Genomic DNA, 57,671 nt, shown 5'->3' on the forward strand with positions numbered 1-57,671 from the left:
CAGATGTTTGCCTCGCTTCCCTTTCCGAACCCCTCGTTGGCGTCCCGTCCGTTCCGTCTGGCGTCCCGTCTGGCGCCTCAGCGCCGCCGGTGAAGGGGTATCTACGGTTACTCGCTCAAACCCGCAAGCAGTTTTTTCGGGATTTTTGCAGAGAGGGGGAACTTTTCTTCCAACAGCTTGTTTTCTATGCGATTTTTTCAGCGGATTTCTTGTCGGGGGCTCTTCCCTGCCGTTCCTGCCCTCCCCGCAGGTGTGAATCAGCCCCCCTGAAGACGACTCGAGGCGGGAATCCGTGGGCAAATCACCCCTCAGCGGCGGTCGGATCGGGGGATTTCGGGAGATCAGCGGGCTTCTTCAGCCCGGGGAGCGTCCGACTCGGGGGCTTCGCCACCCAGAATCGTCTTCAGCAGCCGAAGCAGCCGGTCCTTCAGCCCTTCCATCACCGTATAGAGCGACGGAACGAACAACAGAGATAGAACCGTGGACAGAAGAAGCCCCCCGATCACGGCGATGGCCATGGGTGCGCGGATCTCGCCACCCTCCCCGTGGGCCAGGGCCGAAGGCACCATGCCGGCAGTCATCGCGATGGTGGTCATGATGATGGGACGCGCGCGCTTGTGTGCGGCGTCGACCATGGCCTCTGCCCGGGACATGCCGCCGTGCACCGCCTCCTGCGCGAACTCGACTAGCATGATGGCGTTCTTCGTCACGATCCCCATCAGCATCAGGAAACCGATCACCACCGAAAGCCCGATCCCTGCCCCATAGATGTAGAGGGCAAAGATCGCGCCCCCGACAGCAAGTGGAAGCGACAGCAGGATCGTCACCGGTGTCACGAAGCTGCGGAACAGCAGGACGAGGACCACATAGACCAGCAGGATGCCCGCCCCCATCGCCATGGCGAAGCCGGAGAAGATCTCTGCCATCGTTTCGACATCGCCCGCGGCCTGGATGCGCGCGCCTTCCGGCATGTCCTGCGCCTGCGGCAGGGATTCGATGGCCGCCGTCGCATCGCCGAGGAAAGCCCCGTCTGCCAGTGTCGCGCCGATGGCCACACGGTATTGACGGTCATAGCGTTCGATTGTGGCGGGTCCGTTGGCCAGACGCGCGCTGGCGACCGCGCCCAGCGGCACCATCTGTCCGTCGCTTGTCCGCAACCGGAGACCCGCCAGCCGGTCTAGGTCCTGACGCGCGGCCTCTTCCAGGCGAACACGAACCGGCACACGGTCGTCGCCGTCGTCGAAGCGCGCCAGGTTGGCGTCGGCATCGCCGACCGTGGCAATGCGCGCGGTCGTGGCGAGGGTGGTGGCGTCCACACCCATCTGCGTTGCCAGCTGCGGGCGCGGGATGATCTGAACCTCGGGCCGGGCCAGCGCGCTTTCGACGGCCACGCCGGTCAGTTGCGGCAGGCCGGACATGCCGCTGGCCAGATCGCGCGCCGCGGCCTGCGCGGTTTCGCGGTCGTCGGCGAGAATGTTGATCGACACATCGCGGACCCCTTCCTCGCCCAGCACGTAGATGCGCACGTCGGGGAGATCGGCGAGCCGGTCCCGGATGTCCTGCATGATCTCGGGCGCGCCGCGCTCCCGCTCGTCGCGGGGGCCGAAGTTCACGCGCACCGTCGCCTCGGTGTCCGAGGTCCCCTCGACGAAGACGCTCTCCATCTCCGGGATCTCGAGGATCAGCGACGTGATCCGGCGCGATATCTCTTCCACCTCGTCGATGTTCGCGCCGGGCGGCAGTTCGACCGTGACCGTCGCGCGACCGCCGTCCGCGGCCGGGACAAACTCTGTCGGCAGGAGAGTGGCAGAGAAGATCGACCCGGCAAAGATGGCGAGCCCAAGAACGAGGGTCACGGCACGGTTGTGAAGCGTCCAGCGCAGCACGTTCAGATACCGTCGCATGAGAAAGCCGTCCTCCGGCTCCGCGTGACCCTTGTCGCTGCGCATGAAATACGCTGCGAACAGCGGGGTGATGAGGCGCGCCACCAGAAGGGAGAAGAGCACGGCCACCGCCACCGTCAGCCCGAACTCGCGGAAGAACTTGCCCGCGATGCCCGGCATCACGCCCACCGGCGCAAAGACCGCGACGATGGTCAGGCTGATCGCGATGACCGTCATGCCGATTTCCTGCGCGGCCTCGTTCGCGGCATCGTAGGCGTTCCGGCCCATCTGGATGTGCCGCACGATGTTCTCGATCTCCACGATGGCGTCGTCGACGAGGATGCCGACCACCAGCGTGATTGCCAGAAGGGAGATGGTGTTCAGCGAGAACCCCAGCAGGTCCATCACGAAGAAGGTCGGGATGATCGACAGGGGCAGCGCCACCAGCGTGACAACCGTCGCCCGCCAGTCCCGCAGGAAGATCATCACCACGAGGATCGTCAGCGCCGCCCCTTCCAGAAGGGTGTTCAGCGCGGTCTCGTAGTTGCTTTCGGTGTAGGTGGTGGCGTCGTCGATCTCGGTGAAGGTGATGTCGGGGTACTCGCGCGACAGTTCGGCCAGTTTCTCCCGCGCGGCCTCGGCGGCCAAAAGATCGCTTGCACCGCTGGACCGGAATATGCCGAAGGCCACGACCGGACGGCCGTCCAGCAGGGCAAAGTTCTCCCGGTCGGAGGCCCCGTCGGCAATCGTGCCGATCTGGTCCAGCCGGATGGTGCCGCCGCTCGGCAGGGAGATGCGCGTCGCCCCAAGTTCCTCCAGCGTCTTCGCGGCACCCAGCGAACGGATGGCGACCTGTTGTCCGGCCAGGCGCCCTTCCCCGCCGCCCGCGTCCACGTTCTGCTGGCGCAGCTGGCCGTTCACGTCGCCAACGGTCAGACCGTGGGCCAGCAGCCTGTCCGGCGACAGCTCCACGTTGATCTCGCGCTCCGCGCCGCCGATCCGGTCAACGGAGGCCACGCCCGTGGCACCCTGGATCGTCGGCGCCACGACATCGTCCACGAAGGTGGACAGCCCCTCTATGCTGCGGTCCGACCCGGAGGCGGCATAGGTCAGGATCGCCCCGCCGATGACATCCAGACGCTGGACGATCGGCTCGCTCGCCGCATCGGGCATGTCGCCCCGCGCCGCGGCGACCGCATCGCGTACGTCGTTCACCGCCCGGTCAGTCTCGACGTTGATTTCGAATTCTATGGTGACGGAGGCTGTTCCGTCGCCCGCGACGGAGGTGATGTGCCGCACGCCCTGCAGGTCCACCAGTTCGTCTTCCAGCGGCGTGATGATCTGCGTCACGATCTCGGACGGGCCATTTCCCGGCAGACCGGAGGTGACAGTGACCACCGGAAGGTCGACGTTCGGCATGCGGGTGATCGGCAGCCGCATGAAGGACACGATGCCCAGCACGATCAGAACGAGGAAAAGCGCCACGGGCGGCACGGGATTGCGTATGGCCCAGGACGACATGTTCATGAGATCAGTCGCCCTGCCCTGTCACCGGCCGCACCCGGTCCCCGTCCGAGAAGAAGCCGGCGGCGCGTGCCAGCACGCGCTCCCCTTCTTCGAGGCCGCCCAGCACCTCGCGCAGGTTGCCCCAGATCAGCCCGGCAACGATCTCGCGCCGTTCGAGCGTGCCGTCCTTTTCCACCAGCACCGACGCGGTTGCGCCGTCATTGATGACGGCAGAGGCCGGGACGGCCAGCGATGTCCGCTCGGCGGTGATGATCCATCCGCCGACGAAAAGACCGGGACGCAGCCCTTCCTTCGATTCCGGCTCGATCTCGACCACCCCCAGGCGGGTCACGGGATCCACGGTCGGATCTATGTTCTGCACCGTTCCCTGGATCGCGCCGATCCCGGCGATCTGGAGTTCCGCACGGTCGCCCGGTTCGATCTGGCCCAGTTCGGTCTCCACCACTTCGGCTTCCACGTCGACCGCGCCGTCGCGCAGGATGCGGAAAATCGTCTGCCCGGTGGAGACGGTCGATCCGATCTGCGCATCGCGCGCCGTGACAATGCCGTCGACGGGGGCCGTGATCGTGGCATTCTCCAGATCCTCGGAGGCGAGGTCACGATTGATCTTCGCCTCTTCGATCTGCGACTGCGCGACGGTGATCCCGTCAGAGGATGCCGTCAGGGCCGACTGCGCCGCCGCCTGAGCGGCTATGGCATCGTCGAGAGAGGCCTGCGTTCCGGTGCCGCTGTCGCGCAGCCTTTGCGCACGGTCCAACACGGAATTCGCCTGATCGAGCTGCGCCTGATCGGCGGCCACCTGACTGCGGGCCTGCTCGAAGCTGGCCTCCGCCTGCGACAGCGCAAGCTCGCGCAATTGCAACTGGCGGCGCAGGACCCGTTCGTCGAGCCGGGCAAGCACGTCGCCGGTTTCGACCGCGTCCCCGATGTCCACCTCGAACTCTGCAATCCGGTGCCCGGACACTTCGGGATCGACCAGGACCTCGTTCCGGGCGACCACGTTCCCCGAAACAGGCACACGCTGCACGAAGGCGGCGGTCGTCACCTCGGCGACCGTGACCGCAGGCAGCGTCTGGGTGTCGTCCTGTGCAAGGGCGCACGTGGCCGACAGAGGCGTCACCGCGCAAAGCAGGGCGATGACCCGCATGCTCCTGGCAAGACTGCGCACGTGCATCGTTTCCCTTCATTCCCGACCGGAACCCGAAAGCCCCGGCACCCCGATCCACGGGGCATGACCGGAGCCTAGCCCCACATCCGGGGATTGCAATGTCCGGTATGATAATTCCGATTGTGCACATACGCCCCCGCCCGTTCCGGGAGCACCGGCCCCCTCCCGCCCGCACGGGGACAAGGAAATGGTTGCCACCGCGCCTCAGCCCACCGATACCCGGGAAGACACGCCATGCGCCGACCGGGACCATTCGGGCTTCCGGTGGCCCCACGAGGCGTTCGCACCATATGAAAGGTGCAGAGACAAAGGAGACCCGCGGATGAACGCAGCCACCGGCCAACCCTACCCCGTACACGCGACCATCGAGGGACCGCTCGTGCTTATCGGCCTCGGGTCTATCGGCAAGGGCGTCCTGCCTCTGATCGAACGGCACTTCGAATTCGACCCGGCGCGGCTGACCATCATCGATCCCGATCCCGAAGTGGCGACCTACCTCGAAGACCGCGATTACGCGCACGTGCAGGAGGCGCTGACGCCCGAGAACTACGACGAGATCCTGTCCGGCCTCTTCACCGAGCCGGGCGGTTTCTGCGTGAACCTCTCTGTCGACACGTCTTCGCTGGACCTGATGCGGACCTGCCGCCGTCTGGGCACTCTCTATATAGACACGGTGGTGGAACCCTGGCCCGGGCTCTACTTCGGCGATATCTCCAACGAGAAGCGCACGAACTACCGGCTGCGGCAGGCGGTGCGCGACATGAAGGCCTCCGATCCCGGCGGCACCACGGCGGTGAGCTGCTGCGGCGCCAACCCCGGCATGGTGAGCTGGTTCGTGAAGGAGGCGCTGCTGCAACTCGCCTCCGACCTCGGGCGCGATGCCACTGCTCCGGACGGGCGCGAAGGCTGGGCCAGGCTGATGCGCGACCTTGGCGTCAAGGGCGTCCATATCGCCGAACGCGACACGCAGGTCTGCACGGAACCGCGCCCCAAAGGCGTCTTCGTCAACACATGGTCGGTGGACGGCTTCATCTCCGAAGGGTTCCAGCCCGCCGAACTGGGCTGGGGCACGCACGAGGAGTGGATGCCGGAGGATGGCCACACCCACCTGTCCGGCTGCCAGTCCGCGATCTGGCTGAACCGGCCCGGAGCGACCACACGCGTTCGCACCTGGTGCCCGACCCTCGGCGCGCAGTTCGGCTTCCTCGTGACGCACAACGAGGCGATCTCGATCTCCGACTACTTCACTGTCGGCGCGCCGGATGCGCCTGAGTACCGCCCAACGTGCCACTACGCCTACCACCCCTGCGACGATGCCGTGCTGTCCCTGCACGAGACCTTCGGCTCGGGCGAGATCCAGACGGAGAAGCGTATCCTGCAGGTCGACGACATCGTGGACGGCATCGACGAGTTGGGCGTGCTGCTCTACGGCCATGAGAAGAATGCGCTCTGGTACGGCTCGCGCCTGTCGAACGAAGAGACGAAGACGCTGGCCCCCTACCAGAACGCCACGGGCATGCAGGTGTCGAGCGCGGTGCTGGCCGGAATGGTCTGGGCGCTGGAGAACCCGCAGGCCGGGATCGTCGAAGCCGAAGAGATGGACCACGCGCGCTGCCTCGAAATCCAGCGGCCCTACCTCGGCCCTGTCGAGGCGCACTATACCGACTGGACGCCGCTCGACACCGTGCCGGGCGCCTTCCCGGAGGACAGCGATCCGGACCACCCCTGGGCCTTCCGCAACGTGCTGGTGTCTTCCTGACCGCCGGCGCAACGTCGCGACGTCGATAAAGGCCCGGATCCGGCGGTCGTGCCGGATCCGGGCCTTTTGTTTGAAAGACGCAGCCGAAGGCTTCCCCTCGGATCCTGGCTCCGACGCGTGCCCCCGGTTTTAGCCTCTTTCCGGAGCGCCTTTGTGCCCCGTCCGATGCTGCACATTCGCTCATGACGGGGCCTGCCTGCTCCCCGACAACAAACAAACCACGTTTCCCTTCGCTTTCAATTTCCGTTCGGCAAAGGAAAAGCGGCCGGCGCTGGCTGCACCGGCCGCTGGTATCAATTCGGTTTGCCTCAGGACAGGCGGCGCGCCACCAGAAGCCCTGCCACGATGGCAAGCGCCCCGGGGACCATCAGGACAGGCGTCAGGGAAGCGTCGTGCGGATGCATGTGCACGCCTTCATGCGCCAGCGCAGGTGAGGCGGAGAGGGCAAGCAGCCCGAGCCAAAGGTGTTTCATGTGTCGATCTCCCGTTTCCGTTGCAAAAGGAAGTCCCTGATGTCGGTGACCGATTTCTCGTCCATCGACACGTAGACCAGGGACATGTTCGTGCGCTCCCGGACCATCTGGCCCGGAAACGGCAGGTAACTCAGTTCACGAGACCCGAAGGACGGCGAGGCCGTGCCCACCTGCCAGTCGGTCTTCAGTTCCACGTCCACCAACTTCAGCGCCTTGGCGCCGCCCGCGCCGGGGCGTTCGAACGGCACACCCGCCAGTTTGAGGTAACTGGTCTTGTCCTTGGCCTGCAGGAAGCCCTCGATGAACTGCACGGCAAGCACCTGAAGATCGGCGGCCTCGTCGTGGTCGTGCATGTGGGAGTGCAGGTGGTCGGTGTGCGGATGGTTGTGACCCGGCCCGTGGGTGTGGCCGTGGTCGTGATGGTGATGGTGGTGATGCCCATGCGGGCCGTGATCGTGTGGCATGGCGAGCCTCAGAAATGCGGATTGCGGTTGGACCAGCGCTTGCCCTCGAACTCGCCGTGCGGGATCGCGACCGGCTTGTCGATGTGCTGCTTGTGCGCGCCGAGCTTGCCGTTGGCGACCAGCCCGCCCAGCACATCCACGATCACCCGCGTTCCCATCAGGGCGGTGATGTCGGACGTGTCGTAGGGGGGCGAGACCTCCACCAACTCCATCGCGCAGATGCCTTCCGCGGCAATCCCTGACGCCAGCGCCAGCGCCTCACGCGGGAGGAAGCCGCCCGGCTCCGGCCAGCCGGTGCCCGGCACGAAGCCGCAGTCGATACTGTCGATGTCGAAGGACATATAGACCATGTCGACCCCGTCCCAAGCCATCTCCAGCGCCATCTCGATGGTCTTGTCGACGCCCATCTTCTCCATGTCTCCCATAGTGATGATGTTGGTCTGCCGCTCGCGGGCGACCTTCACCGCCTCGCGCGGGACCTGCCAGCCACCGATGCCGATCTGCACGAGGTTCTTAGCCGGCACGTTCGGCAGGTTGGTCGAATGGAACCACGGCGTCGTGTGCATCCGCTCGTCGAGGTCTTTCTCCTGGATGTCGGCGTGGCGGTCGAAGTGCACTATCCCGATCTTCTTCGATGTGCATTCCGCGATGCCCCGCACGCAGGGAAAGCCGATGGAATGGTCGCCGCCGATCATGATCGGCAGGGAGCCGGACGAGAACACGTGGCTGACCGCGCGGCTGATCTGGTCGAAGGACTTCTCGATGTTCGCCGGAATGGTGAACACGTCGCCCGCGTCGCAGAGCGTCATTTGCTCGCGCAGGTCAACGCCGATCTCATAGTTGTAGGGCGTATAGAGGGCAGAGATCTTGCGCACCCCCTGCGGGCCGAAGCGGGTGCCGGGCCGGTAGGTGGTGCCGCCGTCGAAAGGGATGCCCAGCACGGTCGCATCGTAATGCGCGACCTCCAGCACGTCCTCGGCATAGGGCGCCTTAAGGAAGGTGTTGATGCCCGCATAATGCGGCAACTCTCCCCGCGCGAAGGTGGGGATCGACTTGTCGTCGATGGAATCGGCGCCCGTCAGACCCATGCGCAGGGCCCAGCGGCGTTCCTCGTCCCAGCGGCCCTCGGGCAGCTCGCCCTCTTTCTGCATGGCCTTCCATCCGGCCAGCTTGGTCAGGTCCGGGTGGTGGTGCCTTTTCTCGCGTCCGGCAAGACGTCTGGACATTGCACGGGGATCGCGGGCGCGGGCCTCGGCGTGGTGAAGCTCAGAAAACATCTCTGTCTCCGTCTCTTACCCCTGTCAAAGGGGGGGCTCGTTCCGGGCCTTGGCGTCGTCCCGTGCAAGGGGCCCGGCGGCTTGCACGGTGGATCCGTCGTCCTCGTCGGAAAGCTGCGTCAGCCCGGAGAGCCACGGAATGCTGTCGAGCAGTTCCTGATGCGGCTCGTGCCCGTTCGAGGAATCGAGGTCATGGGTGATAGTGGCGCCGAAGCGCTGCGGCCGTTCGGGATCGCGGCGGACCTTGTCGAAGATCAGCACGCGGTCGCCCAGCTTGAACGCCTCTTCGATGTCGTGCGTGACCATGAAGACGGTCATGTTCGTCCGCTCGCGCAGCTCGGTCAGGAAGTCGTGCATCGACAGCCGCGTGCCCGGGTCGAGCGCGCCGAAGGGTTCGTCCAGCAAAAGGATGCGCGGCTCGGCGACCAGCGCCTGTCCGATGGCCAGGCGCTGCTGCATGCCCCCCGAAAGCGTCGCGGGATAATGGAGCGCCACATGCCCCAGCCCGATCCGGTCGAGCGTGAGCTGCGCCCTTTCCCGCGCCTCCTTCAGCCGCTTGCCGAAGAACCGCCCGAACGGCGTGCCGAAGCTTTCGGCGGCGACCACGTTGTCGCGCACGGTCAGGTGGGGAAAGACCGAATAGCGCTGGAAGACCACGCCTCTTTCGCGCCGGGGTTCCTGAGCGGGCGCGCCGCCCTCGATGCTGATCTCGCCCTTGGTGGGTTGTTCGTCCGCCAGCAGCATCCGCAGGAAGGTGGACTTTCCGCAGCCCGACGCCCCGATGATCGAGATGAATGCGCCCTTCTCGACCTCCACGTTGACCCGTTCGAGGATCGGACGGTCGCCGTATCGCTTCCAGACGTTCCTTGCGACGACGAAACTCACAGCCCTGCCTCCAGCCACGGGAAGGCCTTGCGCGAAAGCGTCCGCAATCCCCAGTCGATCAGGAAGGCCAGCAGCGTGATCCACGCCACGTAGGTCAGGATCACGTCCATGGCGAGGTAGCGCCGAACGAGGAAGATCCGGTAGCCCAGCCCCACGTCGGAGGCCACAGCCTCTGCCGCGATCAGGAACAGCCAGGCAGAGCCCAGCGAAAGCCGCACGTTGGCGATGAGCCTTGGGAGCACCTGCGGCAGGGCCACGCGCATGGCGATCACGAAGGTCGATGCCCCCAGCGTCTGCGCCTTCACAATCTGTTCGTGCGGGATGTCCAGCACCCTCTGCGACAGGTCCCGTGTCATGAAGGGCGTGATGCCGATGACGATCAGCACCACCTTCGAGGTCTCCCCAAGTCCGAAGACGATGAACAGGATCGGCAGAAGCGCCAGCGGCGGCACCATGGAGATCACGGCGACAAAGCCGGAGAACGTCCGCCGCACGTAGGGCAAGAGGCCGATCCCCATGCCGATCACCAGCGACAGGGTCGCGGCGATGGCCACACCGCCCAGCAATCGGATCAGCGACGCCCAGGTGTCCTTCCACAACAGGATCTCTCCGGTCCGCCTGTCCCCTTCGGTGAACAGCCGCACCGCCGTGTCCCCGATGGTCGAGGGCGCGGGCAGAAGCTTGTCCGCCGGGTTGGCCGTCAGCCGGATGTCCGATGCGACGGCATAGGCGATGATGACCAGCACGAACGGCAGCGCGCCGAGCGCAAAGGCCGTCGGGCGGGAGGGGATGCGGTTGATGAGCCTCATGGCGGTCAGGCCCCGGCGCAGGGTCCGGGGCCCATGTCCTTACAGTTCGCCGTCCGCGGCCATCTGCATGTAGGTCGTGTCGAATCGGAACTTAACGTTGTTCTCGTCCCCGGTCACCGAACCGTCGGGATAAGCGACACCGACGAAATCGGCCGATGGCGCGCCCTCGCCCAGGATGCCCTTGTCGAACAGGAATTCAGCCACGGCGGTCATCGTGCCGGGCAGCTCAGGGGACGAGGCCTGCGCCACGGCTTCGGCCGGATCATAGAACATCTCCGTCGCGGCAAGCTGCGCCATGTAACCTTCGAGATCGGTGCCCGACGCCTCTGCAAGCGCGGTCAGTACCTCTTCGTCGCCTGCGGCCATCAGGCCCATAAGCTCGTACCACGCGCCCGCGACCGCCTTGCCGAAGGCCGGGTTGTCGGCCAGCGTCTCGGTGTTGACCACCATGAGGTCGAGGATCTCGCCCGGGATCATGGAGCTGTCGAAGACCGAATTCGCCTTGTCGCCCGTGGCGAGGATCTCGGAGACCAGCGGGTTCCAGGTCACCACCACCTCCACGTGCGAGGTCGAATAGGCCGCGATCATGTCCGCGTCGGAGGTGTTGATGACCCCGTCGAGGTCCCGTTCCGACAGCCCGACGGTGTCCAGTCCGCGCGCCAGCAGATAGTGCGACACCGACAGCTCGACTAGGTTCACCGGCTTGCCCTTCAGATCGGCAAGCGTGCCCTCCCCCTTCAGGATCACCGCGTCGTTTCCGTTGGAATAGTCGCCCACGATCAGGGCCGTGGTGTCCACACCGCCGCCCGCCGGAATGGACAGCGTGTCCATGTTGGTCGCGGACACCCCGTCGAACTGGCCCGCGGTGTACTGGTTGATCGACTCGACGTAGTCGTTGATCTGCACGATCTCTACGTCGATCCCATACTTCTCGGCCCACTTGTCCATGATGCCGGAGGTCTCCAGATACCCCCACGGCATCCAGCCGACGTAGATCGACCAGGCGAGCTTGAACTCCGTCTTCTCCTCGGCCGCCAGTGGCATGGCCGTGCTCGACAGCAAGGCAGCAGAGAGCGCGGCAGCGGTCAGAATGGCTTTGGTCATAAGTCTTCCCCGTTGTGCGTCCCGCCGTTTTCAACGTGCGTTTCACCCCGCTGGCGGAACAAAGAGATCAGGCGCGGACGAAACCGACGCAGTGAAGTCTCCCGGGATTTTGGCCCGCCGTGTGCCCTGCGGGAGTTTGCCCGCCGGGTGGCATTTCTCGGACCGAACCCGCGTGTCGCGGTGGAACCCTAAACGCCCTGCCCCTTCATCAAGCGGTGCAGTTTCGTGCTGCCGCAACTGCTCCCTCATCGCGGCGGAGGCGTTCGCGCCATTCGCCCAATAATATGGCGAACAACGCGGCAATTTGCCCAAACACCGGGCAGTTACCATCTGGCAGGCTTTCAGCCCTGCGGCGACTCGGGCGTCCAATCCCGAACCGCCGCACATTACATGGGCACAGCCGCGCTTATGCGGACGTGCCGGCGACCGGACCCCGTCAGGTATTCAAGACTTTCCATGCCCACCGCCCCCTTCGCCGGTTCCGTTGGGTCCGGACATGTGCCAGACTGAAAAGAATTACTTTTACGCATTTGGGCGGTGACCCGACATGACCAGCAAAGCTGTTGAGGCAGGCCCAGCCCTGCCGCGACGCGCATTCGTCGCCGCGGCCTTGTCCGCAGTGGTCGCCGGAGGGGCCATCGCGCTCGGCATCATCGGGCAGACCACCATCGCGAAGACCGAGAGCTTCCGCTTCTCACGCGGCACGTCATTGGCTGACGGGGAAGAAGAGCGGCTGCGCGGCGTCCTGGCCTCTGCCCTGCCCGACGAGCGTATGCATGTCGTCATCGTCGGCCACACTGGCACGTCGGGCGACGCCGATGCCAACCTCGACCTGAGCGTGAAGCGCGCAGAGGTGGCCGCGCAGATGGCGCGGGCAATGGGTCTGCCGGACGACCGGCTGACGGTGACCGGGATCGGCGGGTCCGCCCCCCTGTCGCAGGAGGACGGCGAAAGCGACCGGGCGCACCAGTCGCGCATGGCACGGGTCGATGTAACCGTGCAGGTGCGCAGATGACACCGGGGCGCTCCCTGGGCCTTGCGGCCATCCTCGCCGCGGTGCTGGCAGCGGGGTTCGCGTGGTTCGTCAGGATGCCCCTGCCCTTTCCCGGCTTCTCCGCCGTCGCTGCCGCAGCCCTTGCCGCGCTTGCGACGCTTGCCATCGTGGCGTGGATGCCCGCCAGCTGGCTGTGGTCCGAGGCCGACCGCCTGCGCATGGCCTTCCGGGCGAGGCACGGCCTGTCCGACATGGCCGCAGAGCGCGCTCTCGATATGATCACCAAGGCCCACCAGCGGGCCGCCAACATGCGCGCCTCTGCCGCCGTCATGCGCGAGGACATCGCCGGTGAGGTCGACCGGCTGGCCGACCGGCTCGACGCCGCTGCGCGCGAGATCTTCTACAACCCCGACCGCCAGCGCGACCTCTCCGCGGTGCTCCTGCGCTCCGAACTGATCGAGGAAGCCGCCGCCGCCCACGCCGCGCTGCGCCGCCGCAAGCACACCTCGACCGAAGATCTGTCGCGAGAGAAGCTGCGTGCCGCCGTCGCCGCGATGAACGCCGCCTTTGACCAGACCGACCTTCTCGCCGCCCGCGGCCTTCTCGAAAACGTCGAGGTCGCGTCGGATGTGGCCGAGCGCCTGCTGACCCCGGCGCGCCACATGATGCCCGCGGACAAGGCTCCCACACCCCATTGAACCGGAGGTTTTCTTTCATGAACACATTTCCCTCTGCCTTCCTGACCGCCCTCCTCCTCTGCGGGCAGGCCGCGCTTGCCGCCCCCGGGGACCGGCTGGCCGAAACGGTCACCGATGGCGTCCGCGACTGCCCCTCGGGGTGGATCGAGGAGATGCCGCTGATCGCCTGGGGTGCCGATGGCGTGGTCGCCTATGCCAACGGCGCATCGCTTGAAAACGACGGCGGCATGCTGAGCGACGCGGGCCTGCCGCTGTCGCTGACCGTCGAGGACAGCTTTGAGGCGCAGCTCAAGGCCTACCTCGCCTGCGAAACACCGTACCTGCGCGGCACACTCGGGATGCTGGCCTCTGCCACCCCCGTGACGGAGTTCGACGCCCGGACCGAGCAGATCGTCTTTTTCAAGCACTCCTTCTCGGCCGGGGACGGCATCGTGGCCGGTGAGGGCATCGCGCGCATCCCCGACCTCAAGGGCAAGCGCATCGCCATCCAGGCCAACGGGCCGCATGTCGATTTCGTCGGGCGCATCCTCGCAGACGGCGGGCTGTCCTTCGAGGACGTGGAGATCGTCTGGGTCGCCGACCTGACCGGCGACGGCGACACGCCCGCCGCAGCCATGGCCGACGGACGCGCCGATGCCGCCGCCGTGATCCTGCCCGATGCGCGCTTCCTGACGTCCGGCGGCACTGTCGGCACCGGCGCCGAAGGCTCCGTCAAGGGCGCGACGATCCTGATCTCGACGCAAGAGGCCGCTTCGGTCATCGGGGACTACATCGCCGTGCGCGCCGACTACTTCGACGCCCATCGCGACGACATCGCCCGCATGGTCAACATCTTCTTCCGCGCCGAGGAAGAGATGCGCGCCTTCATGGCGCAGGACGGCAGCCCGCAGCAGGCGGAGATGGCCGACCTCATGGCCCGTGAATTCCTCGGTGGTCTGCCGCGCGAGGAAGGCGTCTTCCTCTGGCAGGACGCGATCACCGACGGCTGGGCCGGCAACGCCAAGCACTTCGGCGATCCCAACGAGGCGCGCCGCTTCGAGATCCTTCTGGGCGAGGTCAATGTCGCTCTGCGCGGCGCCGACAGGCTGGACGCGCCCGCCAACCTCGCCACCGCCGAATGGGACTATGCCGCCCTGACCGACGGGCTGACGAACCTCGACGAACGGCAAGTGGCCGCCTTCAACCCCGAGGCGGCCGCCGCGGCTGTGCAGAAGCTGCGCCGCACCGGGCAGCTCGACGCCAATACGAAGATCGACTTCGAGGTCTTCTTCGAACCCGACAGCACGACCTTCCCGATCGAACTTTACGCCTCCGACTTCGAGGAGATCCTGCGCCTCGCCTCCACCTACTCCGGCGCGATCATCACGGTCGAGGGGCACTCCGACCCGCTGCACTTTTTGCGGCGAGAACAGGACGGCGCTGACAACGCCGAGCTGCGCGCGATCCGCACCTCCACCCAGAACCTCTCGCTCGACCGGGCGATTGCGGTGGTGGATGCGCTGACCGAATACGCCTCTGACCTCGGGGTGAAGATGAACCGCGACCAGTTCACCGTGGACGGAGTCGGCATCGCCAGCCCCCGCCACAACCCGCCGAAGACCGAGGCCGAATGGCGCGAAAACATGCGCGTCGTGTTCCGCGTGCTGACCGTGCAGGCCGAAGCCACCACCTTTTCACCGCTGCAATGAGGGAGAGACGACATGAAAATCGCCAAGATCGCCGTTCCGGTCGCCATCGTCGCCATTGCGGCGGTCGTGATCTTTCGCAGCCAACCGGGGTTCGACTGGGCCTCCATCACCTATGATCCCGTGCCGCCCGACTGGACGGCCATCGCCGCCTGGCCGTCGCAGGAGGCAGAGTTGGTCGACGCCCTCCCGGACCCCAACCGCCGGATCACCGCCATCGTTCTGGATGACAGCGGCTCCATGGAAGCGGACATGGACGCCGCGAAGCAGGCTGTGATCGACGCGCTGAAGGCCATGCAGGACACCGACCGGGTTGCGGTCGTGGCGCTCAATGCCGGTGTCGTGCTGCCGTTCACCTTCGTTGGAGACGCGCGCCGGACCCTTCCCGCCGCCCTTGCCCCGATCCGCGACTCCGGCTCCACGCCGTTGACACGCGCGATCCTCGACACGCAGGCATTGCTGGAGGCCGAAGCCAGCACGGTCCGGGGCTTCGGCACATTCCGCATGATCGTGACCACCGACGGCGCCGCCGACGATGGCGAGGCGCTGCAAAAGGCCATCGAGGATCTTGCCGCCCGGACCCCCATCCAGCTGACGACCATCGGCATCGGCATTCGCGGCAACCACGTCCTGCGGCGCGCGGACCTCGGCAGCTTCGTCGATGTCGCCAACGTGGCCGCACTGGAAGGGGCGCTGCAGGCGGCGGTGGCCGAGAACGACAACTTCGCCGCCATCACCGAGTTCACGGACGGGGAGGGCTGACCTATGGGCCGCCGCATCGACCTGAACTGGGACGAATGGAACCCCGGACTCGACACGGATGAGATGACCATCGCCGGGGTGCTCGCCACCCTGCCCGCGGCCGAGCCCACGGACGTGCCGGAGATCATCCGCCGGTACGAGAACCCGGAAAGCCCGGAGGCCCTGCCCGGCGCCATCTCCCTGCCACGCCACGACTGCATCCATGTCCTGCTGGGACGTGGGCTGCATGTGCAGGACGAGGCATTTATCATCGGTGCCACGATGGGCGCCGCGTCGGACATCACCGACGCGGCTATCGACACGTTTATCCGCGTGTCGACGACGGAGTACCCGAAACACTGGCGGTTCGAGGAGGCGCATATCGCTTCCTTCCGGCTGGGTGTCGGTTTCTCCATCGACAACCTGCCGGGCCGCAACCTGCACCTGATCCCCTTCGAGCAGGAGCCGTGGCAGTCGATGACGGTGCGCGAGGCCCGCAAGACGCTCGGCATCGTGAAGGAGGAACTGCGCGCCTATTTCCGGATGGTGGAGATGTACGTGCCCGGCACCCGCGCCTCCCGTCGGCTCGACACCTCGGCCCACCGCAACGACGTGCGCATCGGCCATCGCGAGTCGGGGTGAGCACGGCGGGACATTTCGGGCCCTCGCTTCAACCGGCCATTGGCTCGGGTATGGGGATGCCGTCTGCAATATCTCTCAGGGGGCGAGGCATCCGCTCGGTGGCACCCGCCTGACCGCACATGACGACCTTCCAACTGACGGATGCCGTGCGCTGATACCAAGGACTGTCAGCCAGCACGCATGGCGGAAATTTGGGCGGCGGGGCAAGGCCCCCCGCCGCCCTCTTCGGCGATTTGACGGACTGCGCGGGCACTCACAACCCGGCAGCCAGACCAGCAATCCGCAAAATTCGGAAAACTGGTCCCGCGAACGCGTACACGGCACCGATGAAACCGCTTAATCCGGGCTTCAAAAGACGTGCCACGCCGAAGCAACTCAATACCGTTCAACAAGAACCGGTACGCACTGGCAAACCACAGCCACCCGCACCTCGGGACAAAGCCCCTTTGCGGCGCGCGCAGATATCATATCCCGTCGTCAGTCCACGCGACGGTAAAGACCATGTCCTCGCTCCCGACGCGCAGGCTGCCGCCGCCGAAGCCTCGTCTTGGACAAAGACGACCTCCAGCATGCCGTCATCCAAGATGATCATCAGCGTTGCGCTTGCCCCGACATCCGCAATGCTGCCGCCGGGCCGGCGCACGTAGGCCCCGAACGCGTTGTCGCAGCACGATCTCGCCGCCCGCGCGCGGCGTCGCGGCAAAGACCTTCTGCAGCTTCCCGTCGGAGCCGGGTGCCGTCGTGCAGAACGGGTCGATCGGGGCCGGCGGCACCAGATCCTCAGGACCCGACCGTCGCCGAGGTCGAACACGCGGGTATCTCCCGGACGCGGTGATCCGGTGACGTTGTGAAGCCCCTGCGTATCGCCGGAGGAGGTCGTGTCCTGCACTATGGGCATGGTAAATCCGTCTGCAAACAACTACGCGGCAACGACGAACAGGCCTGCTTCCTCAGCGGCGCAGCCTGCAAGATCAGGGGGAAGGACTGCTCGATCCTGCCGTGGCCGGACGGTTAACCATTTCAGGCCGGGCGCGCATCACCCTCAAGGGTGAAGAGCCGCCTTTATCCATCTTTTTCCGTAGCTTCGATCAGCTGCGCCAGGGCCTGAAGGACACGGTCCGCGTTCACCCACAACATGCTGCTGGCGCCCCCCTCGACGACATCGACAGGCCCGTGGCCATGGGCCTCTGCCCACTCCTGGACGAAGCCCACGCCCATCACCGGATCGGCGCTGCCGTGCAGCCAGCGGATCGGCACCTGGAGCGCCTCGTAATCGCCGCCCCAGTCCGCCATCGCGGCGCGCCCGTCCGTCACCATGTGGCGCGTGCCCTGAGTGATCATGTGGTGCACGCTCCGGCGGTAGAGGTCGAGGATCTCCGGCCGCTTCAGCGCCTCGATATCCGCGTCGGAACCGTGGAAAAACTTGTTCAGATAGGCGACGTGCCCGATCCGGTTGAACTGCGCGATGCCGATGCGCAGCAGCATCGCGAACATCGAAGGGGTGTAGCGCGCCGCGATGGCCGCCACCCGCGTCTGCAGGTTCATGTGCCGGACGTGCCGGGCGTCGTCGATGGGGATACCGGCGCTCACCATCAGCATCCCGCGACAGCGCGGCCCCAGCGCACGGGCAATGCGGCAGGCGTGGCTGACGCCGCCCTGGTGCGCAACGATCAGCATCGGTGCGCCACAGCGCGCCTCGACCAGCGCCAGCGCGTCGGACACGACCACGTCGTCATAGGCGCTCCAGTCGCGCGGGACCGAGGACTGCCCGAACCCGGGTCGCGACGGCGCCAGCACCTCCAGCCCCATGGACGTGAAACCTTCGATCAGCGGCGCGTTGAAATAGGGCCCGGTGATATAACCATGCACGAAGAGCACGGGCAGACCGCCGGCACGGCCGAACTGTCGATAGGCCAGGCGACGCCCCTCGCCCACGTCCAGCCGCAGGGCATCGGGCATGGCAGGGACAAGGGGGGCCGCCTCCGGCACGATGCCGGGTTCGGAAAATAGCGCCATCTGGTTCAGGATCGCGATCAGCTGCGGCATCCGGGCAAAACCGGTCTTGCCCAGGATCGCCTTCGCCTGGCTGCGTATGGTCTCCACGCTCCGGTCGCGCAGCTCGGCGATTTCCGCGTGGCTGCGGCCACGCAGGATTTCCAGCATGACCTCGGATTCCGACACCGATAGGCCGAAGGCCCCCTGGATCAGCGGCAGGCTGTCCTCGTCCCACGCCACACGCGCAATGGTCACCGCCAGCCCGCTGGAGGTTTCACCGCTGTCGGGGTCCACGTGCTGGTGTTGGGTGATACGCGCGACGACCCGCTCGCCGTCCTGCATCTCGAGCACGGCGGCATCGGTCTCCATCGGCAGGTTGCGTCGGGTGTCGGCCAGCACGCGGCGCAGATAGGCCGCCGTCTCGCCGGCAAGGCGCAGGTCGTCCAGTGCACAGGGGAACGTCAGGCCGAACAGCGAAGCCGCGTTGGAATTGCCGATACAGGTGCCTTTATGGTCGATGACCAGCGCCGCCAGCCGCTCCTTCACCAGCGCCGCGGGACGAGTGCGGGCTTCGGCTTCCTGCGCCTCAAGCATCTTCTGCAAACGATCCGAATGCGATTCGATGAGCGGATCGTGCAGGCCCTGCCGGACATGACGGGCAGGCGCCGGATCGGAGGCGGAGGCAAAGAGGTAAGCCGCCGCGCTGTCGATCACCTCGTCGAAGTTGCCGGGATCGAAGGGCGCTTCGTAGGCGGCATCGAGGAACTGCAACAGCTTGCTGCTGATATCGGGCGGCGTGGTATTGTCGTCTTTCATCGTACTCGCCAGGTCGTCACTTGCATCCCCGGGACCATGCGGCGTTGCCTGGCACATAGCAATATGCCGGGGGTTTGCATGGCCTTCGTCGTGGCCGGCAGACCGCGTATCCGATCGTGGGCAGGTGACAGGGTTCCCTCCCGCCTTACGAATTGTTGCCAGCGCCGCCCGGTCACAAAAGGGTCTGGCACCTTGTTCCCGCGCCGGAGTTCGGCACAAATGGTTCGCGGAGCAGGTCATGACCAACAGCGTTTCCGGAAGGACGCGAACACTGTGCAGGCAAAGCGCATCACCCGAAGACAGGCTATCGGCAGTTGCATGGCCTTTCCGTTGATTGGCCTGTCGTCCAGTGCCAGCGCCGCCCCGTCAGACGCCTGGGTCGCCTGGAAATCCCGTTTCCTTGGCGCAGACGGTCGTGTCACAGACGACATCGGCGGTGGCATCAGCCATTCGGAGGGACAGGGATACGGGCTTCTGCTGGCGCAGGCATTCGGCGATCGGGCCGCCTTCGAAGCGATCGAGGCATGGACGAAGGACAACCTGCTGGTCCGTGACGAGGCCTTGATGGCCTGGCGCTGGGAGCCCGGCGCCGCCGTCACCGACTGGCACACCGCGACGGACGGCGACCTCTTCCGGGCCTGGGCATTGTTGCGCGCCGCGCGCGATTCCGGCTGGCCGGTCGCCCTGCCCGACCGCATCGCCGCCGACATCGCGTCGCTGTGCCTTGCGCCCGATCCCCGCGCACCGGGGGAGCTGCTGCTGCTGCCCGGAGCCGAAACGCGGCGGGCGCCCGACCGCGTGCCGTTCAACCCGTCCTACATCATGAGCCGCGCCCTGAGGGAACTGGGCGAGGCGACAGGGCAGACCGACCTCCTGCGCGCCGCCGACCATGGCGAAACCGTTCTGCGCGAACTCGCCGCCGCCGGGTTCGTGCCGGACTGGATCGACGTGACCCAGGACGGCTTCGCGCCGCCCGCCGACCACGACCTGCGTGCCGGGTACGACGCGCTGCGCGTGCCGCTGTACCTCGTCTGGTCGGGGCGTCGCGATCATCCAGCGGTGACACGCGGGGCCGAGGCGCTCTCCCTTCCCGACGATCCCTCCGGCGTAGCCGTCAGGCGCGATGCCCAAGGCGAGCCGGTCGACCGCAGTGACCTGCCCGGCTATCGGTCGATCCTGTCTCTGACACGCTGCGAGGATGTGGTCGTCACGCCTCAGTCGATCAATTCACAACCATATTATCCGGCAACGCTTCACCTTTTTTCATTTCTCGCTGAACGTGAAAATGATTCTTGCTGAAGAACTCTTAGGTTGCGAACTTCGGAGTCTGCCGGCACCAAACCGAGGGACACCAACTCCATGCGTTTCACCCGACTGATCTTAGGCATCCTCGTCGTCCTCGCGGCTCTCTGGATCATCGTCGGAGAACAGATGGCCGGTGCCAGCGGTGACGCGGTGGTGAACGCACGGGTCGTCACCCTGCGCGCAGACACAGCCGGACGCATCGAAATGCCGAACCGGCTGCTCGGTTCGCACGTCGAGATCGGCGAAGGTATTGCCAGTGTCGACGACGCCCTCGTCGATGTCATTCGCCTGAACGACCTGCGCATGGAGCGCGCCTTCCTCGACGCAGAGGCGGGCCGGATCGAGGCGGATCTGGCGGAGTCCGGCGCCATTCTGGAAGGCCTGAAGACACGCGGCGAAACCTTCCACGCGCGCCGGCTGGAGGAGGTACGCACGCGGTTGTCGCATGCCCGTGCGCGCCTGGCCCTTCTGGAAGAGCGCGGTGCCGTCGATGCCGGGGAACAGCGCGTGGTCGACGCCGTCGACCCGGGTCAGGACCGCCTGCCTGCGGAACCCGTGCTCTTTGAACTGGCTCTGGATCATGCCCGCGAACGGGTCGAGGTGCTGGAGATCGCCCTCGCCGCGGCCGAAGCCGGCGTCTTCCTTGGCGACGGCTACAACGACGCGCCCAACTCCGAACAATATGCCGTCGTGCTCGAGGGTGAGATCGCCGGGCTGCAGGCCAGCCTCACTGAGACACGCCAGCGGGCAGAGGCGGTCGACGCCCGCATCGAACGCGAGGAGGTCCGCGTCAACACCCTGCGCGGCGGCCAGATCGAGTCGCCAGTGCGCGGACTGCTATGGACGGTGCTCCAGTCGGACGGTGTCACCGTGCAGCGCGGCGATCCGGTCATGACGCTGGTCGACTGTGCGTCGGTCATGGTCACCGTGCCGGTCAGCGAAAACGTCTACAACCGGCTGGAAATCGGGCAGGAAGCCCGGGTCCGCCTGAACGGGTCGAGCGAGGTTCTCGACGCGACCATCTCCCGCCTTGCGGGCAGCGGGGCCGCGACGGTCTACGAACACCTCGCCGTCGCCCCCAGCCAGCAGCACCTCGAGCGTTACGATGTCGCGCTGACCGTTCCGGCGCTGCGCGATGCCGGGAACGAGGGCTGCCTGATCGGCCGGACCGGGCGGGCCTTCTTTGACGAACGCCCGTTCGACTGGCTGCGCGGCTTCTGATGAGAGGCATGACCGGCTTCCCGTATCTCGGAGAGTTCTCGGCCAGCCTGATCGACGTGTCGCTGGTTGCGGGCATCGGGCTTCTCCTGCCCTTCGTCGTCGACCGGACCAAAACGCTCCACCGCGCTTTGCTGTTCTTCGTGGCCTTCCTTCTGGCCTTCCGTTACGCGTGGTGGCGCACGACAGAGACACTGGCCCCGGCTGGCTGGACCTTCGACATGGTGGCAAGCTGGTCGCTTTACGCGATCGAAATGGCCGCCCTGATAGGCAGCCTCAGCGCCTTCGTCATCATGTCGCGCCTGCGCCTGCGCGGCGCCGAGGCGGACAAGTTCGAAGGCTGGTGGGGAGACACCCCGCCGCGGGTCGCCATCCTCATCGCCACCTACAACGAGGATCTGGAGGTGCTGGAACGCACCATCGTCGGTGCGAAATCATTGCGCCACACCAACAAGCAGGTGCTGGTCCTCGATGACGGGCGGCGCGACTGGCTGCAGGATTTCTGCCGCCGGCAAGGCGTGCGCTACATCCGGCGCCACGACAACAAGGGGTCGAAGGCAGGCAACATCAACCACGCGCTGGCGGTCTTGGCACAGGACGCCGAGACGCCGGATTTCGTGGCCGTGCTCGACGCGGATTTCGTGCCGCACCGGGGGTTCCTGTCCCGCTGCCTCGCGCTGTTCCACGATCCGAAGGTCGGACTGGTCCAGACGCCGCAGCACTTCTTTAACGCCGACCCGATCCAGCACAATCTGGGCGTCAGCCGGTCATACCCCGACGAACAGCGCTTCTTCTTCGACCACATGCAGCCCGCACGGGACGGCTGGGGCATCGCCTTCTGCTGCGGCACCTCCTCCGTCGCCCGCTGGGACGCTGTCCAGTCCATCGGCGGATTTCCCACCGACAGCATCACCGAGGACTTCATGCTGACGCTGGCCCTGCAGGACGCGGGCTGGAGCACGGTCTACCTCGACGAGGCGCTGACCGAGGGTCTCGCCCCCGAGGGCCTGAAGGAATACGTCACCCAGCGGGCACGCTGGTGCCTTGGCCTGATGCAGATCGCCCGCTCGCGCCTCGGCCCCCTTGCCCGCAACAACCTGCGCCTGCGCGACCGCTGGAGCGTCGCGGACTCGGTATTCTACTGGTTCACGACCTTCCTGTTCCGGCTGGCGGCCATCGTCTACCCGCTGCTCTACTGGTTCTTCAACATCACCGTCGTGGACGCGAGCCTGCCGGACGTCGTGACCTATTTCGGTTGCTACTACCTTTGGATTCTCACGGTCCTGAACACCCTGAGCCGCGGCATGGTGGTGCCGATCCTCAACGATGTCAGCCAGTTGATCGGCGCCATCCCGATCAGCCGCGCGGCCATCGTCGGCTTGATCAAGCCCAAGGGCCACCCGTTCACCGTGACCGCCAAGGGCGGGGACCGGTCCCGCATCGTGGTCCAGTGGCGGCTGATGGCCCCCTTTGCAATCATGCTGGTGCTCACGGTGATCGGACTGTCGCTGGGCATGATCTGGGACAGCTTCGCCTTCAACGAGGCGGGTGACGGCAAGTGGGTCATCCTGTTCTGGACGCTCTACAACCTGCTGGTCCTGTCGGTCGCGGTTGTCGCCTGCATCGAGCTGCCCCGCCGCGAACGCCATGTCACCGACTCGCCCGAGAGGGCCGCGTTCGAGACGGATGGCGTCAGCCGCAAGGTCTGGCTCGTGTCGCTGACCGCCGACACAGTGCGAATCCGCGGGCGGGTCTACCCGCAGGGCACCTCGGGCTGGATCGACATCAAGGACGTGGGCCACGTGCCGGCTCAGGTCATCGCGAGTACTGTTGATGGCGCCCGGCTCCTGCTTCGCCCATCCGATGAACAGCGCGAGGCGTTGATCCTGCGCTTCTACGCCGAAGGGGCCGCCCCCGGCGTGGGGGGCGTGCGCACCGCCGCGCTGCTCGAGGACCTCGGGCGGCGGTTCTCGTTCAACTCACGTCCGCCGCGCTAGGCCGGTAATCCCTCTGCTCCTGGATCCGGGCCACCGCTGCGGACAACTGGGCGATCTCGCGGGTGTTGCCGCGTTCGGGCGGGAACTCCTCGTCGCCATTGGCGATCCGCGTCGCCGTCTGGGCCAGCGCCTCGATCGGCCGGACGAACAGGTACACGAAGATGGCCGTCAGCCCCGCCAGCAGCGAGATGGCCGACAGTACGACCGCGCCAATCGTCCCGAGGGCGTCCTGCATGGCAGGCGCGAAGGAGGCCGCCTCCAGCCGCCCGACCACGCGCCAGCCGAAGTTCGGCAGATCGTCGTACGTGACGCTGGGCACGAGGATGGAGAAGTAGTCCTTCCCGTCCGGCCACGTTTCCCGGTCGGAGGCGGCGACCCCCGCCTGTGCCGCCCGCATGATCGCCAGCCCGGAACTTCCGGGGTCGGCCTCCGTCGTCCAAAGCGACACGCTGCCGTCCGCCGCCACAAGGAACAGGTCGATGTTCAGCGTCTCGGCGGTTTCCGACAACTGGCGTTTCAGCCACGCGGCGTCGATGTGCATGCCCAGGACCCCCGTCACCTCGCCCGCCTCGTCACGGACCGGAAGGGCGAGGTCGATGAATCGCGGCACCTCGCCCTCCGCCGTTTCGGGCAGCAGGGACGCAAGCAGGACAGCCTCATGCACGTCCCCGGCAAAGCCGCCGCGCAGCCCGCCGCGGAACCAAGGGCGGGACGACACATCCTGCCCCACGAGCATATTTCCGGAGGCATAGCGCACGTTGCCCGCCGTATCGGCCAGCCCCAACCAGGAAATCCGCGAACCGTCGCCCTGAAGTCCGGCCATGAGCGCGGTGATCTCGTTGTCGGAGTGGGTGCCGATCAAGCTCGCCAGCTGCTGCAGGTCGTGCCAGTCGGAGTGCAGCGTGCGGGCGAGGTTTTCGGCCGCCGACTCGGTCCGCAGGCGCACCGCGTTGTCGAGCGCGGCGGTCGTCAACTGCTCCGACCGGCTCGATATCAGCAGCCAGATGAAGCCGGAGAGAATGACGCAGGTGACGGCAACGAAGCCGAACACCGCATGCGCCAGACTGATTTGCGAGATCGTTTGCCTGGGATCGACCAACAGTAACACTCCCTTGGAACAAGCGCATCGATTCAAGGTTTACGATAACTGTCAAACCACTGTCTTGCGAGGCAAATGCCTTTGCCCCGTCAACCTTAAGATGTGCATACGTGGTTAATGCGCGCGCGTTGCTCAGACTGTTTCGTGAGACGCCGACCGGTGGACCGGGAAACCGGACAGGCATGGCCCTTCCCCGCTCAGAGCGCCGTCCAAACATAGGGCCGTAAATTGCCTCCACCCCAGCCCGGAGGACTCGCCCGCCGCGCCCCGAAACCGTCCTTTCAATTTGGGTCTTCCTCGAAATATGCGTGTTTCGCAGGCGAAACGGCGCTGTGCTCCCGGGTCGTCCACAAGCTGTCACCGCAGTTTCGCATTTCGGAACGACAATGAAGCGTTTCGCGTCGAACTAAAATTTGACCATTTGGTCCGGCGCGCGCATTCTGACCGGAATAACAAAACACGACAGAGAGGATATTCCATGACCAGAACACTCATGCTGGCCACGACCGTGCTGGCGGGTCTCGCGTCCGTTGCGCAGGCCGACACGCTGCGCCTGCTGACATGGGGCGGCTACGCCCCCGACGACGTGGTGGCGATGTTCGAGGAACAGACCGGCCACACCGTCGAAGTCACCAAGTCCAACAACGAGGAAATGATCGCCAAGCTGCGCGCCACCGGCGGCGGCGGCTTCGACCTCGCGCAACCCAGCCAGGACCGCGTGATGGGCCCGCAGATGGAGTTCGGCATCTACAAGCCGATGGACGTCTCCAAGCTGAACCAGGACCTGTTCATCCCGTCGATGCTGAAGGCGACGATGGAGAACACCACCGTGAACGGCGACGTCTACGGCGTGCCGCACGTCTGGGGCACATCCGGCCTCGTGCTGAACACCGCCGAGGCAGGTGACGTGGTCAAGGATTACACCGACCTCTGCGATCCGGCTGTGGCAGGCAAGGTGTCCTACCGCCTGAAGCGCCCCACCCTGATCGGCTTTGCCTTCGCCATGGGCGAAGACCCGTTCGCCGCCTACGGCGACGAGGCGAAGTACCGCGAGATCATGGAAAAGGTCGAGGCCAAGCTGACCGAGTGCAAGGCCAACGTCAAAACCTACTGGGGCGGCGGCGACGAGCTGATGAACCTCGTCCGGTCGGGCGAAGTCACCGCATCCATGGCCTGGGACACCGGCGGCTGGAAGCTGAACGAGGACAACGCCGACATCACTTTCGTCGCGCCCGCGTCCGGTGCGCTCGGCTGGATCGACACCTTCGTGCTGCCCGCCAAGGGTCAGGCCGATGACGTGGCCTACGAGTGGATCAACTTCGTGATGCAGCCGGAAATCGCGGCCAAGATCACGGAAGCGGCAGGCAACTTCACCGCCTCCGCAGGCGCCGACGAATACGCCGAGGAAAGCCTGAAGGCCAAGTACCAGGCCAGCTTCCCGCCGGAGGCCGTGGACAACATCAAGTGGTATCCGCCGGTCCCCGCCGGTCTGGAAGCCATCGAAGGCGAAGTGCTGGACCGCGTACAGGCGGCCAACTGACAATCCGGGCGGCTCCCCTCGCGGGGGCCGCCCCTTCTGCGCGGAATTCTCATGACCCCTGATCTGGAATGCGTCGACCTCGTCAAGCGGTTCGACGAAACCACGGCTGTCGACAACGTCTCCTTCTCGGTGCCGCCGGGCAGTTTCTTTTCGATCCTCGGGCCGTCGGGCTGCGGCAAGACCACGATCATGCGGATGATCGCGGGCTTCCTCGACCCGACCTCGGGGGACATCCGGATCAAGGGCGGCTCGGTGCTGGATACCCCGCCGAACAAGCGGCCGGTGAACATGGTGTTCCAGCACCTCGCGCTGTTTCCCATGATGACGATTGCCGAGAACATCGGCTACGGGCTGCGCCGCCGCGGCATGGCCAAACCCGAGATCGCGAAGAAGGTCGACGAGGCACTTGACCGCATCGGCCTGCCGGGCATCGGTGGGCGCAAGGTCGACGAGCTGTCGGGCGGGCAGAAGCAGCGCGTGGCCATCGCCCGCTGCATGGTGCTGGAACCCGACGTGCTGCTGCTGGACGAGCCGTTGGGGGCGCTCGACCTCAAGCTGCGCGAACACATGAAGGTCGAGCTGAAGGCGCTGCAGGCGGCGTTCGACACCACCTTCGTCTACATCACCCACGACCAGTCCGAGGCGCTGGTCATGTCCGACCAGATCGCCGTGATGAACGCCGGCCGGTTCGAGCAGGTGGGCACCGGGCAGGACCTCTACTACCGCCCCGGCACGCCCTTCGTCGCCGGGTTCATCGGCGAGTCGAACCGCTGGAAGGGCCGCATCGAGAGGACAGAGGGCGACACCATCCAGTTGCGGACCGAGAGCGGCCTCGCCATGCGGGCCACCGGCGCGGCCCTCTCCCAAGGCGCCATGGCCGAGATCTTCGTGCGTCCGGAATCGATCCGCCTTGCCGGCAGCGCCGAGGCATTGTCGAGCTTCGACAACCGGCTCAAAGGCACCGTCACCAGCATCCTGTTCAACGGCGCTGCCTCCCGCGTGCTGGTCGAGGACGACGCGGGCGAAACGCTTGAGGTCACCCTGCCCCAGTCCGGCGAGTTCGCGGCCCTGAAACGGGGCGATACCGTGCACATCGGCTGGGGCGCGGGTCAGGCCATCTGCTTCGGAGCCGGCTGATGCGCAACCAGTCCCGCATCACCTTTTTCCTGCTGCTCACGCCGCTGGTGCTGTGGCTCGGGCTGCTGATCATCATTCCGCACATCGACATGCTGCTGATCTCGCTCAGGGAACGCATCAGCTTCGGCGTCTACGAGCGCAGCCTCACGCAGTACGAGAAGGCCCTGACCGAACCGCTGTACCTGCGCACATTCTGGCGCACCGCGGTCATGTCGGTGCTGGCGACGGCCATCACGCTCGTCATCGCCTTCCCGGTCTCCTACTACATCGCAAAGATGGCCAAGGGGCGGTTGCAGCAGGTGCTGTTCATGCTCTGCCTCATCCCGTTCTACGTCTCGGAACTGGTGCGCACCTTCGGCTGGATGATCCTGCTGCGCGAAACCGGCCTCGTGTCGAACCTGCTGCAATGGACCGGACTCGCCGATCAGCCGGTCGAGCTGCTCTATACCGACGCGACCATGATGGTCGGGCTGGTTTATACCTCGATGCTCTTCATGGTGGTGCCGCTGGTCACGACGCTGGAAAGCCTCGACGACAGCGTGATCGAGGCGGGCTACGACCTTGGCGGCAGCGGCCTGTCGGTGCTGCGCGAGATCATCATACCCCACGCCATGCCCGGCATCGTCTCGGGCTGCATCGTGGTCTTCATGCTCTCGCTCGGCAACTACCTGACGCCCACCATGCTGGGCGGCAAGGACAGCCTGTGGTTCACCGAGATGATATACAACCAGTTCATCGTTCGCTCGAACTGGGAACTGGGCGCCGCCTTCGGCTTCATGCTGCTGGTGCTCAGCTCGGTGATCGTCTGGGGGATGCTGCGCCTGACGGGCCGCACGCTGAAGGAGACGATGGGATGATCCCGACCATTCCATCTTCCCGCGCCTTCCGCGTTCTCTACGGCAGCTACGTGGCGCTGTTCTTCGTCTACCTCGCCCTGCCGCTGACGGTGGTGGCGGTCTTCGCCTTCAACGACAGCCAGTTCCCCTCCCTGCCGTGGGAAGGGTTCACATGGAACTGGTTCTTCGGAGACGAGCGCCCGCAGATCGGCGTCTTCCACGAACGCGGCATCCTGCGCGCGGTCGGCACCTCGGCCTTCGTCGCCCTCTGCGTGGCGGTGCTGTCGGTCTGCGTCGGCACCACGAACGCCTTCCTCTTCAACCGCTACACCTTCCGCGGCAAGGGGCTGCTCTACGTGCTGATGCTGCTGCCGCTGGTGATCCCCGGCATCGTGCTGGGCATCTCGATCCTGGTGTTCTCGTCCACTCTGGGGAACGGGATCTGGGACCTCGCGCAGATCGACATCCAGGCGCTGCGACCCGGGCTCCTGCTGGTGATCCTCGGTCAGTTCAGCTTCATCACCACCATCGCGACGCTGGTGATCTCGGCCCGCCTGCAGAAGTTCGACCGCACTCTGGAAGAGGCCGCCTTGAACCTCGGTGCCGACCGGCTGACGGCGGTGCGCACAATCACGCTGCCCTTCCTCGCGCCCGCGATGATCGGCGCGGTTGTCGTCGCCTTCCTGATGAGCTTCGAGAACTTCAACACCACGCTGATGCTGGTGGGCTCCGACGCGCCGCTGACCATCGCCATGTTCGACCGTCTGAAGGAAGGCTCGACCCCGCTCCTGAACGCGGTCTCCCTGCTGCTGATGCTGGGGTCGTCGCTTTTGGCTCTGGTGGTCATCCTCTTCCAGCGCCGCCCCTGAAGGCGGTCCCGGCCTGCATCCTCGACAGACGAAGTCACCGGTGTCGGCGCCGACCAGCGGGACTGTCCCCGCTGTGCCGGTGGTGGCGAGCGCTGAGACGGAGAGCACGTCGGTCGGTTAGAGGTCGTGTCGTTGCCGAACTTCAGCGGTGCCAGGTCGGTCGACCGCACTCATCCATCTTCACGGCGTCGTCCACCGCGGCGACCGGATCGTTGGCGCCGATCGCAACCCAGATGAGATCGCGCAAGCGCCAAACACCAAGGCGACGCGGGTCAACGTCTACGCCTCCTGCATGTTCGGTCTCTGCTTAACTCGCTAGCGATGGAAACAGGGCGCACGGTTTTGGCGGGGCTGCCAGTCACACCATTGGAAAAGCGAGGAAATTTTCAACAGAACCGAAATCTGCACGGTTCGCCCGACCAGAGACCAAAGGCCATTAGAGACGGAAATAGCTGCGGCCCGCGTATCTCCGGTTCGCACCCGCCCGGCAAACCCCTTTGAAAACTGGGGAAATTCTCCCCCTATGGGCGGACTAGACTGGTTCGTAATGATAATGGTGGCGGAGGCTCAGGGATTCGAACCCTGGGGACGCTCTCACGCCCAACGGTTTTCAAGACCGCCGCAATCGACCACTCTGCCAAACCTCCGTGGCGGGCATCGATAGCTTCTGAAAAACGATTCTGAAAGCACGCAGAGCGGAAAATCCGCGCATCGGAAAGATGCAGGCTTTTCAGACCGATCCCAAAACGTTACTCTCCGGCAGGATACGGGCCGTCAGAGCCCGACCAGAGGCAGATGTAAAGCTGTTGCCGGCAAACCGGCGCGGCGCCGCGCAACACGTGGCACAAGAGGCACGAGGCACAAGATGAGCAGTCTTTCTACCAAAGGCAGAACCCTGCGCGCATCCGTGATGGTGGGCGCCCTGTTGGCCCTGACCGGATGTTCCGAAGGGCAGATGCCGGGTTTCCTCAAGCCCAAGGGCGATGGCGAGCAGGTCTCCCGCGCCGCCGGTGGCGCACTGGCCACCGAGCGCGACGTCGAAGCGCCGGAAATCTTCTCGGCCAAGGAAGCGGGTCTCTGGGACGGACGTCCGTCGCTCGGCGGTGTCTGGGTCGCACACCCCGACGTCGAAGAGCCGGAACGGGCCATCATCCGCAACACCGCAAACGGCAAGTTCGTCATCGGCGCGCTGTTCCGCAAGGAACGGTCTTCGCCCGGACCACGCATCCAGGTGTCCTCGGACGCCGCCGCGGCGATCGGCATGCTGGCCGGAGCGCCTGCCAACCTCGATGTGGTCGCGCTGCGCCGCGAGGAGATGACGGCCCCGGAAGAAGCCCTTGGCGCCCCCGTCGCGATGGCCGCCGACGGCGCCCTGCCCTCTGCTCCCGACGTGACCGAAGGTGCGCTGGACCCGGTGCTGGACGGCGCCTCCCGCGCGCTCGACCCGGCGGCGCCTTCCGACGACAGCATCATGCCGGTCCAGACCGCGGCGCTCGAACCGGCGACGACCGTTGTTGCGCAGCCCGCCGTGGCCGCCGCGCCGCAGCCTGCCTCGGCATCGGCCTCGAAACTGGCCCGCCCTTACCTGCAGATCGGCATCTTCTCGGTCGAGGAGAACGCCAACAACACCGCGACGGCCATGCGGCAAGCGGGCATGCTGCCCACCGTCAAGCCCGGCACGATGAAGGGCAAACCCTTCTGGCGCGTTGTGGTCGGCCCCGCCCAGACGGAGGCGGAGCGCGAGCAACTCCTGAAGACCATCAAGTCCTCGGGGTTCGAGGATGCCTACGCGGTGTCCGACTGACGATGCGGTCGCCCGGTGCCTCTGTCCGGGCCGCCTCTTCCGAACATCGGTGCGACGGGGCCGGGATGCCAAGGCATCTGCGGCCCTTTTTCTTTTTGTTTCATCGCAATAGCCGCCTGCGTGACCGGACACTCAAAAGCGCGGTCGCGCAGACGTGTCCTCGCCGTGCGTCCGTCACAGGCGATCCACCGCCACCGCCGGGTGACACGGCCAGCCACATGAGCGATAAACATCCCAGAGCAGAATCGAGCATCTACTCCGAGGCCCCCCATGCGACAAACGACACGCCGCCTTCTCGCCGCCGGCACGGCCATCCTTCTGGCCACGCAGGCTGCTGCTTTCGATACGAAGGCCACCGCCGCGCACGTGATCGACGTGACCACCGGAACCGTTCTGCTGGCGAAGAACGCCGACGAGGCCGTGCCGCCCGCGTCCATGTCGAAGCTGATGACGCTGTACATCACCTTCGAGGCGATCCGCGACGGCCGCCTCTCGCTCGATGAACGGCTGCCGGTCTCCGAACACGCGATGTCCTACACCGGCTCCACCATGTTCCTGAACACCAAGGACCGGGTCCGGGTGGAAGACCTGCTGCGCGGCATCATCGTGCTCTCGGGCAACGACGCCTGCGCCGTGCTGGCCGAGGCGCTGTCCCCCGACGGGACAGAGGCCGGGTTCGCGCGCCTCATGACCCAACGCGCCCAGCAACTGGGCATGACCAATTCGACGTTCAAGAACGCCTCCGGCTGGCCGGCGGACGGGCACGTCATGTCGATGCGCGACCTCACGCTGCTGGCGCTGCACATCATCCAGGATTTCCCGGACTTCTATCCGATGTTCGCCGAAAAGACTTTCGAGTTCGACGGCCGCGCGCCCTCCAATGTCAACAACCGCAATCCGCTCCTTTCGCTGAACATCGGGGCCGACGGGCTGAAGACCGGGCACACGCAGGAAGCGGGCTACGGACTCGTCGGGTCGGCCAAGAACGGCCAGCGCCGCATCATCTTTGCCATCACGGGGCTTGGCTCCACCGGCGAACGCGCCGAACAGTCGGAGGCGATCGTCAACTGGGCCTTCCGCCAGTTCGCGGAACAGACCATCGTGAAGAAGGACCAGCCGGTCACGCAGGCAGAACTCTGGCTCGGCGCGCAGGATCACGTCGACCTCGTGTCCGAGAAGGACATCACCCTGCTGCTGCCGACCATGACAGCCGGCGGCGTCAAGGCCGAGGTCGTCTACACCGGCCCGATCCAGGCGCCGGTCAGCAAGGGCCAGAAGCTGGCGGAACTCATCATCCAGCCCGACGGTCTGCCCGAAACCCGCGTTCCGCTGGTGGCTGCGGGCGACGTGGCCGCGGGCGGGTTCATGGACCGGATGCTGACGGTCAGCCAGGTCCTGATGAAGCGGTTCTCGGACACGTCCGAGGCAACCGGGGATGCAGGCGCCTCGTGAACGGCCCCGGTGAAAGAGGGCTGTTCCTGTCCTTCGAAGGCATCGACGGCTCCGGCAAATCGACACAGGCACGGATGTTGGCCGACCGCCTTTCCGCGGACGGTCTGACGGCGCGCCTGACCCGTGAACCCGGCGGCTCGCCGGGGGCGGAGGAAATCCGCGCCCTGGTCCTGCAGGGCGATCCGGAGCGCTGGTCGCCCGAGACAGAGCTTCTGCTTTTCACAGCCGCGCGCCGCGACCACATGGAACGCACGATCCGCCCCGCCCTTGCGCGCGGCGAAGTCGTGATCTGCGACCGCTTCGCCGACTCCACCCGTTTGTATCAGGGGCGGCAAGGCCTGCGCGAGACGGTCGACAAGCTGCACGACCTGATGATCGGAATGGAGCCGGACCTGACCATCATCCTCGACATGGACCCGGAGGCCGGCCTGTCCCGGGCCAAGGCCCGCGCCACCGCCGAAGAGCGGTTCGAGGACTTCGGCATCGAGCTTCAGCGCCAGATGCGCGCGGGGTTTCTTGCACTGTCGGAGGAGTTTCCTGCACGAATCCGCGTGATCGACGGCAACAGGGCACCGGAAACCGTCGCCTCCGACATCTACGCCACAGTGACGGAGGCGCTGGGTGTCAAAGCGTGAGCCACAGATCGTGACGCGCCGCGCCGAACTCCATGGGGAGCGATCCCGCCATGGCTGATCCCGCAGATCTGCCGGAACCGGATGCCGTCGAGGGCGCGCCGCACCCTCGTGCCACCGTCAACCTCTTCGGTCAGGCGCAGGCGGAACAGGACTTCCTGACCGCCTTCAATTCGCAACGGCTGCATCATGCCTGGTTGCTCAGCGGACCAAGGGGCGTCGGCAAGGCAACCCTCGCGTGGCGCATCGCCCGGTTCCTGCTGGCAACGCCGCCGCAGGAGGATGACGGCCTTTTTGGCGCGCCCACGCCCCCCGCATCTCTGGACATTCCCCCAGATCATCCTGTCGCACGTCGCGTACTTGCACGGTCAGAACCGGGCCTGTTCCTGCTCAGACGGGGCGCGAACGACAAGGGCGACAAGCTGTCGGACCTGATCCGCGTCGACGAGGTGCGCAAGCTGTTCAACTTCTTCGCGCTCTCTTCTGCCGATGGCGGACGGCGTGTCGTTATCGTCGACAGCGCGGACGAGATGAACACGCAGGCGGCCAATGCACTGCTCAAGATGCTGGAGGAGCCGCCGGCGCGCGCCACCCTCCTGCTGATCTCCCACCAACCCGCCCGGCTGCTGCCGACGATCCGGTCGCGGTGCCGCACGCTGCGCCTTGGCCCACTGGACGAAGACGACATGCGGGCTGCCCTCGATCAGGCGCAGGTGGAGATCCCCGACGGCGACACCGCGGCCATGACCATGCTGTCAGAAGGATCGGTCGGCACGGCGGTGCGTCTGTTCAATCAGGACGGGTTGGGCCTCTACCGTCAGATCCTCTCGGTTCTGGGCAGCCTGCCCCAGCTCGACCGGCCCGGGATGCTGACGCTCGCCGAAAGCTGCGCCGGCAAGGGGCGCGAGGACCGGCTGGCGCTGGCCCTCACCCTGACCGACCGGCTCGTCTCCCGCCTGGCGCGAACAGGTGTAACCGGCCACCCGCCGCCCGAGATCGTGCCGGGCGAAGCGGAAATCCTGCTTCGCCTCGCGCCCGACGCGGCGCACGGGCGCGCTTGGGCGGAGGCGATCCAGAAGGCCGGCGACAGGGCACGGCATGCCCGTGCCGTGAACGTCGATCCGGCCATGCTTATCACGGATATGTTTCTGCATCTGCAGCATGCAGCGTAAAATCGCCCGTCTGAGCGTGGCATTTACGCCGCGTCGCGGCGTTGACGCAGCGTCATGTGAGAAAAGGTGTTAACGAATTATTAACCTTTGCCATAATGGTGATGATCGGTGCTGCTCAGGGGAATCGGGGCGATCCGAACAAGTGTCATTACGTACTATGGTTAACAACCGGCCGATTAGACCCCTTCAGTCGGCCGGTTTGTGCAACCCAAAGTTGACACGCGATTCCTTTGAAGGACATGAACCCTTCGTTGCCGAAGCGGACGATGCCTGCGCAACGCCCGCTCGACCCTCCGCGATTCAGATCAGCCCGCCCTTGATGAACCGGTCCGCGAGCTTCGCGTAGGCCTCTGCCATCGGGCCATCGCCCAGAGCCACAGGCGTCCCCGCATCACCCGACACGCGTGTGTCGAGGTCGATGGGCAGTTGCGCCAGCAGCGGAAGGCCAAGACGCTCCGCCTCTGCCGCAACTCCGCCCTGACCGAAGATATGACTGTCCTTGCCGCAGTGCGGGCAGGTGAAGACGGCCATGTTCTCGATAAGACCAAGAATCGGCACCTTCAGCGTGTTGAAGGCGTCGAGGGCCTTCTTGGCATCCAGCAGCGCCACGTCCTGCGGTGTGCTGACCACGATCGCACCCGAAAGCTGCGATTTCTGGCCCAACGTCAGCTGCACATCCCCCGTGCCCGGCGGCAGGTCGATCAGCAGGACATCCAGCGGTCCCCAGGCGACCTGCATCAACATCTGCTGCAAGGCCCCCATCAGCATGGGACCGCGCCAGATCACCGCCTTCTCTTCCGGGAGCATCGCCCCGACCGACATCAGTGTGACGCCATGCGCGTGCAGGGGCTCGATGGTCTTGCCATCCGGGCTCGCCGGGCGCTTGGTAATGCCGAACATGCGCGGCTGCGACGGGCCGTGGATGTCCGCGTCGAGCAGGCCCACCTTCTTTCCCGCGCGCGAGAGGGCGACGGCCAGATTTGAAGAGACGGTGGATTTGCCCACGCCGCCCTTGCCCGAGCCGATTGCGATGATCGCCTTGACCCCCTCCGGCTTCATCGGCCCGGCCTGCGGTTGCATGTGACCGCCCATCTTGAGCGAGGGGGCCGGCTTCGACGGCCCATGCGCCGTGAGTGCCACCGAAACGGAGGTCACTCCGGGAATCGCCCTGACCGCCGCCTCCGCCTCTGCCCGCACCGGCTCCATCTGTTTCGCAAGTTCCGGCGTGGGCGCTTCTATGACGAAGCGCACCGCGCCGCCCTCCACCACCAGCGCCCGGACCATGTCGGCCGAGCCCAGCGTTTCACCGCCAGGAATCTTTACCCGCGCCAAAATTGATTCGACGTCCGCCTTACCTAAAGTCATCGCTCGATACCCTTCCCTTTGCCGCTTTCAGTGGCGTTTACCTTGGGTCTTCTCAACCTAAGACCGCTATGCTGCACAGCAAGCTTGCGAAATATTAAGCAATACACGCATGTTGTATGCACATTCCGCATGGCAGCATTGTCGAGGCGGGCGTTGTGCACCCGCAGCATTTGCTCCATCTTTGGATCAACCGAGGCAGCAAAGCCAACAGAGGCATTTAAACATGGCACACGCAACCGAATACACGTCGCAGTCCCAAAGCGCTTTGACCGGCTTCGCTGGGATCGTCGAAACCATCCGCGCACGCCGCGCACGTCGCAAGGTCTTCAACCAGACTTTCCGTGAGCTGTCGTCGCTGAGCAACCGCGAACTGGCCGATCTCGGCCTGGGCCGCAGCGAAATCCGTCGCGTGGCCTACCAAGCGGCATACGAACTCTGAATTCGGCTAGGGGCACTCCTCCTCCCGCCCCTTCCGTCTTAGGCGGTGCATCCTCTCCTCCTCCCTGGATGCACCGCCCCTAGAAACAACGGGTCAACGAGACCCAGACATGCAAGGTCCCTCTCCTCCTCCCTGGGATCTTAGCATCAGCGGCGGCGCCTCTCCTCCTCCCTGGCGCCGCCGCGCAACGAACAAAGGCCTTCGGGCCAGACTATGCCTGACCCCTCTCCTCCTCCCTGGGGTTCGAGCATAAGCGACGGTGCCTCTCCTCCTCCCTGGCACCGTCGCACCTAACAACGGGCCGAAAGGCCCAGACATGCAGGGCCCCTCTCCTCCTCCCTGGGGTCAAGCATAAGCGGCGGTGCCTCTCCTCCTCCCTGGCACCGCCGCGCTCACATACGGATCGAGGCCCCTCTCCTCCTCCCTGGGGCGCTCGTATACTCGGCCCGCGGTGCACTGCACCGCGGGCTTTTTTCATGTCTGCCGGATCCCGGCGCGGCTTCGTGCTGTTAGTCCCTTGAGGCCGCGTGTCCCCGGGAAGAGGGTTCGCGCGGGCGGGCGGGCCGCCTTTCCGAAGGAAACAGGTCCGTCCCGCCCGGCCCCGGGACGCCAAAGCCTTCCCCTTCCCGCCGCCATTCGGTAACAGACCCCAAAGAACACGAGGTCCCAACATGCCTTTGGAAAAGACATTCAACGCCGCAGAGGCCGAACCGCGTCTCTCGGCCCGGTGGCTAGAGAGCGGCGCCTTCCGTGCCGGCGCCAACAAGTCGCGCGACGAGACGTTCTGCATCATGCTGCCGCCACCGAACGTGACCGGCGCGCTGCACGTGGGCCACGCCTTCAACCACACCCTGATGGACATCCTCGTCCGCTGGCACCGGATGCGCGGGTTCGACACGCTCTGGCAGCCCGGACAGGACCACGCGGGCATCGCCACCCAGCTTCAGGTCGAGAAGAAGCTGAAAGCGGAAAAGAACGTCCGCCGCACCGACCTGACGCGCGCCGACTTCCTGAACCACGTCTGGGACTGGAAGACGCAATACGGCGGCACGATCATCGAGCAGATGAAGCGCATCGGCGATTCCTGCGACTGGGACCGCAACGCCTTCACCATGTCCGGGGCGCCCGGTGCGCCGGAGGCCGACAGCCGCGGCAACTTCCACGATGCCGTCATCAAGGTCTTCGTGGACATGTACGATAAGGGCCTGATCTACCGCGGCAAGCGGCTGGTCAACTGGGACCCGCATTTCGAGACCGCCATTTCCGACCTGGAAGTGGAGAACATCGAGGTCGCGGGCCACATGTGGCACTTCAAGTATCCGCTCGCGGGCGGCGCGACCTACACCTACGTCGAGAAGGACGAGGACGGGAACGTCGTCTTCGAGGAAGAGCGCGACTACATCTCCATCGCCACCACCCGGCCCGAGACCATGCTGGGCGACGGCGCGGTGGCCGTGCATCCCTCGGACGAGCGCTATGCGCCCATCGTCGGCCAGTTCTGCGAGATCCCGGTCGGCCCGAAAGAGCACCGCCGCCTGATCCCGATCATCACCGACGAATACCCGGACCCGACCTTCGGCTCCGGTGCGGTGAAGATCACCGGCGCGCATGACTTCAACGACTACCAGGTGGCCAAGCGCGGCGACATCCCGATGTACCGCCTGATGGACCGCGCCGGTTACATGCGCGACGACGGCGCCCCCTACGCAGAGGCCGCCGCGATCGCCATGGAAGTGGCCAGGGGCGACCGCACCCTGACCGAGGCAGAGGCCGACCTCATCAACCTCGTGCCCGACCATCTGCGCGGGCTCGACCGGTTCGAAGCGCGCGATAAGGTCGTGGCAGAGATCACCGCCGAGGGCCTTGCCGTCATGACGGAGGCCACCGACCCGCGCCTTGGCAAGCCGGTCAAGGCACCGGTCGCACCCGAAGAAGGTGGCGAGGTCCGCACCGGCGAGGAGGAACTTGTCCCGCTGGTCGAGACCAAGCCGATCATGCAGCCCTTCGGCGACCGTTCGAAGGTGGTGATCGAGCCGATGCTGACCGACCAGTGGTTCGTCGATGCCGAGAAGGTCGTGGGTCCCGCGCTGGACGCCGTCCGCTCGGGCCGTATCCGGATCATGCCGGAATCGGGCGAGAAGACCTATTACCACTGGCTGGAGAACATCGAGCCGTGGTGCATATCGCGTCAGCTCTGGTGGGGCCACCAGATCCCCGTCTGGTACATCCCCGGCGAAGAGGACTGGTTCCCGATCTGCGCCGCAACCGAAGCCGAAGCGCTGGAAAAGGCCGTCGCCATGTCGGCCGAGGGCACGGAATTCCGCGTGGTCGCCGACGCCGCCGAGGCCGCCGAGGTGCTGGTTCAGGTGCGCGAGACCATGGACGTGGCGGACGAAGGCACGATCCGCACCTTCGACGGGCCGATGCAGCTGCCGATCTTCCGCGACCCGGACGTTCTGGACACCTGGTTCTCCTCCGGTCTCTGGCCCATCGGCACGCTGGGCTGGCCTGAGCCGACCGAGGAAATGAAGCGCTACTTCCCGACGGACGTGCTGATCACCGGCTCCGACATCCTGTTCTTCTGGGTGGCGCGGATGATCATGATGCAGCTTGCCGTGGTGGACGAGATCCCCTTCCACACCGTCTACCTGCACCAGCTCGTCCGCGACGAGAAGGGCAAGAAGATGTCCAAGACGACCGGCAACGTCATCGACCCGCTGGAAATCGTGGACGAATACGGCGCCGACGCCCTGCGGTTCACCAATGCATCCATGGCCTCCATCGGCGGTGTGCTGAAGCTGTCGGTCGACCGGATCGCGGGCTACCGGAACTTCGGCACGAAGCTCTGGAACGCCTGCCGCTTTGCGGAGATGAACCATGTCTTCGACGCGCACGAAAGCGCCGCGGACCCGGCCTGGGTGGTACCCGCGCAGCAGACGGTGAACAAGTGGATCGTCGGCGAAACCGCGCGCGTCCGCGAAACCGTCGACCTTGCGCTCAAGGAATACCGCTTCAACGACGCGGCCTCGGCGCTCTACGGCTTTGTCTGGGGCAAGGTCTGCGATTGGTACGTGGAGTTCTCCAAGCCGCTGTTCGACGCGGAGAATCCCGCCGTGGTGACGGAAACGCGCGCCACGATGGCATGGGTTCTGGACCAGTGCCTGATCATGCTGCACCCGATCATGCCCTTCATCACCGAAGAACTCTGGGGCACGCTGGGCACCCGCTCCAAGATGCTGGTGCACGCCGACTGGCCGACCTACACGGCCTCTGACGCGGTGGACGAGAAGGCCGATGCAGAGATGTCCTGGGTGATCGCGCTGATCGAGGGCGTCCGCTCTGCCCGCGCGCAGATGCACGTCCCGGCAGGTCTGTATGTCCCGACGCTGGTCAAGGGCATGTCCGACGACGAGCGTGGCGCGTGGCAGCGGAACGAGGTGCTGATCAAGCGCCTTGCGCGGATCGAAAGCATGGACGAGGTCGAAGCCTTCCCAAAGGGTTGCATCACCATTCCCGTGGGCGCCGCCACCCTCGCCCTGCCTCTTGCCGACATCATCGACGTCGCCGAGGAAAAGGCACGGCTCGAAAAGACGCTGGGCAAGCTGGCGAAGGAGCTGGGCGGTCTGCGCGGTCGCCTGAACAACCCGAAGTTCATCGAGTCCGCACCTGACGAAGTGGTGGGAGAGGCCCGCGAGAACCTCGCCGCGCGCGAGGCGGACGAGGCCAAGATCAAGGACGCGCTGGCCCGCCTTTCCGAACTGGGGTGATCCGAAAGGCGGCCCCTTCGCGGGGCCGCGGCCTTTCAGTCGAATGAACAGCAGTGACGCCGGTCAGACAATGGCCGGCGTCATGCGTATGAGGGTCGGTCCATTGGCGGCAAAGGCGGCGGTCAGGGCCTCCTGCAGCGCTGTCAGGCTGTCGGGCTGGACCGCCTGCGCGCCGTAGGCCCGTGCCAGCGCCAGCCAGTCCGGATTGCGCGCCACCACCGCGTTCGGCGCGATCTGGCTGCGCACCATGGCGTCCCGGATCTCTCCCAGTTCGGCGTTGTCCCAGACGAGAATCGGCAGCGGCATCCCCAGCTCAACGGCAGTGCCGAGCTCAGGCAGCGTATACTGCAGGCCGTAGTCGCCGAGGATCGCACAGGTGGGCAACCCTGGCCGCGCCACTGCGCCACCGATGGCGGCCGGCAGGGCATAACCCAGTGTCCCGAAGCCGTAGGGGTGATGCCAGTGGCCGGCGCGCGGCATGTCCCAGACCTCTTTCGCGCCGTATGCGAATTGCGTCATGTCCGAATAGATCATCGCGTCGTCCGGCATGGCCGCCTGAAGCGCCTCGGCCACCTCGACGATCCCGGGCCGCTCCGACATGACTTCCGCCCGCCACGCGGCGCGTTGCCGGGCCACCGCTGCAATATCCCAGCGCGGGCGCCGGTCTTCCGTCCGAGCGGGGATCGCCACGGCCATCGCGCGCAGCAACGCGCCCGCATCGCCCTGCACGGCCATGTCGCCCGCTTTCAACCCCGACAGCACCTCCGGATCAATGTCCACGCGGATCATGCGCCCGCTATGGCCCGGTTCGTCGCGCCAGAGGTCGACCTCCGACAGCTCCGTCCCCAGCGCCACGACCAGATCGGCCTGGGCGAAGACCTCTGCGCTGGAGGGCCGCGCGAGGAAGGAACCGAAGTGCAGAGGCGCCCCCTTCGGCACGATGCCCCGCCCCGCGTAGGTGGTGAAGCTGGCCGCGCCGGTCATGCGCAGCACATCCGCTGCGACCTCTGCACCGCCACGCGCTCCCCCGCCAAACACGAAGAGCGGTCTTTCCGCGGCAAAGACGGCGTTGACCACCTCGGTTATCCGGTTGTGCGAGACCTGCGGAAGCTGCGTTTCTTGCGCGGGCATGGGCGCCGGCCGCACGGCCTGTCCCAGAAGCGAGATCGGCACATGCAGCGCCTTGGGCCGGGGACGCGCAGCCGCGAACTCGCCAAGCGCGCGGTCGATCAGGGCATAGGCCGCTTCGGGAGTACGCGCCTCCTCCGACCAGTCGCAGACCGAGGCCCCCGCCCCCGTCTGGTTCAGCATCTGGTGCAACTGGCCACGCCGCGCCGCCACCTCGTCGAGGCAGGAGGCCACGGCCAGAACCGGCACGCTGTCGCTGTAGGCCTGCCCCAGCGCCGTCATCGCGTTCACGAATCCCGGCCCGGTGATCAGGTAGCAGACACCAGGCCGACCGGACGCCCGGGCGTATCCGTCCGCCATGAACCCCGCCCCCTGTTCGTGGCGCGCCAGGACGTGCCGCAGGCCCGCCTCTTCGATCCCGCGGTAAAGCTCCACGTTGTGCACGCCGGGGATGCCGAAGACGACCTCGACGCCACGCGCCTTCAGCGCATGGCTGATTTCTGCCCCAAGGGTTCGCATATCAACCTCTCCAGAATCTGATGGTGAACAGGGTGAACACGACCAGCAGCTCCAGCCGGCCTGCGAGCATGGCAAAGCTCAACACCCATTTCGCGGGATCCGACAACCCCGAGAAGTTGCCCGCCGGGCCGATCTGGTCGCCCAACCCCGGGCCGATGTTGGCCAGCGCGGTCGCCGCAGCCGACACCGCCGTGATAAAGTCGAGCCCAAGGAGGCTCAGCGTCACCGAAAGGATGCCCAGCGACACCACGAAGAACACGAAGAAACTCATCACCGAACTCATGACCTCAGGCCCGATGGGGCGGCCTTCGTAGCGCGGGATGAAGACGCCATGCGGGTCACGGATGCGGCGCAGCTGCACGCGGATGGAAGCAAACAGGAGCTGGTAACGGAAGATCTTGACCGAGCAGGCGGTCGACCCGGCGCAGCCCCCGATCAGGCCAATGAAGAAGAACATGGCGATCAGGAAGGCGCCCCACTGCATGTAGTCGACGCTGGAATAGCCCGTGCCGGAGATGATGGAGGTGATGTTGAACAGTGCCTCCCGGATCGCCTGTTCCGGATGATGCGGAAAGATCGACAGGAGCGTGATCGACGTGACGACCGCCAGCACCGCGATAACGCCGACGAAGGCGATCACCTGGCTGTCGCGAAACAGCGCGCGGTTGTTGCCGTTCATCATCTGGACGTAGCGGACGAACGGCAGGGCCGCGAGGATCATGAAGACCGAGGCCACGTATTCCGCCGGCCCGGAGAACACGCCGAAGGACGCGTCGTAATTGGCGAATCCCCCGGTGGACACGGTGGTCATCGCGTGCACCGTCGCGTCGAAGGCGTTCATGCCGGTCACGATGTATGCGATCGCGCAGAGCAGGGTCAGCGTGATGTAGATCGTCGAGATGGACGAGGAAATCTGGGTCGCGCGGGGAAGGATCTTGCCCATGGTTTCGAATGCCTCGGAGCGGAAGATCTGCATCCCGCCGACGCGCAGTTCCGGCAGGAAAACCATGGCGACGACGATGATCCCGACTCCGCCCAGCCATTGCAGCAGCCCCCGCCACAGCAACAGGCCCTTGGGCAGGTCGTCGAGCCCGGAGAAGACGGTGGATCCGGTGGTGGTCATGCCCGACATCGCTTCGAAATAGGCATCCGTGAAACTGGCCTCCGTCGCGCCCAGCACGAAGGGCATGGCGCCGAACACCGGCAGCGCCGCCCAGACGCCCGTCGTCAGCAGGAAGGTCTGCTGGATCGTCAGCCCCTCCTGCACGCGGTTGGCACAGGCAAGCGCGATCAACCCGCCGGTGATCATCGTGATGATCGCGCTTTCGAGGAACACATGCCATTCCCCCCGCCCTTCCGCTAGGTCAACAAGCATCGGGAGCAGCATGCAGGCACCCAATGCGGTGACCAGCAGGCCGATGACATAGGCGACAGGGCGGATATCGAACATGACCGGAGCCTTGGGGCGCGCGGGCGATGCTGTCAAGCTGCGCAAGACCGCTCTACCCCTCATGCCGCGCTGACCACGGCGGCGCCCAGGTCAGCGCCTCTTCGGCAAAGCTGACCTCGTCCGGAGTGACCGTCTCGGGGTTGTCGAGAAGGGCCGCGTAGAAATGCGTCTCATCCGGGATCCGTTCGGACGCGAAGAACAGGGGCGAACCGCAGGTGCCGCAGAATCCGCGCGTTATGCCCTCGCTGCTGCTGAAGAGGGTCGGCACACCGCTCAGCCAGCGCCAGGCGCCGTCCGGATGCCCGATGAATGTCGTGACCGGAGAAGCCGTCGCTCTGCGGCAGCTTTCACAGTGGCAATGTCCAACCCAATTGTGCGGGCCGGTCAGCTCGAAGACACATGCCCCGCAAAGGCAATGACCCGTCACCCTGTCCAATCCGTCCCCCGTGAAGCGTCCGGCCAAGGTGCTTGGCCAGCGCCCCGGGGTCAAGCGTGGAACAGGTCGCGGAACACGTGCGGCAGGATGTCGTCGCGCGTCAGGCCGATGCGCTCCAGGTCGGAATCGCTGAGCGTTTCCAGCTGGATTATCTCGCGCAGGCGGGCGCGTCTGAGGGTGCCGGGATTGAAGCCCAACCCGCGTTCGGCGAGGAACCAGTCGATCTTGCTGTAAAGAGAAACATGTCCGATCCGGACTTGCACATTGTCACGAGTCATTCAGGAAACCTTTTCCTAGCGGTTGCTGGTTTCCTCCCACGCCCCTCAACCTAGCACGGTTCTCCTTCATGAAACGTAACAGTTTTGGATTCGTGCAGGTGAAGCGGCCCGGTGCGCAAGAAAACGCCCGCCACAGGGGCGGGCGCGTTGTTCTTCTTCTCGGACCGGATCAGCCGACGTGGAACAGCGTGGAGAACAGCCGCGGGTCGAGGCTTTCTGCCTTGAAGAGGTCGCCTTCAGTCAGAACCGACACCGCATCGTGGCTGTGCAGGCTTTCCTGGTGGCTGGCGACGACGCGGAAATCACCGACACGGGAATCTGCCAGCAACTGCTCGGCGAACAGCCGCGCCGCGTCTTCGACGAAGATCGGGTTGGCGGCGTTCAGCTCTGCAAAGGCCTGCTCGTCCTCGCGCTTGACCATGACCTGCGTCTCGGTCGGCACGGCGCGTCGGCACATGTCGATCAGGTCCTCGAACCACAGGCAGTCGCCCGGCTTCACCTCGACCGACAGACGCGCCACGGACCGCTGCGAATGCGGGGTCGCCAGTTGCCCGCGCTCCCGACGTGCGTGCTCCGACAGTTCCAGCGAACAGGGGCAGGTCGACGAATAGACATAGTCCAGGTGGAAGATCTTCCGGCGGACGCCGTCCGTCTCGACCAGTTCCAGCGCGATGTCGTAATACTGGTAGCCCGACAGCCCGGACCGCAGGCTCTCTACCTTCACGGGGAAGGAGAACGCCATGTCGATGCGCGCGTCGAAACTTTCCAGATCGGTCTTGTAGTCGTCCAACGCGGCCTCGATCACGCCGAAGCTGAAGGTCTTTTCCGCATGCGCATAGAAGGAGCGCATGATCCGGCTCATGTTGATGCCCTTCTTGTCGGCATCGAGGCTGACGGTCCCGGTCACCGAGGTTTCCAGCATCAGCGCGCCGTTGTCGCGTGTGCGGTAGTGGATCGGCAGGCGGAAGTTCGAGATGCCGACGTGCTGGATCACACGATTGGCTCCACGGATCAGCGAAGACGGGCCGTTCTGCAGGTCAGGCAGCGAAGCGCGGTAGTCCGCGTCGACCTCGAAGCCTTCCGGGAAGGTGCGGGACAGATCGGGATAACCGTCCACCTCGGCATCCGGCGCAAGCCTTTTCAAAGCGGGATCGAGCGCGTCGATCTCACTGTCATGAGCCTTGCCCGTCCATTGACGCAGGACCGCAAGTGCGGCCTCTGCCTCTTCGCGACTCGGCTTCCGGTCGATTTCCGGCGTGTGTACATTCATGTAGGGTTGTCCCCCGCCCATTACTTCCACCGCCTAACTTAAGTCCGAGGGGCGGAAAATCCAACATCGACTAGTCTACGTGTCATTCCGCCCTCCGGTTCACTCTTAATGCGACCTTATGCAGACTCAAGCGCCTGAAGAAGGTCTTCGAGGATGTCCTGCGTGTCCTCCAGACCCACCGACAGACGCACCAGACCCGGCGTGATGCCAAGAATGTCCTTCTGTTCCTGCGGCAGACGCTGGTGCGTCGTCGTGGCGGGATGGGTCGCGATGGTCTTGGCGTCCGCGAAATTGTTGGAAATCAGAACCGTCTGGAGCGCGTTGAGGAAGCGGAAGCACGCCTCCTTGCCGCCCTTGATGTCGAAGCAGAAGACCGTGCCGCCGGCCTCCGACTGCGACTGCGCCAGTGCGTGCTGCGGATGCGCCGCATGCGTCGGATACCGCACGTAATTCAGTTTTTCGTGACCGTTCAGCGCCTCGACCAGTTCCAGCGCGCCTTGCGACTGCGCACGGACACGCAGTTCCAGCGTCTCAAGCGCCTTGAGATGCGTCCAGGCGGTGAACGGGTTCATCGCGCCGCCGGTGTGCTTCATATAGGCTTCGATCGGCCCGCGGATCAGTTCCTTCGTGCCACAGATCATGCCGCCCAGCATCCGCCCCTGCCCGTCCACGTGCTTCGTGGTGGACACGATGGAGATGTCGGCACCGCACGCCCGGGCATACGAATAGACCGGCGTGGCCATGGCGTCGTCGCAAAGCACCAGAGCGCCCTTCGCATGGGCGACCTTGCAGACATGCGCGAGGTCGATCACCTCCAGCGTCGGGTTGGAAATGGATTCGAGGAAGACCAGCCGCGTGTCGTCGCGAATCGCCGCCTCCCAGGCCGCGTTGTCCGTGCCGTCGATCAGGGTGATCTCCACGCCGAAGCGGGCCAGCACGTCCTCCAGCACGTAAAGGCACGACCCGAACAGCGCGCGCGAGGCCACAACGTGGTCTCCGGACTTGGTCAGCGCCATCAGCGCCCCGTTCACCGCCGCCATGCCCGACGCGCAGGCGAATCCATCCTCGAACCCGAGGTAGCCGGACAGGCGCTCCTCGAACATGCGCATGGTCGGGTTGCCGTAGCGGGCATAGATGAACTCGTCGTCGCCCGCCTTGACGAAACGGGCCTCGGCGGCCTCTGCCGTCTCGTAGACGAATCCCTGCGTCAGGAAGACCGCTTCCGACATTTCGCCCCACTGGCTGCGTTTCGTGCCGCCATGCACCAGCCGGGTGCGTTTGCTGCGTTCCATGTTGTTGATCCTTCCAACAAAAAAGCCCCGTTTCGGCCAAGCGAAAGGGGGCTTTCGGCTGACCTCTTTAGCGGCTTCTGACGGGTCTGGTCTATCGTGCCCGAAGTGCCGAAACGCAACGCCTCACACTCCTGCCCGACATACGTGATGCCCGCCGTGGCCCGCAATCCGGTAACAAATCGCCACGCGGGCACGCATAGAGACCTTAAGGACACATTTCAAGAGCGTCACACAGCGGTCACCGCGCTTTCATCAATGTTTCGCAGGCTGGGCGTACGGGTCATCCACAAGATGTAGTGGGACGCTGCCATGCCAATGCTACGCATCACTGTGACGGACGGCAAAGCGCGCCTGCATGGCGCCACGGCGCCGCTGTCCCCGACCCTGCGCCGGGCGCTGGCAGAGGACCCCGGCCCGGTGACCGTCATGGTACACGGCTACAAGTACCTGCCCGGCCACCCCCGACACTGCCCGCACGACACGATCTTTGCCCGCGCCCCTTCGGTCACCGATCCCCGCGTGATCGGCTGGCCGCGCCATCTGGGCCTGCGCGGGCAGCAGGGCGAGGGTCTCGGCATCTCCTTCGGATGGAATGCACGGGGCACGATCTGGGACGCCCACGCAGAGGCCGCGGTGGCTGGAGAAGCCCTGGCGCACCTTCTGGCCGAGATACGGCGGCACGCACCGGCGCGACCCGTGAACCTTGTGGCGCATTCGCTGGGCGCGCGGGTTGCCCTGACCGCCATCGCATCCGGCAGGCCCGGCGCGATCACCCGGGCCGTCCTTCTGGCCGCAGCGGAATACGCCGGAGTTGCCCAAGATGCCCTGACCGGCGCGTCGGGGCGGGCAACGCAGGTGCTGAACGTCACCAGCCGCGAGAACGACCTGTACGATTTCCTGATGGAACGGCTGGTGGCACCGGACAAGCCGAACGACAGGATGCTGGGCCACGGCAACCCCGCCCTGCCCAACCTCGTGACGCTGCAACTGGACGACGCCGCCAGCCTTGAGGCCCTGCGCGACGCGGGCTTTCCAATCGCCGAACCGCAGCGGCTGGTCTGTCACTGGTCGCCCTACCTGCGCGCCGGGGTCTTCCCGCTCTATACCGCGTTCCTGTCGAACGCCCTTCCGCTTGGCCGCCTGCGCGCGCTCCTGCCGGAGGCGGGAACGCCCCGCTGGTCGCGCATCCTGCCACGCCTGCCCCTGCGCACGCCGCTTGGCCTGCCCGCCGAATGACCTTTCGCATCGCCCGTATTTCAAGATACGGCCATTTACCGCTGAACAATTTGCCCGGAAGGTAACTTTGCATCGATCCGCATGTTGCGTTTGACCGCCAAGGCCACGCATCATGATGCGGACAGCAAGGAGCCCCAGCCCAAGTGTACGAATTCCTTTTTCAGGCCTCAGTCTTCCTCGCCGCCGCGGTGATCGCGGTGCCCATCGCCGCCCGACTGGGCCTTGGCTCGGTCCTTGGATACCTGCTGGCCGGGATCGTGATCGGGCCGGGCCTTGGCCTTGTGGCGAATACCGACGACCTCCGTCATTTCGGGGAGTTCGGCGTCGTCTTGATGCTGTTCCTCATCGGTCTGGAACTGGAACCCCGGGCGCTCTGGGACATGCGGCACCGGCTGATCGGCCTCGGCGGGCTGCAGATCGTACTGACCACCACGGCCATCATGCTGGGCGCAATCGCGATGGATCTGGCATGGCAGACGTCGCTTGCCGTCGGCATGACGCTGGCGCTGTCCTCGACTGCCATCGTGCTGCAGACGCTGTCGGAAAAGGGCCTGATGCAGACCAATGGCGGGCGCTCTGCGTTTTCCGTTCTGTTGACGCAGGACATCGCGGTGATCCCGATGCTGATCGCCCTGCCCCTGCTGGCGGTCATGCCCTCCGTCGCGATCAACCCCGATGGCAGCATCCGCCGCGCCACCGACGCGGAACAAGCTACCGAGCACGCCGGTGACGGCCACGGCGCGGCCATGTCGCTGGTTGACGGCCTGGAAGGCTGGCAGGCCGCGCTGGTCACGCTGGGGATCATCGCGGTCATCATCCTGGCGGGCATCTACGGCGCCCGCCCGCTCTTCCGGTTCATCCACTCCGCGCGCCTGCAGGAGATGTACACTGCCGTCGCCCTGCTGATCGTCATCGGCATCGCCTTCCTGATGACACTTATCGGCCTCTCCCCGGCGCTTGGCACTTTCCTTGCGGGCGTGGTGCTGGCGAACTCCGAATTCCGGCACGAACTGGAATCGAGCATCGAGCCGTTCAAGGGCCTGCTGCTTGGTCTGTTCTTCATCACCGTCGGCGCGGGCATCGATGTGGAGCGCCTTGCGGCAGAGCCGTTCCTTGTCGTCGGCCTCGCCGTGGCGGTCATCTTCATCAAGGGCGCCGTCCTCTACGGCCTCGGACGGGCCTTCGGACTGGGCCGCCGCGGGCTTTGGCTGTTCACGCTTGGGCTGGCGCAGGCGGGCGAATTCGGTTTTGTCCTCGTGTCCTTCGCGCTGCAACTCAACGTCTTCCCGGAGCCGCTGGCGGACCGGCTGCTTTTGGTCGTCGCCCTGTCGATGATGATCACGCCGCTCCTGTTCCTGCTTTTCGACCACCTCGCACGCAAATTCCAGGAGAACGCCGAGACAGCCGAGGCGGACGAGATCGACGAGGAAGGCCCGGTCATCATCGCCGGCATCGGCCGCTTCGGGCAGGTCGTGAACCGGCTGGTGCAAAGCTCGGGTTACCGGACAGTGGTGCTCGATCACGACATGCAGACCATCCAACTGATGCGCCGCTTCGGGTTCAAGGGCTTCTTCGGCGACCCCACGCGGCCCGAACTGCTGCACGCTGCGGGGCTGGGGTCGGCGCGGGTTTTGGTGGCGGCGCTGGACGACCACAAGGCAACGACCAAGCTGGTGGCCTATGCCCGGCGCATCCGGCCCGACCTGCACATCGTTGCCCGCGCCCGCGACCGCAACCACGTCTACGCCCTCTACCAGGCCGGGGCCGACGACATCGTGCGCGAGATGTTCGACAGTTCGCTGCGCGCTGGCCGCTACGTGCTGGAGAACATTGGGATGAGCGAATACGAGGCCGCCATCGCCGAGGAGACCTTCTACCACCACGACCGCCACACGGTCCGCGAACTGGCGAAATTGTGGAATCCCGCCGTCCCGGCTTCCGAAAACGAGCCCTATATCGCCCGCGCCAAGGAGCTGGAGAAGGAACTGGAGACCGCCCTCTTCACCGCGCTGGACGAACGCGGGAAGAAGGACGTGGCATAACGACGGCACGGCTGAAGGGCCGCTAGCCACGCACGGACAAAGAAAAAGGCGCCCCACAACGGGGCGCCTTTTTCAATTCGTTTCAGACAAGCCGTTACGCGGCGCGCAGGCCCAGGACCTCGTCCACCTGCTTGGCAGCCGCAGCTTCGTCGCCGGTCACGGCCGCGACTTCGCGGGTCAGACGCTCCAGCGCCGCTTCGTACAGCTGACGCTCGGAATAGGACTGTTCGCGCTGGTCGTCGGCGCGGTGCAGGTCGCGCACCACTTCGGCAATCGCTATCAGGTCGCCCGAGTTGATCTTCTGCTCGTACTCCTGTGCGCGGCGCGACCACATCGCCCGCTTCACCTTGGCCTTGCCCTTCAGCGTCTTCATCGCCTCGCTCACCACGTCAGGGGAGCTGAGCGACCGCATACCGACTTCCGATGCCTTGTGCGTGGGAACGCGCAGGGTCATCTTGTCCTTCTCGAAGGAGATCACGAAGAGCTCGAGGCTGATGCCGGCGATCTCCTGCTCCTCGATCGACACGATCTGTCCGACGCCGTGCGCCGGGTAGACCACGTAGTCGTTAGGACGGAATTCGGATTTTTTCGCTTTGGTCATATATTTCGTTCCTCGCAGCACCGACACGGAAAGCGCAGGGCAGAGACAGCAGAGACACAAAAAGTGCGCGGCAATCGTTGCGATTCCCGTTCACTTGGTCGTATCGTCGGTTATCAGGCCCCCAGAGGCAGTTCAGGCATTGAGCCCTGCGCAAGATGTCATCACGTAGACCAGATTTATAACATAAAATCGGTCGGGCTCCTAGCATCCTGCCTCGCCGGGGAATAACGCATCAAATCAATGCGTTGTCCCTCTTGGCACAGGTCATGCAGAAGAAACCCGCCGAATCGCCGACTCACCCGGTCGGCCCCGCGAACGATGGTCGGCGGGTACTCGGCACCGGGTCAGGCGCGGGTAAGGAAGAGGGTCAGCCCCCCTCGCCCGGTTTCTCCGAGAAGTACTTGTTCACCTTGTCGGTCTCGCCGTCGCGCTCTTCGGCGCCTGGCAGCGGGTCCTTCTTGGTGATGATGACGGGCCATTCCTCGGAGTACTTGCGGTTGAACTCGACCCATTTCTCCATGTCTGGCTCGGTGTCCGGGCGGATGGCGTCAGCGGGGCATTCCGGTTCGCAGACGCCGCAGTCGATGCACTCGTCAGGATGGATGACCAGCATGTTCTCGCCCTCGTAGAAACAATCCACCGGGCAAACCTCGACGCAGTCGGTGTATTTGCAGGCGATACAATTGTCGATGACGACGTAGGTCATGAGCGATCCTCACTCGGGCAGGTTTCCGGTCTGACTAATCCAGCGGTGCGGATCATTCAAGCGCAGAGGACCTCGACTTTTCGTACTGCCGCCGGTCCTTCTTGGTGGGGCGTCCGCCGTGTTCGATCACGGGTGCAGAAGGGTCGCGTTCACGCGGTGCGGGCGGATCGAGGTCTTCGTAGAGTTCGCGGGCCTCAGGCGCCGGGCCGCGCCGCACGCCATGTGCCACCACACGGATGACCCTGACATCCTTGCCCTGCGCGAAGGTCAGGACGTCGCCCGAGGCAACGCCGAACGCCGGTTTGGCGATCGGATGTCCGTTCACGCGTACCCCGCTGGCGACCACTTTGGCCGCCAACGAGCGTGTCTTGAAAAAGCGCGCATGCCAAAGCCACTTGTCGATGCGGATCTTCGACTGCGGAGCCTCCGACAACTCAGTCCTTGCCCTTCAGTCCCATCAGAGCCGCAGCAAACGGGTTGTCCGGGTCGATGGGCTTTTCCTTGCGGGGCGGGCGCGATTCGAAAGTCTTCGGGCCGCGGTCGCCTTTCGGCCCGCCCTTGCCCTTCGGACCGCCTTTGCCCTTGGGTCCCTTGCCGCGGGGCTTGTCGCCACCGCCACGCTCGTCGCGACGGCCACCGCCGGTGCCCTGCGCGTCGCGGCGCGGCTTGCCGCCGCCCCGACGCTGCTGGTTGCCGCGATTGCCGCCCCAGGTGAAGGTGTAGAACACTTCCGTCTCGGCACCGGCCACAGCGGCGTCCGGCACTTCGCCCGGCAGGATCTCCTCTTCCGGTGTCTCGGGAACGGCGTTCTCGTTGCTGGCGTCGTCCGTGTGTTCCGCAGGCTCGGCAGAGACCGGGGCCTCGCCCTCGTCCTCGAGCTGGGCAACAGGTTCGGCCACATCGGCGGGCTGGGGCGCTTCGTCCGCACCGGGCTCGAGCGTCGGCGGAGTCTCGGCGGCCACGTCCATCACCGGCGTATCTTCCGGAAGGTGGGTCGCGTCGCCTTCGACCTGCTCGCCGGTTTCCGGCTCCAGCACCGTATCGACCGGCTTGACCTTGCTGCGTTCGCCCTTCTCGGCGCGGTAGCCCAGGCCCTGCATCAGGTCGGCGAACTGCTCCAGCGTCATGCCGGTGATCGACAGCATGTCGGCCTTCGCCTCGAACCCGCTGCGCGAATCCTCGCTGCGGAGCATGTCGGCCAGACGTTCGAGCATGTCGATCCGGATCGCCCGGGCCCCGGCCTTGCGGTAGCCCGCCAGCGCGTAGTGCTGCGCCGGAACGTCATCGATGTTCGGAACGGTCACCAGTCCGGGCGGCGGCGCCTCGGGGAATTCGTCCAGCCCGTTCGACAGCGACCACAGCACGAGGCGCAGGCGCGTCGGTGCGGGCTTCAGCAGAAGCGGCATGAAGATGGTGAACTGGCCGAACCGCACACCGTGCTTGCGCAGCGACCCGCGCGCGTCCTGATCCAGCGACTTGACCTCATCGGCCACGTCTGCGCGGGGTATGACGCCCATCGCCTCGACCAGCCGGAAGGCAAAACCGCGCGCCAGACCGGTCAGGGTCTCGTCACCTTCCATCTTCAGCAGCGGCTCGAACAGCGCGGCGATCTTGCGGTCCATGAAGTGCTGGAGACGACGCTCCACCTTGGAGGCCACGTCCGGCCCCGCCTCTTCATCGACGAAGGCAACGACCCGCGGCTTCAGGGGGCTGTCGCCCTTGGCAAGCTTGCCCACCGCCTGGTCGCCCCACATGAGGCCGCCCTGCTCGGTAAAGTCGATCTCCGTGTCGGGCGCATTGTAGAAGCGGTCGGCGCGCAGGTGAAAATGCGGGGTCAGCGCCTGCAGGCTCGCCTGTCGGAGGGTCTTCGCCTCCTGGCCCTGCGCGTCCTTGTCCTGGCGGAACCGGAACCCCTCAAGCTTGCCAACCACGTGACCTTCGACGGTCACCTCACCCTGATCGTTCACATCGGCCAAGAGGGCCTCCTTCTGTTTCAACCGGCGAAGCAGAACACTGGTCCGCCGATCTACAAATCTCTGAGTCAGGCGCTCGTGCAGAGCGTCCGACAGTCGATCTTCTACAGCGCGAGTGGCCCCGCGCCAATGCTCTTCGTCACGCGTCCACCCACGTCGCTGCGCCACATAGGTCCATGTGCGGATATACGCCAGTCGTTTCGACAATGTGTCAATGTCGCCATCCGTCCGGTCAATACGTGCCACCTGCCGCGCCATGAAATCGTCCGGCACCTGCCCGCGTTCGTGCAGGTGTCCGAAGATAACGCCCAGCAGCCCGGCATGTTCCGCTGCACTGATCCCGCGGAAGTCGGGCACGCGGCAGACATCCCACAACAGCCGCACCGACTCGACACTGGACGCCCGGGCGCGCACCTCTGCCTCGGACGCGAGCCCGCGCAGGGCGCGCAGGTCGTCGGCTTCGCGCGCCTTCGACAGCATCGGATGGTCGGGCGAGACCTCCAGCGAATGTTCCAGCGCCTCGATGGAGGCGAAGTTCAATGCCGCGCTGCGCCACTGCAGCTTCTTCAGCGGCGTGAAGGAGTGGTTGCAGATCGCCTCGACCACCTCTTCGGGCAAGGGCGAGGCCTCTCCGGTGACGCCGAAGGTGCCGTCGGACATGCCGCGCCCGGCCCGGCCGGCGATCTGTGCCAGTTCGTTGGGCATCAGGGGCCGCATGCGCCGCCCGTCGAACTTCGTCGTGGAGGAAAACGCAACGTGGTCGATGTCGAGGTTCAGCCCCATACCGATGGCATCGGTGGCCACCAGATAATCGACCTCGCGATTCTGGTAGAGATCGACCTGCGCGTTCCGCGTCCGCGGCGACAAAGCGCCCATGACCACGGCCGCGCCGCCCTTCTGCCGCTTCAGCAGCTCGGCGATGGCATAGACGTTGTCGACGGAGAAACCGACAATGGCCGTGCGCGGCTGCAGGCGGCTGATCTTCTTCGACCCGGTGTAGACAAGCTGCGACATGCGCTCGCGCCGGACGAACTCCACGCCCGGAACAAGCTGACCAATCGGCCCGCGCATGGTGTCGGAGCCGAGGAACAGGGTTTCATGCGTGCCGCGCATCCGCAGCAGCCGGTCGGTGAAAACATGGCCCCTCTCCGGATCGGCACAAAGCTGGATCTCGTCGATGGCGACAAGGTCGGCGCCCATGCCTTCGGGCATCGCCTCGACCGTGCACACCCAGTACTGGGCGCGCGGCGGCACGATGCGTTCCTCGCCGGTGACAAGCGCCACCACCGAAGGGCCGCGCACCGCCACGATCCTGTCATAGACTTCGCGGGCCAGCAGACGCAGCGGCAAACCGATGACACCAGTCCTGTATGCCAGCATACGCTCGATGGCGTAGTGGGTCTTGCCCGTGTTGGTCGGGCCTAGAACGGCCGCGATCCGTGCTCTCTGCGCCATGCGCCCCACTCGGTCCGTCCCTGATTACAGAGACACACCCTTTACCTTGCTTTCCAGCCGCTCGAGCGCGTTTTCCACGTCCTCGTCATGCGGCCTGAGCTCAAGTACCCGCTCATAGGCCCGATAGGCAAGCGCCTCATGGCCAACCTGTTCGTGGATCGCGCCCACACCGCGCAGCGCGCCGAAGTGGTCGGGGTTGAGCGCCAGCACGCGCTCCAGCGCGTCCATCGATTCGCCCAGCCGCTCTTCCTCGAAGTAGGCCAGCGCCAGCCCGTGCCAGCCTTCGGCGAACTCCGGCGCGTGATCTGTCAGCGCCCGGAAATGTTCGAGCGCCGCATCGAGATCCTCGACCTCAAGCGCGTCCCGGCCCCGCTTCAGCAGCAGGTCCATCGCCGGGGAGCCGGTCTTCGACCACTCCGTGATGATCTGGTTTTCCAGCCGCTGCGCCGCGGTCTCTGAGTCCGCGCCCTGAAGCTCCGACATGAGCTCGTCAAGGCGCTCATCCGCCGATACCGCGAATGGTACGGAAATCATGACTGTGGCAAGAATTGCCGTGACGGTATTTTTGAATTCCATGTCACCCGTGCTCATAACCTGCCATGAGTGTAGCGCCCGTGCGCCGAATTTGAAGCGCACGATTTAGAGAGAAAGCACCAAGGAGTCTCTTATGAGCGAAGTTGTGACCAAGGCGGTGGCCGCCCTGCAGGAAAAGATGGCCGGCGAGTCCTTCGACGGCTCTGCGAAATTCGTCATCGAGGGCGAAGGCAGCGTGATCATCGAGGGCGACACCGTCCGCGAGGGCGACGATGCGACCGATGTCACCCTGACCGCCGACCGCGACACGTTCGAGGCCATTCTTTCAGGCGACCTTAACCCGACTGCTGCATTCATGGGCGGCAAGCTCGCGGTCGATGGCGACATGTCGGCTGCAATGCGCCTTGCCGGAGTGCTTGCCTGATGTCTCTGACCCCCGCGCCTTTCTACGCAGATCTGTCCGAAGGTCCCGAAGGCTCCCGTGCCTTCTGGGTCGAGGCGCCGGATCTGCTGCGGTTGCGTATCGCGCATTTCCCGTCGCAGGGAACGCGGGGGACTGTCCTGCTCTTTCCGGGGCGGACCGAATACGTCGAGAAATACGGCCGCACCGCCGCGGCCCTTGCCGAGGCCGGGTATCACACGCTGGCCATCGACTGGCGCGGACAGGGGCTGGCCGACCGGATGCTGGAAGACCCGCGCACCGGCCACGTCGGCCTGTTCGAGGACTACCAGCACGACGTCGCGGCGATGAAGGCCATTGCCAAGGTGCTTGACCTGCCGCGTCCGCTGCACCTGATCGCCCATTCCATGGGCGGCTGCATCGGCCTGCGGTCGGTGATGGACGGGCTGCCGGTGGCCTCTGCCGTGTTCACCGGCCCGATGTGGGGCATCCGCATCGCCAACCCGGTCCGGCCCGCCGCCTGGGCGATCAGCCGGGTGTCGAAGTCCGTGGGTCTGGGCCACGTCTACGCGCCGGGCACGGGGGCCGACAGCTACGTCGCCTCGGCCGAGTTCGAGGACAACCTCCTGACACGCGACCCGGACATGTGGGACTACATGCGCCGCCAGGTGCTGGCCCATCCGGAGCTGCAACTGGGGGGCCCCTCCCTGCACTGGCTGCACGAGGCGCTGGCGGAGACGCGCTCGCTTGCGCGCCGCCCCTCGCCGCAACTTCCCTGCATCTGCTTCTGCGGATCGAACGAACGCATCGTCGACGTGGACCGCATCCGCACCCGCATGGCCAACTGGCCCGGCGGACGGCTGGACATGGTGCCCGCGGGCGAGCACGAGATCATGATGGAAGTGCCCTCCACCCGCGAGCGCGTGGTGTCGGAGATCGTCGCGCTGTTCGACAGCGCCGGCGAGGCACAGGCCCTCACCGCCTGAGTTCCCTGAAGCGGTTTCGCCGCGCTGGCGCGCGACGATCCACGCGGCCTGCGGCCGCGCAACGGGGCCCTGCCCCGCACCCCGAGGTATTTCCGCCAAGATGAAGGGCAGCCACTGAAGGCGGGCGCCGTTGCGGCGAACTGGCCTGCGATACTGGCTTCGGGTTTGCGGCGGTTTAGATCTGCGGCATGACCGGGCCTGTCCTCACCTTCACCGACCGCGGGATCTACTGCCCTGCCGGGGATTTCTTCATTGACCCGTGGCGTCCGGTGGCGCGTGCGCTGATCACGCACGGCCATGCGGATCATGCGCGCCCGGGGCATGGATCGTACCTGGCCACCGAGGCCGCGCTGCCGGTCATGCGCCACCGCCTGGGTGAGATCAGCGCGGAGGGGATCCGCTACGGCGAGGCGCGGCGCATCGGGGATGCCACCGTGTCCTTCCACCCTGCAGGCCATCTGCCCGGCTCGGCTCAGGTTCGGGTCGAAGTGGCGGGCCAGGTCTGGGTGGCGTCCGGCGACTACAAGACCACGGACGACGGCTTCTGCGAGCCCTTCGAGCCTGTCCGCTGCCACGCCTTCATCACCGAGTGCACCTTCGGCCTGCCGGTGTTCACCTGGGCACCGCAGGCGGAGGTCGCCAAGGAAATCAACGCGTGGTGGCAGGCCTGCGCGGACGAGGGCAAGACGGCGCTGCTGGGCGCCTATTCGCTGGGGAAGGCGCAGCGGCTCCTGTCGCTTCTCGATCCGATCGGGCCGATCCTGACGCATGGCGCGGTGGAGGCGACGAACGAGGTGTTGCGCGGCCAGGGATATAGCCTGCCCGACACCACGCATGTCACGCCGGACCTCGACCTGAAGGCGTTGAAGACCCCGCTGGTGATCGCCCCGCCCTCGGCGCTTGGCGGGCAATGGGTGCGGCGTTTCCGGAATGCATCCACGGGGTTTGCCTCCGGCTGGATGCGGCTGCGGGGCATCCGCCGCCGACGCGCCATGGACCGCGGATTTGTGCTTTCCGATCACGCCGACTGGCCGGGCCTACAGGAGGCGATCAAGGCCACCGGCGCGGAAACCGTATTTGCGACACATGGTTACACCGAGATCTTCGCACGCTGGCTGAGCGAGCAAGGCTATGACGCCCATGTCGTCCCGACCGAGTTCGGCGGCGAGGCGGACGATGCGGAGTCTGCGGCATGAAACGCTTCACCCGGCTGTTCACCGCCCTCGACCAGACCACGAAAACATCCGTGAAAACAGAAGCCTTGGCGGATTACTTCCGGCACGCACCGGACGAGGACAAGCTGTGGTGCATCGCGCTGTTTTCCGGCCGCCGCCCCAAGCGCGCGGTCAATGCCACGGAACTGCGCGGCCTTGCGGCAGAGCGCGCCGGCATCCCGCTTTGGCTGTTCGAGGAGAGTTATCCCATCGTCGGCGATCTGGCGGAAACCATCGCGCTGGTCCTGCCGCCCCCGGAGCGGGACAGCGATTACTCGTTGAGCCATTGGATCAATGCGTTGCGGGACCTTAACCGTCTTCCGCTTGAAGAGCGCAAGCCGAAGATCGTCGCCGCCTGGGACCAGCTCGATACGCCGCAGCGCTTCCTGTTCACCAAGTTACTGACCGGGGGCTTCAGGCTTGGCGTCAGCCGCAAGCTGATGACCCGCGCCCTCGCCCAGGCCACCGGGCAGGACGAGGCGGCGCTGGCGCTCAAGCTGATGGGAAGCTGGACGCCGGACACCACGACCTTCCACGATCTTGTCGAACGCGACGACCCCGCCGCCGATGCCTCGCGCCCCTATCCGTTCTACCTGGCC

General features: G+C 65.7%; 47 protein-coding genes, 1 tRNA gene and 1 riboswitch (1 of these 49 running past the window's edge). Of the genes, 25 read left to right on the top strand and 23 right to left on the bottom strand.

The window, feature by feature from the left end:
• Positions 1-341: 341 nt before the first annotated feature.
• Together ACU0DV_RS26540 and ACU0DV_RS26545 are read right to left on the bottom strand one after the other, a co-directional pair.
• Positions 342-3,410 carry an efflux RND transporter permease subunit gene (locus ACU0DV_RS26540; RefSeq protein ID WP_446240945.1) on the bottom strand — a complete coding sequence of 1,023 codons (3,069 nt, stop codon included), beginning with the start codon at positions 3,408-3,410 and terminating at the stop codon, positions 342-344.
• Positions 3,411-3,414: 4 nt separating this feature from the next.
• Positions 3,415-4,557 (bottom strand): efflux RND transporter periplasmic adaptor subunit, encoded by a 1,143-nt coding sequence (locus ACU0DV_RS26545; RefSeq protein ID WP_446240946.1) that lies wholly within the window; start codon positions 4,555-4,557, stop codon positions 3,415-3,417.
• A 343-nt stretch (positions 4,558-4,900) separates the two neighbouring features.
• On the opposite strand from ACU0DV_RS26545, the gene ACU0DV_RS26550 reads away from it, so the two are divergent.
• Positions 4,901-6,337 carry a homospermidine synthase gene (locus tag ACU0DV_RS26550; RefSeq protein ID WP_100929971.1) on the top strand — a complete coding sequence of 479 codons (1,437 nt, stop codon included), beginning with the start codon at positions 4,901-4,903 and terminating at the stop codon, positions 6,335-6,337.
• 308 nt (positions 6,338-6,645) lie between these two features.
• Here ACU0DV_RS26550 and ACU0DV_RS26555 read toward each other — a convergent pair whose 3' ends face one another.
• Genes ACU0DV_RS26555 through ACU0DV_RS26580 form a run of 6 tightly spaced genes read right to left on the bottom strand, consistent with a single transcriptional unit; the run spans position 6,646 to position 11,349 of the window.
• Positions 6,646-6,810 (bottom strand): hypothetical protein, encoded by a 165-nt coding sequence (locus ACU0DV_RS26555; RefSeq protein ID WP_446240947.1) that lies wholly within the window; start codon positions 6,808-6,810, stop codon positions 6,646-6,648.
• A complete protein-coding gene (locus tag ACU0DV_RS26560) occupies positions 6,807-7,274 on the bottom strand; it encodes a hypothetical protein (RefSeq protein WP_100929969.1) in 468 nt (155 codons plus the stop codon). The genes ACU0DV_RS26555 and ACU0DV_RS26560 overlap by 4 nt, the downstream gene beginning before the upstream one ends.
• An 8-nt stretch (positions 7,275-7,282) precedes the next feature.
• Positions 7,283-8,551 carry an agmatinase family protein gene (locus ACU0DV_RS26565; RefSeq protein WP_254698189.1) on the bottom strand — a complete coding sequence of 423 codons (1,269 nt, stop codon included), beginning with the start codon at positions 8,549-8,551 and terminating at the stop codon, positions 7,283-7,285.
• Between the two features lie 24 nt (positions 8,552-8,575).
• Positions 8,576-9,436, bottom strand: coding sequence for an ABC transporter ATP-binding protein (locus ACU0DV_RS26570; protein WP_446240948.1), 861 nt, complete (start codon positions 9,434-9,436; stop codon positions 8,576-8,578).
• Positions 9,433-10,245 carry an ABC transporter permease gene (locus tag ACU0DV_RS26575; protein ID WP_100929967.1) on the bottom strand — a complete coding sequence of 271 codons (813 nt, stop codon included), beginning with the start codon at positions 10,243-10,245 and terminating at the stop codon, positions 9,433-9,435. Before ACU0DV_RS26575 ends, ACU0DV_RS26570 begins: the two co-directional genes overlap by 4 nt.
• Positions 10,246-10,284: 39 nt before the next feature.
• Positions 10,285-11,349 carry a putative urea ABC transporter substrate-binding protein gene (locus ACU0DV_RS26580; protein WP_446240949.1) on the bottom strand — a complete coding sequence of 355 codons (1,065 nt, stop codon included), beginning with the start codon at positions 11,347-11,349 and terminating at the stop codon, positions 10,285-10,287.
• Between the two features lie 96 nt (positions 11,350-11,445).
• Positions 11,446-11,552, bottom strand: a riboswitch (guanidine-I (ykkC/yxkD leader).
• Positions 11,553-11,896: 344 nt separating this feature from the next.
• On the opposite strand from ACU0DV_RS26580, the gene ACU0DV_RS26585 reads away from it, so the two are divergent.
• Genes ACU0DV_RS26585 through ACU0DV_RS26605 form a run of 5 tightly spaced genes read left to right on the top strand, consistent with a single transcriptional unit; the run spans position 11,897 to position 16,109 of the window.
• The gene (locus ACU0DV_RS26585) at positions 11,897-12,364 is read left to right on the top strand and encodes an OmpA family protein (protein WP_283980611.1); all 468 of its coding nucleotides are present in this window, start codon (positions 11,897-11,899) and stop codon (positions 12,362-12,364) included.
• Entirely contained in the window at positions 12,361-13,041 is a 681-nt protein-coding gene (locus tag ACU0DV_RS26590; RefSeq protein WP_446240950.1) for a hypothetical protein, read from the top strand. The genes ACU0DV_RS26585 and ACU0DV_RS26590 overlap by 4 nt, the downstream gene beginning before the upstream one ends.
• 17 nt (positions 13,042-13,058) lie before the next feature.
• Positions 13,059-14,729 carry an ABC transporter substrate-binding protein gene (locus ACU0DV_RS26595; protein ID WP_446240951.1) on the top strand — a complete coding sequence of 557 codons (1,671 nt, stop codon included), beginning with the start codon at positions 13,059-13,061 and terminating at the stop codon, positions 14,727-14,729.
• A 12-nt stretch (positions 14,730-14,741) separates the two neighbouring features.
• A complete protein-coding gene (locus ACU0DV_RS26600) occupies positions 14,742-15,488 on the top strand; it encodes a VWA domain-containing protein (RefSeq protein WP_446240952.1) in 747 nt (248 codons plus the stop codon).
• 3 nt (positions 15,489-15,491) lie between these two features.
• Positions 15,492-16,109, top strand: coding sequence for a hypothetical protein (locus ACU0DV_RS26605; RefSeq protein ID WP_446240953.1), 618 nt, complete (start codon positions 15,492-15,494; stop codon positions 16,107-16,109).
• Positions 16,110-17,171: 1,062 nt separating this feature from the next.
• Here ACU0DV_RS26605 and ACU0DV_RS26610 read toward each other — a convergent pair.
• Entirely contained in the window at positions 17,172-18,920 is a 1,749-nt protein-coding gene (locus tag ACU0DV_RS26610) for an alpha/beta fold hydrolase (protein ID WP_370313128.1), read from the bottom strand.
• A gap of 318 nt (positions 18,921-19,238) precedes the next feature.
• On the opposite strand from ACU0DV_RS26610, the gene ACU0DV_RS26615 reads away from it, so the two are divergent.
• The 3 genes from ACU0DV_RS26615 to ACU0DV_RS26625 are packed head-to-tail and all read left to right on the top strand — an operon-like array spanning position 19,239 to position 23,440.
• Positions 19,239-20,219 (top strand): glycosyl hydrolase family 8, encoded by a 981-nt coding sequence (locus tag ACU0DV_RS26615; protein WP_446273668.1) that lies wholly within the window; start codon positions 19,239-19,241, stop codon positions 20,217-20,219.
• Positions 20,220-20,279: 60 nt separating this feature from the next.
• Positions 20,280-21,446: an HlyD family efflux transporter periplasmic adaptor subunit gene (locus ACU0DV_RS26620; protein WP_446240955.1), complete on the top strand. Its 1,167-nt coding sequence runs from the start codon at positions 20,280-20,282 to the stop codon at positions 21,444-21,446.
• 8 nt (positions 21,447-21,454) lie between these two features.
• Positions 21,455-23,440, top strand: coding sequence for a glycosyltransferase (locus ACU0DV_RS26625; protein WP_446240956.1), 1,986 nt, complete (start codon positions 21,455-21,457; stop codon positions 23,438-23,440).
• Here the strand turns inward: ACU0DV_RS26625 and ACU0DV_RS26630 are convergent.
• On the bottom strand, positions 23,418-24,539 hold the full coding sequence (locus tag ACU0DV_RS26630; RefSeq protein WP_446240957.1) for a cache domain-containing protein: 1,122 nt from the start codon (positions 24,537-24,539) through the stop codon (positions 23,418-23,420). The two genes, ACU0DV_RS26625 and ACU0DV_RS26630, sit on opposite strands and share 23 nt — an antisense overlap.
• A 478-nt stretch (positions 24,540-25,017) precedes the next feature.
• On the opposite strand from ACU0DV_RS26630, the gene ACU0DV_RS26635 reads away from it, so the two are divergent.
• From ACU0DV_RS26635 to ACU0DV_RS26650, 4 genes are read left to right on the top strand one after another with little or no spacing between them, the layout of a single operon-like run.
• Complete coding sequence (locus tag ACU0DV_RS26635) at positions 25,018-26,079, top strand: extracellular solute-binding protein (RefSeq protein ID WP_370313123.1); 1,062 nt, start codon at positions 25,018-25,020, stop codon at positions 26,077-26,079.
• 51 nt (positions 26,080-26,130) lie between these two features.
• Positions 26,131-27,216 carry an ABC transporter ATP-binding protein gene (locus ACU0DV_RS26640; protein ID WP_446240958.1) on the top strand — a complete coding sequence of 362 codons (1,086 nt, stop codon included), beginning with the start codon at positions 26,131-26,133 and terminating at the stop codon, positions 27,214-27,216.
• The gene (locus ACU0DV_RS26645; protein WP_446240959.1) at positions 27,216-28,073 is read left to right on the top strand and encodes an ABC transporter permease; all 858 of its coding nucleotides are present in this window, start codon (positions 27,216-27,218) and stop codon (positions 28,071-28,073) included. Before ACU0DV_RS26640 ends, ACU0DV_RS26645 begins: the two co-directional genes overlap by 1 nt.
• Positions 28,070-28,921, top strand: a complete 852-nt coding sequence (locus ACU0DV_RS26650) for an ABC transporter permease (protein ID WP_446240960.1) — start codon at positions 28,070-28,072, stop codon at positions 28,919-28,921. Before ACU0DV_RS26645 ends, ACU0DV_RS26650 begins: the two co-directional genes overlap by 4 nt.
• A gap of 557 nt (positions 28,922-29,478) precedes the next feature.
• Here ACU0DV_RS26650 and ACU0DV_RS26655 read toward each other — a convergent pair.
• Positions 29,479-29,568, bottom strand: a tRNA-Ser gene (locus tag ACU0DV_RS26655).
• 218 nt (positions 29,569-29,786) lie between these two features.
• Between ACU0DV_RS26655 and ACU0DV_RS26660 the strand changes: the two genes are divergently transcribed.
• From ACU0DV_RS26660 to ACU0DV_RS26675, 4 genes are all read left to right on the top strand, one after another.
• Positions 29,787-30,725, top strand: a complete 939-nt coding sequence (locus tag ACU0DV_RS26660; protein ID WP_446240961.1) for an SPOR domain-containing protein — start codon at positions 29,787-29,789, stop codon at positions 30,723-30,725.
• A gap of 270 nt (positions 30,726-30,995) precedes the next feature.
• Complete coding sequence (locus ACU0DV_RS26665; RefSeq protein WP_446240962.1) at positions 30,996-32,177, top strand: D-alanyl-D-alanine carboxypeptidase family protein; 1,182 nt, start codon at positions 30,996-30,998, stop codon at positions 32,175-32,177.
• Positions 32,174-32,812 (top strand): dTMP kinase, encoded by a 639-nt coding sequence (gene tmk, locus ACU0DV_RS26670; protein WP_446240963.1) that lies wholly within the window; start codon positions 32,174-32,176, stop codon positions 32,810-32,812. The genes ACU0DV_RS26665 and tmk overlap by 4 nt, the downstream gene beginning before the upstream one ends.
• Before the next feature lie 50 nt (positions 32,813-32,862).
• Positions 32,863-33,981, top strand: coding sequence for a DNA polymerase III subunit delta' (locus tag ACU0DV_RS26675; protein WP_100931016.1), 1,119 nt, complete (start codon positions 32,863-32,865; stop codon positions 33,979-33,981).
• A 300-nt stretch (positions 33,982-34,281) separates the two neighbouring features.
• Here the strand turns inward: ACU0DV_RS26675 and ACU0DV_RS26680 are convergent, their stop codons facing one another.
• The gene (locus ACU0DV_RS26680) at positions 34,282-35,346 is read right to left on the bottom strand and encodes an Mrp/NBP35 family ATP-binding protein (RefSeq protein ID WP_370312166.1); all 1,065 of its coding nucleotides are present in this window, start codon (positions 35,344-35,346) and stop codon (positions 34,282-34,284) included.
• Positions 35,347-35,569: 223 nt separating this feature from the next.
• On the opposite strand from ACU0DV_RS26680, the gene ACU0DV_RS26685 reads away from it, so the two are divergent.
• Together ACU0DV_RS26685 and ACU0DV_RS26690 are read left to right on the top strand one after the other, a co-directional pair.
• On the top strand, positions 35,570-35,785 hold the full coding sequence (locus tag ACU0DV_RS26685) for a DUF1127 domain-containing protein (protein ID WP_100929947.1): 216 nt from the start codon (positions 35,570-35,572) through the stop codon (positions 35,783-35,785).
• Positions 35,786-36,456: 671 nt separating this feature from the next.
• Positions 36,457-39,552 (top strand): valine--tRNA ligase, encoded by a 3,096-nt coding sequence (locus ACU0DV_RS26690; protein ID WP_446240964.1) that lies wholly within the window; start codon positions 36,457-36,459, stop codon positions 39,550-39,552.
• Between the two features lie 63 nt (positions 39,553-39,615).
• On the opposite strand, the gene ACU0DV_RS26695 is transcribed toward ACU0DV_RS26690, so the two are convergent.
• The 6 genes from ACU0DV_RS26695 to ACU0DV_RS26720 all read right to left on the bottom strand — a co-directional run bounded on the left by ACU0DV_RS26695 (position 39,616) and on the right by ACU0DV_RS26720 (position 45,925).
• The gene (locus tag ACU0DV_RS26695) at positions 39,616-41,199 is read right to left on the bottom strand and encodes a thiamine pyrophosphate-binding protein (protein ID WP_446240965.1); all 1,584 of its coding nucleotides are present in this window, start codon (positions 41,197-41,199) and stop codon (positions 39,616-39,618) included.
• Between the two features lies 1 nt (position 41,200).
• Complete coding sequence (locus ACU0DV_RS26700) at positions 41,201-42,649, bottom strand: TrkH family potassium uptake protein (protein WP_100929944.1); 1,449 nt, start codon at positions 42,647-42,649, stop codon at positions 41,201-41,203.
• A gap of 52 nt (positions 42,650-42,701) precedes the next feature.
• Positions 42,702-43,076 (bottom strand): GFA family protein, encoded by a 375-nt coding sequence (locus ACU0DV_RS26705; protein WP_446240998.1) that lies wholly within the window; start codon positions 43,074-43,076, stop codon positions 42,702-42,704.
• A gap of 59 nt (positions 43,077-43,135) precedes the next feature.
• Positions 43,136-43,363, bottom strand: a complete 228-nt coding sequence (locus ACU0DV_RS26710) for a hypothetical protein (protein WP_100929942.1) — start codon at positions 43,361-43,363, stop codon at positions 43,136-43,138.
• Between the two features lie 169 nt (positions 43,364-43,532).
• Positions 43,533-44,633, bottom strand: a complete 1,101-nt coding sequence (gene folE2, locus ACU0DV_RS26715; RefSeq protein WP_100929941.1) for a GTP cyclohydrolase FolE2 — start codon at positions 44,631-44,633, stop codon at positions 43,533-43,535.
• A gap of 116 nt (positions 44,634-44,749) precedes the next feature.
• Positions 44,750-45,925: an aminotransferase class I/II-fold pyridoxal phosphate-dependent enzyme gene (locus ACU0DV_RS26720; RefSeq protein WP_100929940.1), complete on the bottom strand. Its 1,176-nt coding sequence runs from the start codon at positions 45,923-45,925 to the stop codon at positions 44,750-44,752.
• Between the two features lie 315 nt (positions 45,926-46,240).
• On the opposite strand from ACU0DV_RS26720, the gene ACU0DV_RS26725 reads away from it, so the two are divergent.
• Together ACU0DV_RS26725 and ACU0DV_RS26730 are read left to right on the top strand one after the other, a co-directional pair.
• The gene (locus tag ACU0DV_RS26725; protein WP_446240967.1) at positions 46,241-47,161 is read left to right on the top strand and encodes a T6SS effector phospholipase Tle3 domain-containing protein; all 921 of its coding nucleotides are present in this window, start codon (positions 46,241-46,243) and stop codon (positions 47,159-47,161) included.
• Positions 47,162-47,304: 143 nt separating this feature from the next.
• A complete protein-coding gene (locus ACU0DV_RS26730) occupies positions 47,305-49,203 on the top strand; it encodes a cation:proton antiporter domain-containing protein (protein ID WP_370312436.1) in 1,899 nt (632 codons plus the stop codon).
• 94 nt (positions 49,204-49,297) lie between these two features.
• On the opposite strand, the gene ACU0DV_RS26735 is transcribed toward ACU0DV_RS26730, so the two are convergent.
• From ACU0DV_RS26735 to ACU0DV_RS26755, 5 genes are all read right to left on the bottom strand, one after another.
• Complete coding sequence (locus ACU0DV_RS26735) at positions 49,298-49,804, bottom strand: CarD family transcriptional regulator (protein ID WP_100929937.1); 507 nt, start codon at positions 49,802-49,804, stop codon at positions 49,298-49,300.
• 367 nt (positions 49,805-50,171) lie between these two features.
• Entirely contained in the window at positions 50,172-50,510 is a 339-nt protein-coding gene (fdxA, locus tag ACU0DV_RS26740; RefSeq protein ID WP_100929936.1) for a ferredoxin FdxA, read from the bottom strand.
• A 52-nt stretch (positions 50,511-50,562) separates the two neighbouring features.
• Complete coding sequence (locus tag ACU0DV_RS26745; protein ID WP_100929935.1) at positions 50,563-50,943, bottom strand: RNA-binding S4 domain-containing protein; 381 nt, start codon at positions 50,941-50,943, stop codon at positions 50,563-50,565.
• Position 50,944: 1 nt separating this feature from the next.
• Entirely contained in the window at positions 50,945-53,938 is a 2,994-nt protein-coding gene (locus ACU0DV_RS26750; protein ID WP_446240968.1) for a helicase-related protein, read from the bottom strand.
• A gap of 24 nt (positions 53,939-53,962) precedes the next feature.
• Positions 53,963-54,514 carry a tetratricopeptide repeat protein gene (locus ACU0DV_RS26755; protein ID WP_446240969.1) on the bottom strand — a complete coding sequence of 184 codons (552 nt, stop codon included), beginning with the start codon at positions 54,512-54,514 and terminating at the stop codon, positions 53,963-53,965.
• 91 nt (positions 54,515-54,605) lie between these two features.
• Between ACU0DV_RS26755 and ACU0DV_RS26760 the strand changes: the two genes are divergently transcribed.
• From ACU0DV_RS26760 to ACU0DV_RS26775, 4 genes are all read left to right on the top strand, one after another.
• On the top strand, positions 54,606-54,896 hold the full coding sequence (locus ACU0DV_RS26760; RefSeq protein WP_446240970.1) for an SCP2 sterol-binding domain-containing protein: 291 nt from the start codon (positions 54,606-54,608) through the stop codon (positions 54,894-54,896).
• Positions 54,896-55,858, top strand: a complete 963-nt coding sequence (locus ACU0DV_RS26765) for an alpha/beta fold hydrolase (protein ID WP_446240971.1) — start codon at positions 54,896-54,898, stop codon at positions 55,856-55,858. Before ACU0DV_RS26760 ends, ACU0DV_RS26765 begins: the two co-directional genes overlap by 1 nt.
• Positions 55,859-56,046: 188 nt before the next feature.
• On the top strand, positions 56,047-57,054 hold the full coding sequence (locus ACU0DV_RS26770) for a ligase-associated DNA damage response exonuclease (protein WP_446240972.1): 1,008 nt from the start codon (positions 56,047-56,049) through the stop codon (positions 57,052-57,054).
• Positions 57,051-57,671 carry the 5' end (the start) of an ATP-dependent DNA ligase gene (locus ACU0DV_RS26775; protein ID WP_446240973.1) on the top strand. Its footprint extends 969 nt past the window's final position, so the window shows 621 of its 1,590 coding nt (coding positions 1-621); it begins with the start codon at positions 57,051-57,053; its stop codon lies beyond the right edge, outside the window. Before ACU0DV_RS26770 ends, ACU0DV_RS26775 begins: the two co-directional genes overlap by 4 nt.

The organism is Sagittula sp., from assembly GCF_052825245.1.

Coding starts and splice junctions, on each gene's coding strand:
- ACU0DV_RS26540 (WP_446240945.1), bottom strand. CDS start 3,410: ATGAACATGTCGTCCTGGGCCATACGCAATCCCGTGCCGCCCGTGGCG.
- ACU0DV_RS26545 (WP_446240946.1), bottom strand. CDS start 4,557: ATGCGGGTCATCGCCCTGCTTTGCGCGGTGACGCCTCTGTCGGCCACG.
- ACU0DV_RS26550 (WP_100929971.1), top strand. CDS start 4,901: ATGAACGCAGCCACCGGCCAACCCTACCCCGTACACGCGACCATCGAG.
- ACU0DV_RS26555 (WP_446240947.1), bottom strand. CDS start 6,810: ATGAAACACCTTTGGCTCGGGCTGCTTGCCCTCTCCGCCTCACCTGCG.
- ACU0DV_RS26560 (WP_100929969.1), bottom strand. CDS start 7,274: ATGCCACACGATCACGGCCCGCATGGGCATCACCACCATCACCATCAC.
- ACU0DV_RS26565 (WP_254698189.1), bottom strand. CDS start 8,551: ATGTTTTCTGAGCTTCACCACGCCGAGGCCCGCGCCCGCGATCCCCGT.
- ACU0DV_RS26575 (WP_100929967.1), bottom strand. CDS start 10,245: ATGAGGCTCATCAACCGCATCCCCTCCCGCCCGACGGCCTTTGCGCTC.
- ACU0DV_RS26580 (WP_446240949.1), bottom strand. CDS start 11,349: ATGACCAAAGCCATTCTGACCGCTGCCGCGCTCTCTGCTGCCTTGCTG.
- ACU0DV_RS26585 (WP_283980611.1), top strand. CDS start 11,897: ATGACCAGCAAAGCTGTTGAGGCAGGCCCAGCCCTGCCGCGACGCGCA.
- ACU0DV_RS26590 (WP_446240950.1), top strand. CDS start 12,361: ATGACACCGGGGCGCTCCCTGGGCCTTGCGGCCATCCTCGCCGCGGTG.
- ACU0DV_RS26595 (WP_446240951.1), top strand. CDS start 13,059: ATGAACACATTTCCCTCTGCCTTCCTGACCGCCCTCCTCCTCTGCGGG.
- ACU0DV_RS26600 (WP_446240952.1), top strand. CDS start 14,742: ATGAAAATCGCCAAGATCGCCGTTCCGGTCGCCATCGTCGCCATTGCG.
- ACU0DV_RS26605 (WP_446240953.1), top strand. CDS start 15,492: ATGGGCCGCCGCATCGACCTGAACTGGGACGAATGGAACCCCGGACTC.
- ACU0DV_RS26610 (WP_370313128.1), bottom strand. CDS start 18,920: ATGAAAGACGACAATACCACGCCGCCCGATATCAGCAGCAAGCTGTTG.
- ACU0DV_RS26615 (WP_446273668.1), top strand. CDS start 19,239: ATGGCCTTTCCGTTGATTGGCCTGTCGTCCAGTGCCAGCGCCGCCCCG.
- ACU0DV_RS26620 (WP_446240955.1), top strand. CDS start 20,280: ATGCGTTTCACCCGACTGATCTTAGGCATCCTCGTCGTCCTCGCGGCT.
- ACU0DV_RS26625 (WP_446240956.1), top strand. CDS start 21,455: ATGACCGGCTTCCCGTATCTCGGAGAGTTCTCGGCCAGCCTGATCGAC.
- ACU0DV_RS26635 (WP_370313123.1), top strand. CDS start 25,018: ATGACCAGAACACTCATGCTGGCCACGACCGTGCTGGCGGGTCTCGCG.
- ACU0DV_RS26640 (WP_446240958.1), top strand. CDS start 26,131: ATGACCCCTGATCTGGAATGCGTCGACCTCGTCAAGCGGTTCGACGAA.
- ACU0DV_RS26645 (WP_446240959.1), top strand. CDS start 27,216: ATGCGCAACCAGTCCCGCATCACCTTTTTCCTGCTGCTCACGCCGCTG.
- ACU0DV_RS26650 (WP_446240960.1), top strand. CDS start 28,070: ATGATCCCGACCATTCCATCTTCCCGCGCCTTCCGCGTTCTCTACGGC.
- ACU0DV_RS26660 (WP_446240961.1), top strand. CDS start 29,787: ATGAGCAGTCTTTCTACCAAAGGCAGAACCCTGCGCGCATCCGTGATG.
- ACU0DV_RS26665 (WP_446240962.1), top strand. CDS start 30,996: ATGCGACAAACGACACGCCGCCTTCTCGCCGCCGGCACGGCCATCCTT.
- ACU0DV_RS26675 (WP_100931016.1), top strand. CDS start 32,863: ATGGCTGATCCCGCAGATCTGCCGGAACCGGATGCCGTCGAGGGCGCG.
- ACU0DV_RS26680 (WP_370312166.1), bottom strand. CDS start 35,346: ATGACTTTAGGTAAGGCGGACGTCGAATCAATTTTGGCGCGGGTAAAG.
- ACU0DV_RS26685 (WP_100929947.1), top strand. CDS start 35,570: ATGGCACACGCAACCGAATACACGTCGCAGTCCCAAAGCGCTTTGACC.
- ACU0DV_RS26690 (WP_446240964.1), top strand. CDS start 36,457: ATGCCTTTGGAAAAGACATTCAACGCCGCAGAGGCCGAACCGCGTCTC.
- ACU0DV_RS26695 (WP_446240965.1), bottom strand. CDS start 41,199: ATGCGAACCCTTGGGGCAGAAATCAGCCATGCGCTGAAGGCGCGTGGC.
- ACU0DV_RS26700 (WP_100929944.1), bottom strand. CDS start 42,649: ATGTTCGATATCCGCCCTGTCGCCTATGTCATCGGCCTGCTGGTCACC.
- ACU0DV_RS26710 (WP_100929942.1), bottom strand. CDS start 43,363: ATGACTCGTGACAATGTGCAAGTCCGGATCGGACATGTTTCTCTTTAC.
- folE2 (WP_100929941.1), bottom strand. CDS start 44,633: ATGAATGTACACACGCCGGAAATCGACCGGAAGCCGAGTCGCGAAGAG.
- ACU0DV_RS26720 (WP_100929940.1), bottom strand. CDS start 45,925: ATGGAACGCAGCAAACGCACCCGGCTGGTGCATGGCGGCACGAAACGC.
- ACU0DV_RS26725 (WP_446240967.1), top strand. CDS start 46,241: ATGCTACGCATCACTGTGACGGACGGCAAAGCGCGCCTGCATGGCGCC.
- ACU0DV_RS26735 (WP_100929937.1), bottom strand. CDS start 49,804: ATGACCAAAGCGAAAAAATCCGAATTCCGTCCTAACGACTACGTGGTC.
- fdxA (WP_100929936.1), bottom strand. CDS start 50,510: ATGACCTACGTCGTCATCGACAATTGTATCGCCTGCAAATACACCGAC.
- ACU0DV_RS26750 (WP_446240968.1), bottom strand. CDS start 53,938: ATGGCGCAGAGAGCACGGATCGCGGCCGTTCTAGGCCCGACCAACACG.
- ACU0DV_RS26755 (WP_446240969.1), bottom strand. CDS start 54,514: ATGGAATTCAAAAATACCGTCACGGCAATTCTTGCCACAGTCATGATT.
- ACU0DV_RS26760 (WP_446240970.1), top strand. CDS start 54,606: ATGAGCGAAGTTGTGACCAAGGCGGTGGCCGCCCTGCAGGAAAAGATG.
- ACU0DV_RS26765 (WP_446240971.1), top strand. CDS start 54,896: ATGTCTCTGACCCCCGCGCCTTTCTACGCAGATCTGTCCGAAGGTCCC.
- ACU0DV_RS26770 (WP_446240972.1), top strand. CDS start 56,047: ATGACCGGGCCTGTCCTCACCTTCACCGACCGCGGGATCTACTGCCCT.